Genomic DNA, 56,558 nt, shown 5'->3' with positions numbered 1-56,558 from the left:
TCCCGGAGTTTTTTGTTTATCTCTAAATACTTGATGATATTTACCACTTAAAAAAGCGGGTTGTAATTATTGACACAATTCCTCTTTGCGGTATAATACCGCCCGCACGGTTTGGCTCCGTAGCTCAACGGCAGAGCAGTTGCCTCTTAAGCAATTGGTTACAAGTTCGAATCTTGTCGGAGTCACACATTGAAAAGGTCTGATACTATCTTTATGTATTGGACCTTTTCATTTAATGATTGAGGGAAAATGGAAAATAAAAAACGATGTTCATCCTGCAGGCAGGTTAAGAAGATAGAAGAATTCAGTTGGCGCTTTAAAGCACTTGGCATTCGCCAGGGGACTTGTCGCGAGTGTCGCAAGGGGCAAGTTAAAAAATGGTATATCAAAAATAAGGAAGGACATCTTAAGAACGTTCAAGCCCGAAAGCGAAGGTTTAGACAGGAAGTGCGTCAATATGTTTGGGAATATCTTTTGAACCATCCCTGTATTGAGTGTGGTGAAAAAGACCCGGTTGTGCTGGAATTTCACCATCGTTACGGAAAAGATAAAGCTGTGAGTGTGATGGTTGCAGGTGGATACCCTATTGAAAAAATACAGGCAGAAATTGATAAATGTGATGTTTTATGCGCTAATTGCCATAGAAGAAAAACGATGAAACAAAGAGGCTGGTTTAGGGGATTGAAGTAATTTTATATCTTCCCCAATACCCAAACGATCAACGGCGCAATCGCCAGTGCAGGCAGGAAGTTCCCCACGCGGATCTTCTTAATTTCCAGCAGGTTACTGACCCCCAATCCCACCAAAATTACCCCGCCAGTAGCGGTCATTTCATTCATCATTGGGTCACTGATGATGGCGCTCAGCGCTCCCGCCAGCAGACTAATGCCGCCCTGATAAAAAAGGATAATGATCGAAGAGAACATCACGCCGATCCCCAAGGTGGAGGCGAAGGCGATCGAGGCAAACCCATCTAATGTGGATTTGACTGCCAGCAGGTTGTAATCGCCGGTCAGCCCATCCTGGATCGAGCCAAGGATCGCCATGGGACCGATACAAAAGAGCAGAGACGCCACCATGAATCCGCGTACAAAGCGCGAGCCAGTGCCACTTTCTTCATCGCTTGAAAAACGCTTTTCGAGATTCAACCCAAACGACTGAAGGCGATCTTCAATGCCCAGCCATTCCCCGAGGATGGTTCCAAGAATCAGAGCGCCCAGTACGATCAATTGATTCTCACTTTTAAAGAACATCTGCATCCCCATCGCTACCGTGAAAAGCCCCATACCTGCAATGATAGTGGACTTGAACCTTTCAGGGATGCGTGAACCAAATAACAAACCGACCGTTCCCCCGATCAAGATGGCAACTACATTGATTATCGTTCCAGTCATGATTTCCTTTTCTGTCATGTCAGTAGCGACAGCAAGCATCTCTAGATTATCTTGGGAGACTCGCTGTCGCTCAGAGTGACACGCCTAAGTATGAATGGGTTTCGAAAGCCTGAAACCCGTTATTTTTTATTCCGACTTCGCCAGCGAAGTCTTCCTGCCTGCATGCTGATTTTCCAGCAGTTCCAATACAAAACATAACGAAGAGAGTCGGTTGAGATAGCGCTGCAAGTGCGGGTTGAACACCACTTCGCCGTCAAAAAGTTCCACCACGCGCCGCTCTGCCCGGCGGATGACTGCCCTTGCCAGAGAAAGTGCAGCGCCGCCCAGCGTGTCACCCGGCAGAATGAACTCGTGCGGCATGGGCACCACCTTGCTTAGTTCATCGGTCTCGTGCTCAAGCCATTTCACCCGCGCTTCATCAATATGACGGAAGGTTTGCGCATTTTCCGGCGTGGCGGCCACTTCTGCCATCAGCTTGTAGAGGTCTCGTTGGGCATCTAGCAGAATGCGGGGAGTTTGAGGCGCGGAACATTGGGCGCGGGCAAGCCCCAAGGCGGCAGAGGCCTCGTCGAGCGTACCAACCGCCTCCATCTGAACATGATATTTAGGGACACGCCCCTCCCCGAGAAGCCCGGTCGTGCCGTCGTCGCCTTTTGCTGTATAAAATGTCATGCGGGCATTATACCCACAATATCCGCTATAATGTCGCGCATGATCGCCAAATATCATATCGAAATGACCATCGCGGCGCTTGCCCCGCACTTCAGCGAACGCGCGCTGGAGATCATTATCGCATCCAATCTCAAACAAGATTCCTTTTGGAATCAGTTCGGGCACGACGAGATCCATTACGATAACAACGCCATTGACAAGGGCAACCGTTACATCAATGAACAACGCGGATACGTACTTGCGACCCTGCTTTCACCGGGCATCCTTGGCGCATGGATCGCCTTCGGACGCCTGCTGCATACCGCCCAGGATTTCTACGCTCATACTAATTATGTGACCCTCTGGCTGGATCAATACAACGGCGCGCCTCCGCCTCCCCCTGAAATTGACCCGCTAAAGAAGGAATTGGTACAAAGCCCCAGCCTGCACTCCGGCAAGATCTACCTTCCAATGGACGCCTTGTATTTCATCAAGCCCCTGCGCCCGTGGGCGTTGAAACTGTTGCCCAAAGACTCACACGGCTGGATGAATCTCGACACTCCCGATCAGGGACCCAAGTTTTCTTACGCCATTGCCGCCGCCACACAACGCTCTACGTATGAACTTGATCTGTTACGAAAATTGCTCTCTCCGGAAATGTTCTCAAGGTTCACGGATAAATGAGTTTATATGTTGCAATTTAGTCGCATTGACAAAGCGACCTGCACTTTAGTCATCTCAAGAAAGGTATAATAAAACATATGGATACAAAAGCAAAACTAAACGAAGCAATGAAAGAGGCAATGAAGAGCGGAGATGACCTCCGCAAACGTACGGTGCGTATGGTGCTGGCTGCCGTCAAACAAGTGGAAGTGGACAAACGCATCGAACTGGATGATATGGCGATCAATGCCCTGATCCAAAAAGAGGTCAAGAACCGGCGTGAAGCGTTGGAGGAAGCAAAGAAAGCCAATCGCAGCGATCTTGCCGCGGATAATGAAGCCGAGATCAAAGTGTTGGAAGAATTCCTGCCCAAAGCCATGGACCCTGCAGAATTACGCGCTCTGGTGCAAGCCGCCATTACCGAGACCGGCGCCGCTGCTCCGAGTGATATGGGCAAGGTCATGAAGGTGGTCATGCCCAAGGTAGCAGGACGCGCACCCAACGACATGATCAGCGCTGCTGTCAAGGAATTGCTTAACCCGTAAGACTCCGCCGCAAGGAGGTGAATATCTCCTTGCGGTCTATTTTATGAATACCCGAGCCCCCGTTCCACGCCGCATCCGAATATTACAATACAGCCTGATCGCCATCGTCGGTCTGGCATCTTTTGGTATTCTAATTTCACCGACGGGGTTGAGCCCCACACTGCAAGCTGTCAGCGAAGGAGATGTGGCGCAGTCCACCATTAAATCGCCGCGTGATATCGAATATGTCAGCGAGATCCGTACCGAAGAAGCCCGCACGGCGGCGGAGAGTGCTGTTCAGCCGGTGTATAGTTTGCCAGACCCTGCCATCGCCCGTGAACAGATCGAGCGTTTACGTACTTCCCTGCAAAATATCACCTCCATTCGCGATAATGCCGATTTGACCACCGACGAGACCCGTGAAAGCCTGCTTGCCCTGAGCGACCTGCGCCTGAAAGCCGAAACGGTCGATTATTTATTAGGCATATCAGATGTGCGCTGGGATGCGGTTCAGGCGGAAGCTGTACGTGTGCTCGAACAGGTAATGCGCCGTGCGATCTATGACGACAAAGTTGAGGTTACTCAAGCGGGCATCTCTGCCCTGGTGAGCCTGACCTTCAACGAACCACAGACCGAGCTGGTAACCGAACTTGTTTCGCCTTTCGTTGTTTCGAATAGTTTCTTCAGCCAGGAATTGACCGATGCTGCCAAGTTGGCTGCACGTGAAGCGATCCAACCTATCGTTCAGACGTATAAGGCAGGAGAGACCATCGTTCCTGCGGGGGAGATCATCACCCCTGCAGATGTAGAAGCCTTTCAACAATTGGGCATGATCCGTCCTGGTCAGCGTTGGGAGGATATCGCTGCAGCGGCTGCGATGGTCTTGCTTTGCGCTGCATTTGTCCCAGCTTATTTTTATCGTAAGCCGCGTACAGTTTTTTTGAACGATCCAAAGAACCTGCTAATCATCTCTCTGATTTTTATCTTCTTTCTGGCTGGCGCGCGCCTATTTGCTGAAAGAACACTTGCCCCATACGGATATCCAATACAAGCTGCCGCACTTTTGTTTACAGGGTTGTTTAGCCTGGAAGTTGGGCTGGTCTTCGCCATACCGCTTGCTATTCTGGCCGCATTTGGTTTGCCTAACTCATATGATTTGATCCCTTATTACATGTTCTCGTCTTTGATGGGGCTGCTGGCTCTCGGCCCTGCACGCCGTTTTTGGGGGTTTGTACGTGCTGGGATTGCCATATCATTTTCCGGCGCGGCGGCACTTTTGGCGTTTCGCATTCCGCTCATTACATTGGATTGGCTGGGTATCCTTCAATACGTTGGGGTGATCGCATTTGCCGGGTTCTCTTCCGCAAGCATTGCGTTGCTCCTCCAATATATCTTTGCCCAGATCCTTGGTCTGACCACTGCGCTGCAATTGCTTGATATTTCCCGCCCTGATTTCCCGCTCTTGCAATTCTTTCTGCGAAATGCGCCAGGTACGTATCAACACAGCTTGCAGGTTGCGAACCTCGCCGAGCAAGCCGCTGAAAAGATCGGCGCTGACCCTTTGCTCACCCGGGTAGGTGCGCTCTTCCACGATATTGGTAAAGCGCTCAACCCGAATTTCTTTATCGAAAATCAGGCACAGGGCAACCTTAATGCCCATAATAATGCCAACCCTGAAGAAGTCTCGGCCACCATTGTGCGGCATGTGACCGATGGTGTGCAGCTTGCAAAGAAGCACCGCCTTCCGCGCCGCCTGCAAGACTTTATCCTTGAACATCATGGTACGCTCATTACGCACTACCAATATAACCAAGCCATGGAAGCCGCAGGCGGCGACGTTACCAAAGTGGATATCGAAAAGTTCCGTTATCCTGGTCCACGCCCGGCTTCACGGGAGACGGCGTTGCTCATGCTCGCCGATGCCTCCGAAGCCCGTGCTCGTGCCGAACGCCCCGGCAGCGATGATGAGATCCGTGCACTCGTCACCAGCGTTATTCAGACCGTGCAAAAATACAACCAGCTTGACGATACTCTGCTGACTTTGCGCGACCTCAAACTCATCACTGAGTCTTTTGTCACCACCTTGCGCGGCACCTATCATCCACGCATTCAATACCCTAAAGCCGCCGTACCCGATCAAGATACGACCCTGCTCGTCTCGAGAAAAGAAAAATGATCAATATAGATAACCAAATGGACTTTCGTGACACTACCCTGCTTGAACGTGCCGCGCTCATCACACTTGAATCTGTCTCGCCTCTTAACCCCGACCTCGGTCCTGAGTCTGCCCATGCAGATATGACCATCGTCCTGACCGATGACCGCCAACTCCACGAACTCAACCTCGACTACCTAGGCGTGGACGCGCCTACGGATGTGCTTTCCTTCCCAGCCGGTGAAGTGGACCCGGAAACCGAAGAACTTTATCTGGGGGATATTGCCATCTCCATTCCACGCGCCGCACAACAGGCGCAGACCGGCGGGCACCCGGTGGAAGCCGAAGCCCAATTGCTTGTCGTTCATGGGACATTGCACCTGCTTGGGTACGATCACAGCACCGAGGAAGAGAAAGCTGTCATGTGGGCAGAACAAGCGCGGGTGTTGGAAAAACTCGGTTTATCTCGAATTCAAATTCAGGAATAGTTGTGAACGAATTTATTCGCTCGCGTATCGCATCCTTTCGATATGCCTTTCAAGGATGGGGCTATGTTTTGCGTACCCAACGCAATGCCTGGATCCATAGCGTCATTGCGACCGCGGTATTTGGTGTATGCCTGTGGCTTGAACTTCCCTTGCGAGACTGGGCGGTCGTCATTCTCACGGCTGCTTTTGTATTTTCTGCCGAGTTCATCAACACTGCCATTGAAGCTGTTGTAGATCTTGCGACCGAAGAACATCATCCACTTGCCAAGATCGGCAAAGATGTGGGGGCGGCGGCTGTGCTGGTGGCTGCTCTGGCAGCTGTGCTGGTTGGCTTGCTTATCCTCGGACCGCCGCTGTGGCAAAAAATATCTTCGATGTATATTTCTTAATGTGTACGATCATCCCTCACTCTTGGAGTCTCGAATGACCCTTTCTTTCAAATTTGGTACTGTTGGCTCGCCCAGCGGCACCCCTAAAAAACCAGGCGGTACGATCGGTGCCATCGCTTTTAGCAAGTCCATTGGTTTGGATACGCTGGAACTTGGCTGGGTACAATCGGTGCGAGTGAGCGAAGAGACTTGTGCCTTGATCAAAGCCGCACGAGATGAACATAAAGTAGCCTTGAGCGTCCATGCGCCATATTTCATCAACTTGAATGCACTGAGCGATGAGTGGCCCAAATCACGTAAACGCCTGATGGATGCAGCACATTATGGCTATCTCGCTGGTGTGACCGACATCATCTTTCATCCCGGCTCGTACTTTGGCAACGACCCTGCTGATGTGTTGAAGATCGCCATCCCGCGGCTCGAAGGCTGTGTGAAAGAATTACAAAAGAATGGTGATACGGTAACATTGCGCCCGGAAACGATGGGGAAATCTGCGATGCTCGGCTCGTTCGAAGATGCGCTCGCCATGAGCAAAGCAATGGATATGGTTCAGCCGTGTATCGATTTTGCTCATCTCCACGCCCGTCCCGGCGACGGTTCGATGAATACCTACGACGAATGGTCACGAGTGCTGGAGAAATACGGCAAGACCTTGGGCAGCAAAGCCTTGAAGAACCTGCACATTCATCTCTCCGGTATCGAGTATGGACCGAAAGGGGAAAAGAATCATCTCCCACTTTCTGAAGCGGACCTCGACCTGAAAGCTCTCTTCAAAGCCTTACATGAATTTAACTGCGGCGGACGCATTCTCTGTGAAAGCCCCATTATGGAAGAAGATGCCCTTGTAATGAAAAAGACCTGGATGAAAGTTAGTGGTGAAAAAGAAAAGTAGGTTGAACTGTATTCCCTGGTATTAACCAAAAACAAAAAATCGCCTCTGAATTTTTCAGAGGCGATTTTTTGTTTCTACTTTACGAATGGTTGAAAGAGATACCTTACTGACTTAGCCCTACATTGATCTCGTAGCTGTCTGGGTCATTTGACCCTGCATATTGATTATCGGCGTACGAGTCGTAGTAGCCTTGCGCTGCGAAGACCAGAGTGAACTCAGTGTTGCGTGGAATATCTGAGATGGTGTATTTACCGCTTGCGTCGGTTTCAAGGAATGTGTTCACATAACTATCTGCAAAGTCAGCGGCTTCCCATTCGTCATAGGTTGTGCCGGGAGTCAGGATGAAGACATAGGCACCTGGAATGGCGCTATTGGTGGCAGAGTCGTAAATTAAACCGTAAACTGTGATGGTATCTGAATTTGAGGCAGGTTGTTTCGGAAGCCCGCCGTTGTCGCTGTTCCCGCTGCTGCTTCCGCTGACGGTGACGTTCGTCGAACTGCCCAAGGGTGTCATGGCGTCCCCGGCGAAAATTTCCACTTTGTAAGTTCCGGCAGGCATGGGGTTGCCGTCGTTGGGTAGGTAGGTTGCAAACAGCCCGCTTTCGCCCCATTCCCAAGCGTAGCTATATTCTGCTACTTGTTCATTGTTCAGGAACCAGTGTTCCACCAATAGTTCGCCATCCGCCATGCCGGAATATTCGAATCCAGCAGCGAGACACAAGGTCGAGTCTCCATATGAGTTAACGGTGCTGTCTGCCCAATCGCATTTGTCTGCGGTGCTGCCAGTTGTATCCAGCCAGACGAAGCCGGATACCGATTCGTTTCCGCTGCCGGGGTTGCTCACCACACCAGACTGTGCATAGGTACTGGTGTATTGACGTCCAGATTGAGCGGCCTGAATAAGAGGCAGGGCAAGATTCACCGGGCGGATGCCGTTCAAAAAACCACCGATCGGCACACAACTATCATTTTGGTCAACGGTGCCGTCACCGTTCGTGTCTTGCACTTGGCGGCAATCGGAGGTTTCTGTATCGCGACTGGCGCTGGCGATGGTGGGTACACCGATGATATGACCGTTGCCATCCGCTGCCAGACCGCCAGAGTTCCCGCCAGAGATGGTGGCGTCGGTCTTGATCCATGCGCGGTCGCCAAGCTGGTCTTCCGCAGAGAAACCAGAGACGGTTCCCTTTGTAAAGGTGATGGTATTCCCGCCAATGGCAGGGAAGCCGAAAATGTTAATGTTATCGCCCACATGCACAGAATCTGAATTGCCCAATTGCACATACGGCAGGTTCAGGCTGTTGGGGTCTATGGCAGTGCCGTTGATGTTTGCGGTGATCTGAATGACCGCAAGGTCAAGGAAGCCGTCCACGGCGAGGACCTTGGCTGTGTAGGAAGGCACGGCAGGCTTGTCTTCAGATACGATCATGGCAACACCAAGTGCGTCCGGTTCGCTTTCGGGTTCGCCTTGTGAAGCAGGGCTGGCAACATGTGCATTGGTGAGGATCAAGCCGGTGGGGGTCAGGATCGTCCCAGAGCCAACGTAACCGGGCACCAGTTCGCCGTTTTCATCAAAGAGACCGAAGATCTGCACCGTGGCAGCGATCAGGTTGGCACGGGTTGCCGAAGACAACTGCGCATCAGACACCGGCTCATCGACAGGGGTAAGCGGTTCCACTGCTGGAGAAGCAGCTTTACACGCCAGAGTGACGATGGCAAGGATGGAGATAAACGCCCATAAGTGTTTGTTGAAAGTAGGTTTCATGCTCGCCTCGTATTATTAAAACTTGATCGATTCAAGGAAGAGATGAAATCTTCCGAGATCAAGATCGTAATTCTTTTCATCCGCCTGAAAAGAAACCACAATGGCACGGTCACCGTTCAAGTAGACCAGATCAGTGCCATGCACCACACTCGGGAAGGCGGCATGGGTCACATCCGGGTTGGATTCGACGAAGACGTAATCGATCATATAGGCGTTGCGCCCATTCCTGTCGATCACTTCCTGCTGGTCAAGCATACGAAACGCGACCAGGCTCTGTGCGTGCTCTAGCACCACAAGGCTTGCCACTTCAGAGGTCGTCGCTTCGGATGAGATTGCAACCTGACGAATGACGTACGTCGCGCCAAAGCCGCTTGAGTTGATATCGACCGAACGAAATAATTCTTCGCCGGATGCGCCGACTTGTAACCAACCTTTGGGTGCATTGGCTGTAATACCTTCCGCCTCAAAGGGAACCGAAGCGTTTTCGATGCTCGATTTATAGAACCATCCTAATGTAAGCGCGATAACGGTTATAAGAATGACGGCAAGTTCTGCGAAGCGGTCACCGAGGGAAACTTGTTTGTGTTCCATATCTGTTCTCCTACTTCCCAGCCTGCATGGTGACATTACGATGCACCAGCCTGAGGATGACACCCGTAGTCACCAGCGCGACAACCGCGGCAAGGATCAATCCCATCCATGTATTGGTAGTGGAGCCGTTCAGAGTAATGGTGGGGCGGTTAAGGATGCCCAAGAGCCAGTTGAATAACCCATTGAAAACGGCAGCCAGAGAAATGCCGAGCGGCATCCACCAGATCGGCTCGGATTCAAATTTGGCGCGCCCGAGGAAGTATCCCGTAATGCCGGAGAACGCTGCCTGTGCCAGTGCGACGACCGCCATGCGCAGAATGCCTGTGCCGAGATCCACGCCTCCGTTCGAGATGACAAAGTTGATGTTCAGCATGGTGGCATAGCCCAACCCGGCGGCGGTGGCGTAGATTACACCATCGGTGGGCTCATCAAATTCTTCTGAATGATAAATGCCATAACGGACGGCGGCATATTTTAGAAATTCTTGTGTGAAGCCCACGACTAGAATGCCGCCCAGGATGGTGGTCAACGTGTCGTTGCGGATCCAGTGGGAGACACGAAATACCTTCTCTACCATCGGTATGCCGACCGCTGCTGCCAGTAAGCCGCCAAGCAAGAATACTCCCATTACAAACCCCTTGGGTTCGGGTTCTGCACTGTCTTGCAGGTAGAAAAAGATCAGCCAGATAAAAGCGGGAACAAGTGCAAGGAAAACGCCGGTCAACACCAGGGTGGTTGGGGTGAAGGTGGGGTGGAGGGCGTTATCTAGAACATAGACAAGCCCTACGAAGGCGCACAAGCCGATAACGAGCAGGAACTCGTCACGCCAGACATGCTTCCGTTCATGAATTGATTTTGATTCACTCATGGAATTCTCTCTCCTTTTGGTTTATGGCATCATCATAGTGAAAAGGCGGTAATCAGTCAATAGGACTACTGGTTTTTGTAAACAGGGCAGGTTTCAGCGAAGCGGAAACTCAAAGATGGGCAACCAACCCAAAAGTAGTGGGGAGAAGCGAGAACATGTACGCGTCAAGGATCTGTTCGCGGACGGTGATCCGGTTTCGCAGGATGCCCTCGTAATGGGCTCCGGCTTTTTCAGCAACGCGCTTGCTGGCTTCATTTCCTTCCGCAATGACGATCTCAGCGCGGATGGTGCCCGCCCTTTCGAAGGCAAACCGTGCAGCCAGTTTTGCCGCACGGACGGCAATGCCCCTGCCGCGTTTGGGTGTGCGTACCCAGTACCCGAGGTTGCAGAATTTATAGATCGGATGGAAGTGACTCAGCCCGCACCCGCCTAAAAATTCCCCCGTGATTGCATCGGTGATGGCAAAGGAATATAGTGCGCCGCGTGACCACTCGGAACGGGTGATGATGATGAAATCACGCGCCACGTTGAGCGTGTATTTTTCGGTTGCCCAACTCATCCAGGGGGTTAGTTCTGGCAGCGACTCTTTTACCGCAGTATAGAGTTCCTTTTCTTCGCCAAATTCATACGGACGTATCACAATAACTCCATCAGTCATTTTTGCAAATGGGAACATGGTTTTGTTGACCTCCTATGAGCCGCTTTATCCTTTTATTCGGCAGAAAAGAGTTTTATTCCTGTACGGAATTTAGTTTGTTTCGTATGCTTGTATGTCTACAGTTGGTTAAATAAAAAAAAGAGACACATCTTCACATTGCGTGTGGGTGTGTCTCTTCATAATTTCCGGCTGTGACGAAAAAATCAGGATATGTAATCTCTCAAATTGTGTTCCACTGCATAGGCAGCTGCCTCGGCGCGGTTATTCACATTTAACTTGGAGAGAATGCTGGAAACGTAATTACGCACAGTGCCTTCCCCGAGGAAGAGGTTTTTGGCGATCTCGCGGTTTGTTTTGCCTTCGGAAACAAGCAGAAGTACGTGCTTTTCCTGCTGGCTCAGGTGAGCAAATGCAGAGGCTTCTTCCTCTTTTACAGCGCGGCGTACTTCCTGGAAAACACGCTGGGTCACGGCAGGGTCAAGCAGGGCTTCACCACGTCCAACCGATTCAAGCGCTTTGATCAAGTCTTCGCTGCCAATCTGCTTGAGGATGTATCCTGAAGCTCCCGCCCGAATGGCAGAGAAAAGCATCTCATCCTCGGCATAAGAGGTTAGCATAATGACTTTGGTGCTGGGAAATTGATTGATAATTTGTTCGCAGGCTTCAATACCAGATGTGCCCGGCAGACGGATGTCCATTACAACTACATCCGGTTTGAGCAAAGCAGTTTGTTCCAACGCTTCCCGCGCCGAACCCGCTTCGCCTACCACATCAAAATGGGGGTGTCGTTCCAACAGGGATTTCAACCCTAGCCGCACAACTTCGTGATCGTCAACCAGAATAATTCTTTGTTTCTTCATGGGAGCTATTTTACCGCAGGAAATGGGAAAAACGGGCAAAAACTACAGATTTTGGGCGCTTTTTAACAATTTCAGGTGTTCTTCCAAATGAGCTAGTCCGCGCTCTGCCCAAAGCTGCAAAGTAAGCTCTTTGCCCAAGGCTTCGTGACTGCTAAGGCGCGACCAAACGCTTTGTGATGCGTTTTTCAATACATCATGTATCTCGTGAATGCTGGCAGAAAATTCACTCAAAATCATATCCAACGGCTCTCGGGGATCGTAGTGTTCTGCCATCCAAACCTCAGGGTCGAAGTTCAGGAACTCCGGCTCATCCTCATTCAATGTGCGGCGGATGCGCATTCCATATACTTCGTGATCAATTCCGCGAACATGAAATGCAAATTGATGCGCCGACCAGCCGCCATTTATGCTCGCAAGCGGATCTGCATACGATTTGCATGCTTCGCAAAATTCACTTGTCGCTTCGTGCAAACGTGCCAGTAATTTTTCGCGATACTCGATCAGTTCTTTCATGCATCCTCCAGTGCTTTTAGTGCCTCATCCAGGTTTGAAACCGAAAATACCTGCACACCAAACGGATTCAATTCCCGACTCAATTGTTGGGATAGCTCTCCCAACCCTGCCTTGCTTGTAAGGAATGCCCCCGCCTCCTTCTCCTTTTCGCCTGCACCTGCAACCAGGTTTAAGATCACACCTGAGCCTTTCGCGCGCATCACCCGCCCCACCGTCTGAGACATTAAGAAGGCGCCCGTTAGGTTTACATCGAGAGTGCGGTGCCAATCCCATTCATCCATATCCAAAAGCCGGTTATGCGGTTCGACTGCCGCATGATTGACCAGAACATTGATCGCGCCGAAATCATCTTCCACGCTTTTTGCCAGCATTTGCGCCCCAACCTTTTTTGCCACATCTTCAACGTAAGCTTTGGCTTGCCCGCCTTTCGCGCGGATGCCCGCCACAACCTCCTCTACATTGATGGGGGAGATGTCGTTCGCAGCGACGATGGCGCCGCGTGCCGCCAGTTCCTCTGCCAGTTTACGTCCAATACCTTTGCCTGCCCCAGTGATCAATACTACTTTGCCCTTCAATTCGTCCATCCTTTCAATTCAAACTGTACCAGATACCGGGTGTTGCTATTCACACACCGGGATCGAATCTTTATTCTCGTTGGCATTCAATGGCATCCCAAAATAAGGCGAAGGATCGTAGGTGTTCTTGATCTCAAGCTCATTCAGGAAATTTCCAAACCCATCATCTTTAACCACCGAAATGTGCAAGTGGACCCCCACAGGGTTCGCAGGGTCACCTGAGTAATTGCCTTGATATCCAAGAAATGTGCCTGCTTCAACAAATACTTCCTTTGTGCCTTGTGGGAATTCAGGCGATACAAAGGAATTTCCATTGGGATCTGCCATGTGGGTATAGTACACCCATATTTGCCGGGACGGTTCCAGCGGGTCTTCAGGCACGCGGATAATGACCGTGGAGATCCAATCTGCCTGACGTGTGAGGTACCCGGAATACGCTGCTACCACGGGCGTTACACCTACATCTGTCCCGCCGAAAATATCCAGCCCGGAATGGCGATGACCCGGTCGAAAGGAATCGTCCCAAATGTAACCGACCATGCCATTGGTCGGGAAAATGAACGGAGCTCCGGCGCATTTCGATCCGCTGGTCATCATCAGGCTGGAGAACGAGGCGGGGTTACGGATCCAATCGATGACCTGTACAGTACGAGCAGCCGATTTTCCACTTCCTTGGGTGAAGTACAAATAAATTCCTGCAACCGCAATGGCAACAGGGATCATAAGAATGGGGAAAGTCTTTTTTGACATCTCAAGAATTATAACTGCCGGGCAGAAGTAGGTAAATTTTCTTACAAAAAACCTACCGATCGTTATTCAATTTCTTACACTGCCGATTTAATATTGGCGCATTGATACAAACAAAAGGAGATATTCAATATGACCCTCTATATTCAACCTTACCCGTTCCGCCGTATGGTTCGCCACACTGCCCAGCCTCAGCCCCGTTCCCTTAGTGTTAACGTCCGTGAGGAAGATGACGCCTACGTTCTCTCTGCCCTCGTTCCCGGCTTAAGCGCCGACGACCTGAACATTCAGGTGTTGGAAAATATCGTCAGCATTGAAGGCGAATACAAGGACGATGAAGCGTCCTTCCTGTTGAGCGAACTGCCGCGTGGAGCTTTCCGTCGCAGCCTGCGAATGCCCGCTGAAATCGATTCAGAAAAGGTCGAGGCAAAGATCGCAGATGGCGTCCTGACGCTTCACCTCCCCAAGGCAGAATCTGCCCGTCCGAAGAAGATCCAAGTGAGAGTTCACTAAAAAAGTAGGTCACGCCAAAAGCGTGACCTACTTTTTTACCGTTATAATTCCCGAACTCTATGTTCTGGAGAAATTCTGTGCGTGTAAAACAAACTCTTTTCGTACTTCTTTTCGTCGCGATTCTGACGGCTTGTGGTGGAAATGACGTTCCGGAAGTTGCCGCCCCTACAGTCGTTCCGTCTCACACTCCGCCGCCATCTGCCACACCCATTCCAACTTTATCCACACCGCTGGCTTTGCTGATTCTGCCATCTGATCTGGATAAAGAGACTTCTGACCTTTATCAGAAAACCGTCTATGACCTGGCGCTTGCCTCCGGTTTTCGTTTTCAAGTTCGCAACGGCATCACACCAGAAGATCTGGCAGACCCTACGTTGAAGGTTGTCATTGCCCTGCCCCCAGACCCGGGTGTGGCAAATTACGCTCCCACAGCACCAAATGTACAATTCCTTGCGGTTAACATTCCCAACCTGACCGCCGGTGCGAATATCAGTGTCCTGGCACCGAACACGCAGGTGGAATTGCCAGCCTTTTTGGCTGGTTATACCCTGGCGATGATGGTCGAAGAATTTAAGATCGGCATGCTATACCCTGAAGGTGAACCCAACGCCCAAGCCGCATTGAACGCCTTTAGTAATGGTATGCGCTATTACTGTGGTTTATGCGAAGGCATCTACTTTGACCCGGTCACATACCCGGCTATATTGGGCATCCCTGCCAGCGAAGACCCCGCCAAGTTCGGTGGTTACGCCAATGTACTTATCAACGATCAGGATGTCTCTGGTCTGTATATTTTCCCATCCATTGCCAGCGATGATTTTCTTTCATATGTTGGTACGCAGGGTGTCTACCTTGTGGGCGTTTCCAGACCGGAGCCGCGCCCCGGCGGTTGGTTGATGACCATTTCGCCAGATACCATCAAGGCTATTCAAACAGCCTGGCCCCAGTTGATCGCTGGTCAGGGCGGGCAGAACGTTCAATCTCCGCTAGGCATAGCAGACGTGGATACAGGCGTCCTTACTGAAGCAAAGCTGCGGCTTGTGCGGGAAACATTAGACGCTCTGATTGCCGGGCGTATCCTCCCATCAAACCCATAAAAAAATGACGGGCATTCGCCCGTCATTTTTTTATACCCATATTTGTTGTGCCGATAGCCTGCGCGGAACGATCCAATCATGCCGTGCCAGCCACGCCAACGATTTGATCAGCAGAGCCATCGGGCTGATGGCGTCGGTGACGGTTTCGTCCACTCCGGCGCGGTGATATTCCAGAACATCAATATTTGTGTGCCCCGAATTTAGCAGCAGAAGCGTACCATTGGTGGTGGCGCGTAATTCTTTGCAAAGCGAAAGGCGTTCTCCATCAGGCAGGTCGATATCCAGAATGATCAGGGTGGGGGAGACTAACCGCGAAGCAGTCAACCCTTCCTGGGCAGTGGGTTCACTGATAACACGGCAGTTTCTCTGTTCGAAAAGGGTTTTCCAAACCCGTGCCATATCCACATCCTGTGAAATGATGAGGACGTTATGCTGTTCAATTTGGTTAGAATTGGGTTTTGTGGTGTTCATGATTACCTCGTTTGATACTATGTTGCTGAAACCGGACAAAAAGGTTCTCTGGTTTAGTCCCCCAAACATCCTGCTTGACGCCCCCTCAATTCACATGATAAACTCTAACTACCTTAACCAAGGAATTTACAAGAAAGGAGCGCACTACCATGTTTAATTTCAAATTCTTCATCGTTTCTGCAGCAACCAGCCCTGCTGGTGTTGATCGTAGTGCGCCTGTTCGTCGTTAGGTAAATCTCAACCTTTACGACCACGGCGCGCCAAGCCCGTGGTCGTTTTTGTTTAACCGCTCAAAACGGCCACGGGAGCATCTCTTGTGACCGTTTTTTTTATTTGAAAAGAAGGAAATCATGTTTACCATTGAGAGCCAATTACTTGAAGCTCAGGATGTCCGTTTAGGTCCCATTGACCATGAAACGCATCCCCTTATCGAATCCAAATGGACTCATGACGCCGAATTCATGTGCCAGATGGAGTTGCGTCCTACACACCCGTTGACGCCTGCAATGGTGCGAGAGCAGTATGAAACTGTCGAGAAGGATGTGACTGAGTTGCAGAACCTGTTCTACTTCACCATCCGCGTTCGGGATGATGACCGCTTTATTGGCAAAGCGCTGATCGAGTGGGTGGACCGTTCCGCCGGCAACGGCTATCTTCGATTGGGAATCGGAGAGCCGGGGTTTCGCCGCAAAGGATACGGCTCACAGGCATTGAGCCTGTTGCTCAGTTACGCCTTTGACGAGTTGGACCTATACCGTGTTACAGCGGTAGTGCCTGCATACAACCTGGGCGCTTTACGCTTGTTCCAGAAATTTGGTTTTATGGAAGAAGTTCGCCGTCGCAGAGTGTTGTACTGCGGTGGCGAATTATGGGACGTTATCGCTTTCGGCTTGTTAAATGCCGAATGGAGAGAATCCAAGCTGGCGCAGGAGTGATGCGTTTCTGTGCCGGATTGAAATGAAATGGAGGTATTGAATTATGAATGAAAATCCGCTTCTTGCCTCAGGGCTGAAGCTGCGTGCCGCTTCCCGATCAGATCTGCACGCTGTAGCAGACCTGATCTATGCCGTGAGTGAAGCCGATGGCGATGTGACCGTCGCCACCACGCCTGAAGAGTTGGAGCATGCCTGGAATGAAGAAGGCTTCATGCTGGAGACCGATGCCTTTGTGGTCGAAACCAGTGATGGGCGTATTGTTGGCTACGAAGAACTTTTTAATGAAAAAGGCTACGCCGACTTAAACGTGGATGGTTATGTTCACCCTGATTTTGAGGGGCAGGGTATTGGCACGGCGTTACTGAAACGTATTGAAGAGCGTGCCACTGAATTGATGAAATTTGCTGACCCTGATCTACGGGTTTTTATGCGTGTAACCACTGATAGCAGGAACAAAGCAGGGCATATTTTGTTCACAGAATTAGGCTATCACCTTGTCCGTTATCACTGGCGAATGGAGATCAAATTGGACACACCTCCGCCTGCATTCAGCCTGCCGAAGGGAATCGAGCTGCGTCCATTCGATATGGAAGCGCATGCCCGCTTGTTGTGGCAGGCGGATAATGAGGCGTTCGGCGAGCACTGGGGCAGCCATGAAACTACATTTGAAGAGTGGACTTTCCGAAAATTCGGTCGCCCTGACTTCGACCCGAACTTATGGTTGGTGGCTTGGGAGGGTGACCAGATCGCAGGCTACTCCCAGAATCGCTTCCGAATGGGCATTGGCTGGGTGGGGACGTTGGGCGTCCTCAAACCGTGGCGGAAAAAGGGACTGGGGCTGGCGTTACTCCTTACCTCGTTCGCAGATTTTTACCAGCGCGGCATGCCAACTATTGGGTTGGGGGTGGATGCCTCGAATAAAACCGGTGCCACCCGCCTGTACCAGCGTGCCGGGATGAGCATTGCCACCGAATTCACTACCTTTGAGAAGGAACTTCGCCCAGGGCGGGCGCTGGAGGATGCCGGGGTACGAGAGTAGAAGCCATTTTGGGAATTCCCTAAATTTGATTCGCAAGGGGGAAAAAATCGGGGTAGAATCAGATTTGCGATCAAATCCACGAAAGGGCGTTCCCATGTTAAACCTTCGTTGTCTTTATTGTCAGACCCCATTTACAGTCGGAAGAGCGGAAATGCTTACCGCGCTTGTTACCATGGATGAAAAGAACCAAAATCATCACGATGCACATTGCCCGCGCTGCCGACGCGCCAACTCCATTTCCCGTCAGCGGATGGAACTGTTCTTCCCGAACTGGCGTGAGGCTGCCAAACAAGCAGCGTCCATGCCTGCCGGTGAGGTTTCGGCTTCTGCCGCGTTGAAAACGGAACCCCTGCCAAAAGCAGTGAAGAGTGCGGCGGTTAAACCCGCAGCCACCAAGAAAGCGGGTGCCAAACCCGCCGCTTCGCGGCAACGCGCTTCAAAGCCTGCGTCTGCTAAAAAGACGACCACATCTTCGAAGGCAACCAAACCGGCTAAGCCGGCTTCGAAACCCAAGAAGAAGTAGTTTTACTGGCTTCAACTTTTGACCCGCAGGTGACCCTCTCATGCCTGCGGGATTTTTTATACCTATTTAGGTCATAAAAGAATGGATCATTGTATGAAACTTCAAGCGGTTTTTTTTGATTTTGGCGGTGTTATTCAGCGCACTGAATATCAGGCTCCGCGCCAACAGTTGGCGCAGCGCTTTAATATGGAATATGAAGACATTGATAATATCGTTTTCAACAGCCCAACAGCGAAACAAGCGACAGTGGGGGAGCTTTCTGTACAAAAACACTGGCAGGCAGTTGCCAAACGCTTGAAGGTGGGCAAAGACCAGATCGCTGCCGTCGAAAATGATTTTTTCGCAGGCGATGTGATCGACCATACTATTGTTGCATATTTGCGCTCGTTGCGTCCGCGTTTGAAGACGGGGTTGATCAGCAATGCCTGGTCAGATATGCGTGAGTACCTCATCCGTAAAAAATTGGACGACGTGTTCGACACATTGACCATTTCGGCAGAAGTAGGTGTGGCAAAGCCTGAGGCAAAGATCTACCGCCTCGCGTTGGAGCAGGCACAGGTCGAGGCAGAGGCGGCGGTCTTCGTCGATGATGTGCCTGCAAATATCGAAGCTTGTGAGAGTCTTGGCATGAAAGGCATTCTCTTTAAAGACCCGCAAGCAGCGATGCAGCAGTTAAGAGATATTTTGAAAGCATGAGTCATGGAAGAAAACTCTAAATTATTTATTCGAGACCTTGGGAATGGATTGCTCTTGAGGCGCGGCTCTGTTGCAGATGCGGCGGCGCTGGTGGACATTAATAGCCGCATGCACAGCGACGACGGACCCGATAAGCCAGACCCAGGCATTGGGGCGTGGATCCATGATCTGGTTACGAAACCACACCCTACCCTGAAGCCGGGCGATTTCACCATTGTCGAAGAGTCTGCCTCTGGAAAGATCGTTTCTACGCTATGTCTCCTTCCGCAGATGTGGACGTTTGATGGTATTGAGTTTGGCGTGGGGCGACCGGAACTGGTGTGTACCTTGCCTGAATTTCGCAGGCGCGGATTGGTGCGAGCCCAGATGGAAGAAGTTCACAAATGGAGCGAATCGCGTGGGCATTTGGCGCAGGTCATAACGGGCATTCCCAACTACTACCGTCAATTTGGGTACGATATGGCGTTGAATCTTTCCGGCGGGCGGAGAGGTTTCGAGGCAAATGTACCTGTTTTGAAAGAAGGTGAGTTGGAACCGTTTAGCATTCGCTCGGCAGGGATGGATGATGTCGATTTTATTTTTCAGTTGTATGAAAAATACGAAGAGCGATTTGGTATCTCGTGCAAACGTACACCAGAGATCATTCACTATGAAATGAGCGACAAGAACGTTTTGAACATTAGTCGTTATGAGCATATGGTGATCGAAGATTTGAAGGGTACACGAGTCGGCTTTTTCGAACACTCTGTTAACTTATGGAATGGTGGAGTGACGTGTCAGTATTTTGCGCTCATCGATGGAGCATCCTGGATGGAGGTGTCGCCAAGTGTGACGCGTTATTTGTGGAAGAAGGGCGCTGAGTATGCCGAGCGCGATTCTCTGCCAAATACATCTTTCGGCTTCAATTTGGGGGAGAGCCATCCTGTATATGAAGTGATGGAAGATAGATTACCTGTCCTTCGTAAACCCTATGCGTATTTCATGCGTGTGCCCGATCTGGCTGCTTTCCTTAACCATGTCAAGCCTGCCTTGGAAAAGCGTTTAGCTGACTCGGTTGCGGCAGGGTATTCCGGTGAGTTAAAGATCGGGTTTTACAAGGATGGTCTGCGTATGGTCTTTGAACGAGGGAGAATTCCCCTCATTGAATCAACCCGACCAGATTCGTATGCCGATGTTTCTGCTGCCTTCCCAGACCTAACCTTTTTGCATTTACTATTCGGTCATCGCAGTCTGGACGAATTGCGACACGCTTTTATAGATTGTTTTGTGCAGGATAATGCAGCGCGCGTCTTGTTGAATGGACTTTTCCCCAAGCGTTTGTCTGCTGTGCTTCCGGTCTCATAATTTGAGTCTTAGTCATCCTGAGGAGCGTTTTTCGCGACCGAAGGGTCTCTACCTTGTGTAAGAGACCCTTCGGTCGCGTTCCGGTTCGCGGAACGATCCCCCAACTACGGGGGAATGAGGCGGCAGGTGTGGAAGAAACGACTACATCGTGGAACTTGGTCCGTTTTTTTACCCATACAAGAGTGCAAAGACTGTTAATTGACGCATTGTGACTTTACCAAGTATAATTTTGCACACTCCCTCGCTGAAGGGATTTAGAGGAATTATGGCGCTGCGCGGTAATTTACGAGACTTTACGATCACACAACTCTTGAACCTCATTAATCTCGCCAACAAAACGGGAACGCTGGTGATCGATGGGGCATCGGAACAGGCGTATGTCTCGTTTCGGGAAGGGAAGTTGGCGTATGCGCGGATCGGCAAGGAAGATGGCAGCCTTGCTTCGGTTCTTTATAAATCGAGCAAGATCAATGCCAATCAGTACAAAGCCATTATTGACCGTTCCGGTCAAATGTCTGATAAGGAATTAGGTTTGTTATTGATCAACGCGGGTTACGTTTCGCGTGATGACATCCTTTTGAATTTACAGGTTTATTTTACAGACCAGATCCGACGCCTCTTCACCTGGGTGGAAGGCGTCTTCCGTTTCGAGAATGAAATGCTCCCGCCAGACGACCGTATCAATGTACGGCTTGACCTGGAAAATATCATCATCGAAGGCTCACGGCAGCTGCGTGAACTGGAACAGCTGCAAGATGAAATTCCCAGCCTGGATATGGCACTCAAGTTCACCGAGCGTCCTTTGACCAATGTCAACTTGAGCGTGGACGAATGGAAAGTGGTTAAGTTCGTAGACCCGAAGAACACCATGCGTCAGATCGCAAAGACGAACAAATTGACAGAGGTGGAGGTTCGCCGCATCGTATACGGATTGTTGCAGGCAGGGCTAGTGGAATTGGTCCGTCCGGCTAATGCACCGACCCCGCAGGCTGCAAAGCCGCTTGCTCCGCAGGAAATGGAAGATAAGAAGAATTTGGTCAATAAACTGATCGGCCGTATTCGCTCATTATAATTTTTTGAGGCCGAAAGGATAGGAATTATGCAAACGGTCAAAATGGTAGTCACAGGTCCCTTCAGCGCTGGTAAGACTCAGTTCATTCAGTCTGTCAGCGAGATCGATGTGGTTGCCACAGAACGAAAGATTTCCTCGGATGAGGAACGCTCCGTCAAATCTGCCACCACCGTGGCGATGGATTTCGGGCGCATTACAGTAGACCAGGATCTGGTTCTATATCTCTTTGGCACTCCCGGGCAGAAGCGTTTCGATTTCATGTGGGAGATCCTCTCTGAGGGCATGTTGGGATTCATCGTTATGGTGGATAGCACCCGCCCCGAGACCTTCCGTGAAGCGCGCTCCATTCTTGAAACTTTCCGCGCCTATGCGCCCACACCCTTTGTGGTCGCTGCGAACAAACAGGATAAGGAAGATGCCTGGGACCTCGAGGATATGGGTCATGCCCTGCGCCTCGATAAAAGTACAAAGTTGCTGCCGTGTGTGGCAACAGACCGCAACTCCGTCAAGACCATTTTGCTTGAATTGCTGTACAGCATCATGAGCGAGATGGAGGGGAAATAGCGGGCGGGTGATTTCTTGCCGTGTCTTCAATTACAACTGATCAAGGTATCGTTCATTACGAGGTTTTTGGCAGGGGGAAGCCTGTCATCCTTTTGCATGGTTATCAAGGTTCCTGGGGGCTTTGGCAGGAGACCATGGCATATTTGGGAGCGTTTTATCGCACCTACGCTCTTGATTTTTGGGGATTTGGGGAATCGGGTACCAAACGTTCTACATATGCAGTAAAAGATTTTGTTGGTCTTGTCTATCAGTTCATGGATCAACTGGGTATTGTACGCGCTCCGTTGGTGGGGCATAGCATGGGCGGTACGGTTAGTTTGATGACCGCCATTCAACATCCCGATCGGGTGCAAAAAGTGGTCGTGATCGGTTCGCCCATTTCCGGGTCTTCGCTTTATTTCTTTCCGCGGGTGTTTGGGTATCGCGCTTTCGGTTGGTTGACTTATCATAACCTGTGGATCTACAAAGGTTTTTACCGCATCCTTTCCCCTTTTTATTCGAAGGACAAGAATTGGGCGCAGATGATGGACCGCGATGTTTCACGAACCTCCCTTGAGGCGTTCTTTTCCAGCATTGGTTCTCTGCGCCGCACAGACCTACGCCCAAGCCTGCACACGATCCAGTGTCCGGTGATGGGCATGTACGGTGATACGGATATTGTGGTTAACCCCAACCAGTGGAAGCCCCTGCTGGATGGCGTTGCCAATGTCCGCGTGGAACGTTTCAATAAGGCGGGTCACTTTATCATGTTGGATGAGCCGATCAGTTTTAACCAGAAACTAAAGAATTTCCTCGACGAAGATATTCCTGCCTCATGAGTGAAACAATTTATCATTACCCCAATAAAATGGGAAGGATCATCCTTCTCGGTATGGAGGAAGTGATTGGTAAGGGCGGCTTGGATGCCGTCCTGAACATCGCTTCAATGGATGATCTGGTAGTCTCTCATTCGTCCGCAGTCAACGAGCGGACGTTTTCTTTTGAAACGGTGAGTCAGCTTCATCTGGCGTTGGAGCGGGTCTACGGTCCGCGCGGGGGGCGAGGGCTGGCGTTGCGAACTGGACGTTCCAGCTTCAAATATGGGATCAAGGAGTACGGTTCCATCCTTGGGTTGACTGAGATGGCATTCCGTCTGTTGCCGCTCCCGACCAAGTTGCATACGGGTGCGCGTTCATTTGCCGACCTGTTCAACAAGCAAACCGACCAGCAGGTGCGTGTAGAAGAAACAAACACCCAGATCTTTTGGCATATCGACCGTTGCCCGCTTTGCTGGGAAAGGACGGCGGAAGAGCCGGTCTGTCACTTGGCGGTTGGGCTTTTGCAAGAGGCGCTGTACTGGTTAAGTGGGGGGAAGGTATTCAGCGTGGAAGAAACCGCCTGTCATGCACGCGGCGATGCCTGCTGTACGATCACGATCCAGAAAACCCCTTTAACCTAGTAAAATCGCAATCATAATGCCCTTTTTATGGCATGCCTTAAGGCACGCTTTGATTTATAATTCCAACTATGTTAAAGATCATCCTTCATGCGCCGAATCAGATCATGCCGTTTTGCGAACCTGCGCGTGAACTTCGGATCCAAAATTCTCCGCTTTGGCTTCATCAGCGCAACCTGCTTGCCCCATATGTGACTCGTGAAATGGAACTAAAGCAGGGGGAGCGTCTTCAGCCGGTACGCGAACAAGCCATTGTCTACCGTGATAACCTATTTTTTGATGAACCATTTATCACAGAGTTCATGAAACAGGCTTTGAAGTTAAACCGACCCGTGCGGGCGGCGTTCCGGGCAGATGACCCGGCTTTCCGCGAGCACGCCTTGCCGCTTTCAATATCTTATACGCCTGCAGGGAGTTTATATCTCGCCGACCTGTGGTATTACCCCAACGGACCGGTGGCGGGCGCTGAGCCGCTTGTGATCGATATGCAAGCGCGCGAGATCGGTTATTATCACGTTCCCACCTATATGGGTGACCAGAGTGGCGACCTTGTCTTCCAAGTGCCGTTGCGCTCCTTGATCGCGATTGACTCCTGGGTACATATCTTTATTGCCGATATGGTTTTCGGGCAATTTGCACGCGGGGCACGGTTTGAAAAGCGCCTCAATGAAGACCTTAATTTTAAGTTGAAGATCCTTGGCAAAGCTATTTTTGAGGGACGTCAGGTGTTGGAATGTTCTGAGTTGGTGAAAGTGGGTAAAGGTTGTGTTATCGACCCAAGCGCCGTGATCCATGGACCAACGATCATTGGCGATAATGTGACCATCAATGCGGGGGCAGTCATTGAGAACTGTGTTATTGGTAATAATGTCAACGTTTCTCAGGATGTGCAGTTGATGCTTTCAGTAGTGGGGGATGGTGCCTTTTTGCCCTTTCGCACCGCTCTGTTCATGACGACCATTATGGAAAATACCATGGTGGCGCAAAATACCTGTCTGCAAATGTGTGTGGTGGGGCGGAACACCTTTATTGGTGCTGGTTCTACTTTTACCGATTACAACTTGATCCCTGCTCCGATCCGCGCACGGGATGGGAACGGCGATTTGAGTGTTTCCAATCGCCCGGTATTGGGCGGGGCGGTGGGACATAATTGCCGCATCGGTTCTGGTATGGTTATTTACCCGGCACGCACAATTGAGTCAGATGTGGTGTTGGCGGCTTCGGTAGAACGCCGTGTGATCGACCGCGATATTACCTTTGACCAGAGCGACCACCACAAACAAAAGCTTGCACACCTGCACCAAACCCCATATCACAAGAAATCGAAGGCAGAGTCCTGGTAATGGATAGTTTCGCGTTCATCATTCACCCCATCGATCCCAAGCGCGATGTCAGCCGAAAATACCCGTTCTTAGGGAAAGTGCTCAGTGAGCGCCAAATCGACTTTTTTTCCACTTTTTTCCCTCCAGTCTACATTTCAGAGATTGAGGGGATCACCTCTCAGGCTACGGGCAAGCAGATAAAGGGCTGGTTCCTTGCATGTCCGTATACTCCCAGGCGCATGATGCAGTTGCCGGAGCGCACGGTCTATCGTAAAATTATCCAGACAGGTCACGCGGCGGAGAAGCTTGGCGCCAATATTCTCGGGTTGGGTGCGTTTACCTCGGTGGTGGGGGATGCCGGTGTGACCATTGCTAAAAACCTCGAAATTCCCGTCACTACCGGTGATTCGTACACAGTGATGATGGCGGTGCAGGCTGTCCGTGAGGCGGCGAAGGTCATGGATATCAAGATGACAGAGGCGACGGTTGCCGTTGTCGGAGCCACCGGTTCCATTGGGCGCGTCTGTGCTGAAATTTTGGCTGGAGAGGCCGCCCGGACCTTGCTCATTGCCCGGGACGAGAAAAAACTTGAAGCTCTGCGCGACAGGCTCAAGCCCCAGGCGCGAAGCGAGCTTGTCATCAGCACGAAGATGGATGTATTGAATGAGGCGCAGCTGATCCTGACGGTGACGAGCGCGATCCATGATGTCATCCATCCGGAGCATTTAAAGCCCGGTAGTGTGGTTTGTGACGTGGCTCGTCCTCGCGATGTTTCTGCAATGGTCGCGGCGGTGAGAGATGATATATTAGTGATTGACGGCGGCATGGTGGATGTGCCCGGTCCCGTCAATTTCCACTTCAATTTTGGTTTTCCGGAAGGTAAAGCCTACGCCTGTATGGCAGAGACGATCGCCTTGGCGTTGGAAGGAAAATTTGAAGATTACACGGTAGGTAAGGAATTTACGCTCAGCCGTGTGCAGGAAATCACTTCGATCGCTGAGAAACATGGGTTTCGAATGAGCGGCTTCCGCTCTTTTGAACGAGAAGTGACCGAGGAACAGATCGAAGCCGTCCGCCGTAATGCCCGTCGTGGACGTGCTTATAAAGTACCGAAATAAACAACGCAAAGAACAGTGTTGCTTGAGCGAATTTTCAACCTACGAATTGAAAAATTTTTGACAAGCGGCAGGAGGCTTAAATGGGAACTGCTCGCCTTTTGGTAGTGGAAGACGATGTCGACATTGCCAACATGCTAAAGATCTATTTCACGGGATTGCAATATGATGTTGATGTTGCCAACCGTGGACGTGACGCGCTGGAGAAAACCCGGCAGGTCTTGCCGCACCTGATCGTGCTGGATATCATGCTGCCGGATATCGACGGGTACGAAGTCTGCCGTACCTTGCGCACCAATACACGCACCAGTCATATTCCAGTCATCTTTCTGACGCAGAAGGACGAGCGCAGTGATAAATTGCAGGGTTTGGAACTTGGCGCGGACGATTACATTACCAAACCATTTGATATCGAAGAGTTAAAACTACGTGTGCAGGGTGCCATTCGGCGCGCAGAACGTGAAAGCCTGACAGACCCGCGTTCAGGACTCCCAGCAGGGCGCTTGATCGAAGAACAATTGCGTCGCATCATCCGTGAGAAATCGTGGGCGCTCCTAGATCTGCGGGTTAATAATTTCGAAGCCTTTAAGGATGTGTATGGTTTTGTGGCAGGTGACGATGTTATGCGTTTTGCTGCCATGCTGATCGGTGAAGTGGTTGATGAATTAGGGACCCCAAATGATTTTATTGGTCATGCTGGTGGCGATAACTTTATCATCATCACGACCAATGAGGCAGCGCCGTTGATACGCCAGAAAATTAAGGATCGTTTTGCAGAGGAAGTGCAGAGCCATTACAACTTTATCGATCGCCAACAGGGATTCATTCAAGCTCCCAAGGCTGAAGGCGGAGTTGAAAAGATCGGGTTCATGACATTTTCAGCGGGGCTTGTCTCACCGGAATTGCATTCTTTTGCGGATATCCGGGAAATCACAGAGTTGGCGGCTGAAGCCCGAAGGCAAGATGCGGCGACTGCTACCAGTGCCTAGTTAAGCGAGCTTTTTTCCAATGTCAATTGGGTTAGGTGTCGGTGTGTTCATCGCCGGGCTGGTGATCGTTACACTGGCTCTGTTGATGTTACGCATCCTGTCGCGAAGTCAATCTGCCCGTCACATTGACCCAGGTTTTTCAGCTGCCCCATTAAATATAAATTCAAAATCGAATACAAAAGAAGCGGTTATTGTTCTACAGCCAGGCGGGCGTGTGGAATATATCAGTTCGGCGGCACGTGTATATTTCAACCTGCGGGATGACGAATCGTTCGACCTTGAACGCCTTGCCCGGCATGTGCGTCCCTCGGATGATTTCATTGACCTGTGCGTGACGCCCGGCGCAAAGCGTGTTTCCATTGGCGGACGCCCTGCAGAACTCGCCTCGTATGAAGTGCCCGGTGTGTATCCGCGCATGCTTATTTCTGTGCGTGGAAAGGAAGCTTCATCGACAACAGGAAACAGCGATGAAGGCTCGAACGAGATCCTACGGGTTGCAACCGAGTTCAGCCAGGGTATTGCCGAGAGCCTCGACCTGGCAACTACCGTTGGTTCCATTCTCGACCATGTCGGGCGCCTCGTTCCTTCGGATGTGCTGGAGTTGAAATTGTGGAGCGAGGAACGTAACACACTCATCCCCTTCCGTCACCAACCCCCGGGCGCCACTCGCGTGGTTACTGCCGCCCTCTCAAGGTTCGGTGGTCTCACCGAACAGCTGGCGATGAAGCGCGAACCGGTTATTTTTAATGATGTCGACTCGATCCAGCGCTATGCCGTCAGTGGTGAGTTGAATCCGATCCATTCTTATATGGGCATTCCTTTGATGTCAGGCGGTGAACTGGTCGGCACGCTGGAGATCGGACAGTTAAGCAGTGGGGCATTCGGGCAGCATGATCTAAATATCCTGCACCTGCTCTCCGGGCAGGCGGCGGTAGCTATTCGTAACGCGCGGCTGTTCGAAGAAGAACAAAAGCGTCGCGCCGAATTGACGGGGCTTGCGAACTTAAATCAGGTTCTTGGCTCTGTGCGCGATCAACAGGATGTGATCACACGTCTGGTCGAAAGTATCGCTCCAGTGTTCGAAGCCGAGATCATCGGCTTTCTCCTTTATGATGAAATTAAGCGGACCCTTGAAGGCAAGGTTCCGTTCCGCGGTTTACCTGCTCATTTTGTTGAGATTTATCGTGCCAATATTCCAGCAGATAGCGCTGCCGATGCGTTGATCGTTGCTCAAAAACCGATCATTACCACCAATGCAATGGAAGATGAATCCTGGCGGGCTCTCGGACTGGCAGATGTAGCAACCGCAGCCAGTTTGCGTGATGTGGTTTTGATGCCGCTTCTTTCTTCGGGACGCATGCTCGGCTTTCTGCAAGTGGGTCATCATTCTCGAGGTGTGGTGGCATTCAGTGCTGAAGAAGTTCGTTTGATCAGCATTGTTGCGAATCAGGCAGCTTCCATCATTGCCAATATTCTCCTTGTCCAGCAGACACGTTCCCGCGCACAGCGCGCAGATGCTCTTAGACGCATTGCCAGCCTTGCAGCTTCTTCTGCCACGTTGGATGAGATCCTAAAGTATTCGGTGCAGGAGCTGGCACGTCTCTTTGGCGCGGATACCGGTGCGGTCTTCCTGCTGGATGAAACGCGCGGTTTGCTGTTCCTTAACCACCTTCGATGTATGGAGTTCCACAAGAGATCGGAGCTTCCTTCATTCAAATATTCCTGGATGATCCGGAATACCGTTATACAGTTTCAGGGAGCAAACGCCCCTTCCTGACAGGTCGCATGAGTACGGACCGACGTATTTTACAGGCTTATCGTCCTTTGGCAACTGCTCTCGCGATGGAGTCAGCCATTGTGGTTCCGTTGGTTGTGCGTGACCACAGTGTGGGTGAGTTGATGCTCGGAAGTAAAAAAGCTGATTACTTCAATTCGTCTGACTTGCAGGCGGTTTCCACTGCTGCGGGTCAGCTTGCGGCTGCGGTTGAATCAGCTGGGCTGCTTGCCCAAACTGATGATACCCTGCGCCAGCGCGTGGAACAGCTTACTGCCATTACCCGTGTCAACCGGGAATTGGTTTCTTCACTAGACCCGAAACACTTATTACATATCCTGCGTGATGAGGCAATTCGTATTGCGCAGGCAGATTGTTCTTCGATCATCCTGTTGGAGCAAAATGGAGCGCCCTTCGAGCCGAACATTCAGCTGTTTACTGGATGTGAGCGGCCAGATATGCTTACATCCACAGAGCGATCGGTGATAAAGAGCGGCGAGTTGTTGGTTATATCAAATTATTCGCATGATGCCATCCTTTCTCCACATGAAAGCGCTGTCTCCGGGGTTATTTTGCCGATCATGTTCCAAACCCGCATACTGGGGTTAATGACCGTTCATTCGAACCGCCCCGGCTTTTTTACAGCGGAGCGGGTGGAACTTTTACAAATGCTTGCGGCGCAGGCTGGCATTGCCATAAATAATGCCTATCGTTACCAGATCGAAAAGCAACATAGCGAATTGATGCGCCGTCGTGCGGAAACACTCGTGCGCCTGACGGATGTCAATTACAACCTGGGTCACGACCAGCCCCTTGATCAGGCATTGCAAATGATCGCCCGCGGCATTCGCGATACAACTCCATTCCGGGTGGTGTTGGTCAGCATCGTTGAAGCAGAAACGAATCAATTACGACGCGTTACTGCTGTGGGACTTTCGCCGGAAACATGGAATGAACTTTCTGCACGCAAACAACCTCTTAGCAGCTTGCAGCAGCTCATGCGCCCTGAGTTCAAGACCAGCAACTCATATTTCATTCCCGCTGACCAGACTCCCGTCATTCCGCCCGATGTGCATCATGTTACATTGGATGTTTCGGCTTCCGCTGCTAAAAATGTTAATGCCTGGCACCCTGATGATTTCCTCCTGATCCCCCTCGAAAATTCAGAGGGACAGGTGATCGGGCTTATCAGCCTGGATGATCCCTCTGATGGATTCCGCCCGGATAAAGCGGCGATCGAAACGGTGGAAGTATTCTCAGCTCAGGCTGCGTTGTTGTTGAGTAATACCATGCGGCAATCCGACCTGCGCTCCCGCATTGATCAATTATCTTCAGCGTTTGAACGCCAGCAGAAACTCATCAATATGGCAAAGGATGATCTGCCGATCCTGCTTCGAAAAGATCTCGAGCAGACCATTTCGCTTCACAATCTAGACCGGCGTGCTCAGCGTGTACGTGCCGGTTTGGCGATTACTGAATCTGTCAGCCGCCAATTGGATGCCGGTTCGGCTCTTTCTGCACTTGGGCGTGAAACGCTCACTCAACTTGGGATGTCCGTTGCACTCGTTGCAGAGAATACACCAGATGGTTCGCGTCTTTTACATGTAATGGGGAGTCTGCCGCGTGCTACGAATGTTGAAGCGTTATTTGGTCAACGTAATCCGCTGCGTGCCTGTTTGCAAAGCGGGGTTCCCATCCTCATTCCGAATCTTGATGAAGATGATGAATGGCGTGATGCCTCCCTGCTAACCTCCCTGCGCGCGAAAGGGGTTATCTGTCTACCCATTGTGGTGGAAAATAAGCCTGTGGCTGCCATGCTGGCGACCAGCCCTGAGCCAATACCGTCCTTCACAGATGAAGACCGGCATGTCTATACACAGATCTCGCAGCAAACCTCCGTTATTTTGCAGAACATCTCGCTCTTGAATCAGACGCGCCGCAGGTTGGACGAAGTGAACCTGCTGCTCGAATTCAGCCGTGGTTTGTCTGGCATGGATTCTGACTCTGTGGTTGGTTCTCTGCTCGAAAGTGCTCGCCGTGTTATTCCGCATGCCCATGCGGGTGTAGTGTTGGTTTGGAACGCAAAATCTGAGTATCTTGTTCCCCGTGCTGTATCAGGGTATGCCGATAATGACAGCATGTTGAAGATCAATTATCGTATCGGTGAAGCGCTGCCAGGTACGGCGTTTATGAATCGCAAGGCGCGCCGGGTGGATGAAATCAACTTCCCGCGTGATTACAACCTTACCACTGAAAACCTTGCCCTTTATCGCCAGGCAACCGGCGGGCGTTTGCCGGTATCCTGCTTGATCGTACCCATCGTGGCTGCTGACCAGAACCTTGGTCTACTTGTGCTTGATAACTTCAATACTGTCGCTGCCTTCCGCCCTGACGATGAGACCTTGTTGATCTCCCTTTCTCAGCAGGTGGCACTCTCGCTTGATAATATGCGTCTTGTGCAAACGTCGCAGGAACGCGCAGGACAATTACAAGCGCTCAATGATGCTTCTGCTTCGTTGACCACCAGCTTGAGCACAGACCAGTTGATTAATTCCCTGCTCAATCAGTTGGGACCTATCCTGCCTTTCGATACAGCCACTTTATGGCTGCGCGATAAAGACCGCCTGACAGTGGTATCCACCCGCGGTTTTTCCGATGTGGAGGAGCGGCAGGGCTTGTCCATCTCCGTAACGGATAGTGCACTCTTCAAAGAATTGGCTCAAACTGGTCAGCCCATCTTTGTCAAGGATGTGCGCGAAGACCCGCGCTTCCCGCCGGTGGATGCGCCGCGCCTTTCCTGGCTCGGTATTCCGCTTATTTATAAGAATGAATTGGTTGGCGTACTGGCTGTGGAAAAATGGCAGTCGAATTTTTATACCCGTGAACAAATGCAAGCCGGGTTGACGTTCGCCAGTCAGGCGGCCGTATCGCTGGATAACTCGCGTCTGTTTGAAGATAGTGTAAAGCGTGCCACCGAGTTGGATCAGCGTTCCCAGCGTTTGACCGCCTTAAACCGTTTCACATCTGTCCTGACCCGTTCGTTGGATACGGATCAGATCTTGGCTGCAACCGCCGAAGAATTGCTGCAAGGTTTGAGTGCCAGCCGCGTTTCCATTGTGACCTTTGAACGTGGACAAAATTATTGGAAGTACACATCGCCCCGCATTCGCGCTAAGCTGCCGCGCATCCTGCCGGATGCGCCCATCTTCAGCCGCTTGCGTGAATCACGCGGTATCTTCAACACGGATGATGTCCGCAACGAGCCGGATCTCGTATCCGTTTTGGAAATGTTGGGCGAGAATGCCAGGGCATTGCTGATTCTGCCTCTCACCAGCGGGCAAAGCCTGACCGCGTTGGTATTCGTTCAATTGATCGGCGATGCACGTTTTGGGATTAATGAGTTGGAAGTGTCACGTACGATCACCAATCAGGCAAGCATCGCATTGGAAAATGCACGCTTGTATCAATCTTCAGTGCGTATGGCAGACCGCTTCGCAGTCCTTAATGAGACCAGCTCATTGGTGAGCGCCAGCCTGAATCCTGAAGAAGTATATGTATCTGTACATCACGCAGCGGAACGGTTATTGCCGCTCGATTCGTTCGTTATTACTCTTTTGAACGCAGCCACAAACGAAGTTGACCCTGTTTATCTTTTTGATCGTGGAAAACGCCTGCTTGGGGAACGCGTTCCCTTTGGGAAGGGTTTAAGTAGCCAGGTGATCAGCTCGGGTAAACCTTCGTTAATTGCCAATGCAGCTTCCATGTCCAGGTCTGATTTTGTGGAAGCAGGCGAAAATGACGAAGAAACTAAATCGATCCTTGCTGTTCCCATGATCTTGGGTGGACGGGCGCTCGGCATGCTATCTGCGCAAAGTTATCAGGCGGATGTTTATACGGATGAAGACACCCAACTTTTAGGCACACTTGCAAATCAGGCGATCGTTGCCATTCAGAACGGACGTTTATTCAACGAAACCCAAACCCTGGCAGCTGAACTTGAAATGCGCGTTTTGGAACGCACTGGGCAGTTGCAGCGTGAGAAGCAGAATACAGATACTCTCTTGCGCATTCTCACCGAAGTTTCTTCCAGCCTCGACCTGGATCGAGCGTTGAACCGCACGTTGTCTCTCCTTAACGATGCCAGTGGTGCAGAACAGGGCACGATTCTTCTCGTCCATGCTGAAGACAATCTGTTGCATTACCGTGCCGGGTATGGCTATTTGTCAGACCGATCCACGTCTTCGAACAAAGGCTTTACCTTGAAGATCGGCGAAGGTTTGGCAGGCTGGGTTGTGAAGCATCGTGAATCGGTACTGATCGGCGATCTGTTCGAAGATCCGCGCTGGGTACGAAGTACAGCCACGGGTCAAGATCATCGAAGTGCGATTGCGGTTCCCATGTCTGTAGGGGAGGATGCCATTGGTGTTCTTATGGTTTTCCACCGCGACATGAATTTCTTCAGCCCGGAACTGCTAAACCTTGTGACTGCGATTGCTGGTCAGGTGGCGGTAGCGATCAATAATGCCCGCCTCTATGAATTGATCCGTGATCAGGCTGAGCGTCTCGGCTTGATGCTGCGCAAAGAGCAGGTAGAAGCCAGTCGCTCACAAGCCATCCTTGAAGCGGTGGCCGATGGCGTATTGGTCACTGGCGCAGACAATCATATCTCCTTTGTGAACTCCTCCATCACCCGCGTTCTAAATGTGGATGATGCTCAACTGTTGGGAAAAACCTTGGAGAATTTCGCCGGGCTATTCGGCAGTTCCTCTGCCGCATGGACAAAGACCATCCGGCGTTGGTCGGAAGACCCTTCCACATACAAGATCGGTGAAATGTATGCCGAACAACTGGAACTTGAGAATGGACGCATTGTCCTTATCCATCTTGCACCAGTGATCCTTATCAATGATTTCCTCGGCACTGTGTCTATCTTCCGCGATATTACGCGCGAGGTGGAAGTGGATCGCCTGAAATCTGAATTTGTGGCGACAGTCAGTCACGAATTGCGAACGCCCATGACGGCCATTAAAGGCTATGTCGATATCTTGACAATGGGTGCCGCCGGATCCCTGAACGAGAACCAGATGCACTTCCTCGAAGTGGTCAGAAATAACATTGACCGGTTGAACATCCTCGTGAGTGACCTGCTTGATATTTCCCGCATTGAATCAGGCCGCGTAAAACTGGAACAGGGGTCGGTTAACCTGTATGAGATCGCCGAAGAAGTGGTGTCAGAGGTGTTACGCCGTTCGCACAACGAAAGCAAACCCATTGCCCTTTCGTTGGATGCGCCAAAAGACCTTCCGCCTATTCAAGGTGATGGTGCGCGAGTGCGCCAGATCATTAGCAATCTGGTCAATAACGCTTTCAATTACACCCCCGAGAATGGTGCGATCCTTGTCAACATCCGCCCTGAAAAGAGCGAAGTACAGGTGGATGTGCAGGATAGCGGCATTGGCATCAAACCTGAAGACCAGGCACGCGTTTTTGAACGCTTCTATCGTGGCGAGCACCCGCTGGTTCTTTCTACGCCAGGGACCGGGCTTGGCTTGCCCATTGTTCGTCAGTTGGTCGAGATGCACAATGGACGTATTTGGATGAAAAGTACAGGCGTGCCGGGTGAGGGCAGCACATTCTCCTTTACCCTGCCCGTCTATAAAAACGGAGACTAAATGGCAAGAATCTTGATCGCAGAAGACGAACCTGATATTCGCGAATTGGTGGCATTCACCCTGCGTTTCGCCGGGCATGAAGTGACCACTACCTCGAATGGTGAAGAAGCATACCTTAAAGCACAGGAGATTATCCCCGACCTTGTCATGATGGATGTACGTATGCCGCGCATGACTGGCTATGATGCCTGCCGCGCAATGAAGCAGATCCCATCTCTAAAGGATATTCCTGTGGTATTCCTTTCTGCCAAAGGGCAGGATGCTGAAATACAAACCGGGCTTGATGCAGGTGCAGAAGAATATCTACTCAAACCGTTCGCCCCCGACCAGCTTGTGGAACGGGTAAAAGCGATCCTTGCGAAATTTGGAAAATAAATGAGCGCGATCATTCTTGACGGTTCGATGGTGCATTATGAGGCGTTGGGACGCGGGCGTCCCATCATCTTTCTGCACGGCTGGGTCGGCTCGTGGCGTTATTGGATCAACGCCATGCAAGCCGCCTCGACATCGTTCCGCGCCTATGCCATCGACTTGTTTGGTTTTGGCGATACGATGCGTTCTCCTGATAATTACACGATTGCCAAACAGGCACTGCTATTGGAGCGCTTCTTGAATGAAATGGGTATCGGCAAGGTTGCGCTCGTTGGGCATGACCTTGGGGCACTGGTTGCTTTCGAATACCTCAAGAAACACTATGAAAGCGTTGATCGCATGATGGTGATCGGTGCACCGCTTCAGTATGAATTGATCGCCCCTCGTATGCGGACTGCCCCTGTTACCGAGCTTGCCGAATGGTTGACCGGAAAACAGCCTGAAGCCATGACCGCCCTTTCTGACGCTTCCAAAGTGGATCCAGCAGCTATCAGCGCTTCGATGAGCAGTTTGCAAACCGAAAGCATTTTTCCGCATGTCCGCAATTTCGGTGTTCCCTGTCTATTCGTATATGGCGCAAATGATCTTGCATTTACCACCGTGCCAACACAGGAAATCAATAACTTACCGATTCACATGCACCAGATCAACCTGGAAGGCTCCGGGCATTTTCCCATGCTTGATAATGTCCCTCAATTTAACCGGTTATTGGTGGACTTCCTAGCGCTGGACTCAGGGGTCAGCCCAAGTGAGCTGCAAATGAAGGAAGAGTGGAAACGCCGAGTACGATAAAAATGCCGTGAGCCCAAACTCGCGGTATTTTTTTACTTGACACGCACTCTTGGCGGTCATATACTGAAAGTTACAACTGAACGGGGAGCCTTTTCGAAAGGCTGAGAGGAGTGTGAACGCGCTCGACCCGCAGACCTGATCTGGTTAATACCAGCGGAGGGACCTCTTGTTTTGCCTGCCAACATCCTCCGCTGCCGAGGATGTTTTTGTTTAACGGACAATGGACGACGGACCACAGACCATGGTTCTTCCCATCGTCCATTGTCTATGGTCTATCGTCACCTTATGAGAATCATCATCTTTGCCAACGGCAACCTGCCCAATCTCGAAAAAGCCCGCCAACTCATCCGCCCCGATGACTTCATCCTCTGCGCGGACGGTGGCACGCGCCACGCCCTCGCATTGGGACTCACTCCCAATGTGGTCATCGGAGATTTGGATTCGGTAACCAAAGAAGAAAGAAAAAAGATGAAAGAATTGGATGTTGAGATTATTCAGCATCCCACAGATAAAAACGAGACCGACTTGGAACTCGCTATCGATTATGCGCTAACCCTTAACCCAAATCAAATTCTTATCCTCGCCGCCCTCGGCGGTCGTATGGACCAAACTCTCGCTAATATTGCCCTCATCAGTAACTCGTCACTCGTTACTCATAACTTGAGAATTACTGACGGCGTCGAAGAAATTTTCTTTTGTAGAGACCATGCCCAAGTCATAGGAAGAAGCGGAGACATCGTCTCACTCATCCCTTGGCAGGGAGAAGTCACCGGCGTATTCACCGAAAACCTGCGCTGGCATCTTCATCATGAAACGCTCTATCCCGATAAAACCCGCGGCATCAGCAACGAAATGACATCTGATACAGCCACGGTTTCAATCACGAGCGGATTACTGCTCATCACACATATCACTGGTAACTGATTACTAGTTACTAAAAAGGAATTCCCATGAAAAAGCTTTTACTTCTTACTGTTTACTGTTTACTGCTCTCCGCCTGCGCCCCCGCCGGACCCACCACCCTCACCATCATGACCCACGACTCCTTCGCCATCACCGAAGATGTTGTCACTGCTTTTGAAACTACCAACAATGTTGATGTGGTTTTCCTGCAAAGCGGTGACGCAGGCACCATGCTCAACAAAGCCATCCTCGCTAAAGACGCCCCGCTCGCAGACGTGATGTTTGGCGTGGACAATACCTTCCTCTCCCGCGCCCTCGAAGCGGACATCTTCGATGCCTATCAATCACCCGCATTGAGCGACGTGCCTGCCGAGTTCGTGCTTGATTCTTCCTTCCGCGCCCTGCCCGTGGACTATGGCGATGTCTGCATCAACTACGATAAAAAATATTTTTCAGAAAATAATTTAGCTGTGCCGCAAACGCTAGGCGATCTGATTATGCCTGAATATAAGGGATTGCTTGTGGTTGAAAACCCTGCTACTTCCTCGCCGGGGCTCGCGTTTTTGCTCGCAACCCGTGCATATTATGGCGACGGCTATCTTGATTACTGGAAGAGATTGAAGGAGAACGGTGTGGTCATTGTAGGTAGTTGGGAGACTGCCTATTACACCAACTTCAGCGGTTCCTCGGGGCGTGGACCTCAACCCATTGTTATTTCATATGGGACATCTCCTGCGGCAGAAATGATCTTTGCTTCTCCGCCCCTTGATGATGCACCTACAGCATCCAGCCTAGGTCCTGGCACCTGCTTCCGTCAGGTTGAATTTGTTGGCATTCTCAAGAATGGACAGAACCGCGACCTCGCCGAAAAATTCGTGGACTTCATGCTGGGCAAAGAATTTCAAGAAGATATGCCTCTCAACATGTTTGTCTATCCCGTGAACCAGACTGCGAAATTACCCGAAGTTTTCGTAAAGTATGCCCAGGTCACTGACCAACCTGCTTCCATCACTTACGACGAAATCGCCTCGAACCGTGATGCTTGGATCGAGGCGTGGACAGAAGTGATGAAATAAGAACTTTACTCACCACAGATGAGCACAGATAAACGCGGATAACAAAAAATCCAATTTATCTGTGTTTATCTGTGGTTGATATTTTGAATGAAGCTTTCATCAGCACTTTCCACTAAAACACGTTTATACCTATCTGCCAACTCGCGGATTTTTCTTTGGATTCCAACTCTCCTTTTTCTTTTTTCTTCTTTCTTCTTCCCCCTCTTCAAAATCCTCGACCTCACCTTCAACCTCGAAACCTTTACCAACCTAAACAATCTCTTCATCGCTCGTGACTCGTTACTCTTTACTTTTTATCAAGCCGCCCTCTCCACCCTCCTCACCTTCACCCTCGGACTCCCCGCTGCTATCCTCTTCTCCAAATTTGACTTTCGCGGTAAATCACTTCTTCGCGCCCTCACCGCCGTCCCTTTCATGCTGCCCACCGTCGTCGTCGCTGCCGCCTTCAACTCGTTATTCAGTCAACGCGGCTTTTTCTTTCTTCTGTCTTCTTTCCTCTGTCCCACTGATAACTGTTCACTGATCACTGCCTCACTGCCTCCCCCTTCCCCCTTCATCCTTATTCTCATCGCTCACACCTTTTACAATACCTCAATCGTTATTCGTATTGTTGGTAATGCCATCTCACGGCTTGATCCCAAACTCGAAGCCTCTGCCCGTTCCCTCGGCGCGGACACTTTCCATGTGTGGAAAGATGTCATCCTACCAATCCTTCGCCCCTCGCTCCTCGCCGCTGCTTTGCTCGTCTTCATGTTCGACTTCACCAGCTTTGGCGTCATCCTCCTGCTGGGCGGATCTCAATTCGCCACCCTCGAAGTGGATATCTACATCCGTGCCCTGCAACTGCCCAACCTAAATCTTGCCGCGCTCTTATCTGTCATTCAACTCATCTTCACCCTCATCTTTTCTATTCTGTACTCGCGGGCAATAAACCAAGTGAGCACCCAAACTGCCCCGCGCTTTTCTATCGCACGTCCGCCTAAAACCATCAAAGAACGCCTCTTTGTTCTTACTGTCTACTGTTCACTGTTCACTTTCTTTCTACTGCCCTTACTCTCTCTCCCCATCCGCTCCCTCACCCGCCTCGAAGCCGACCGTGGACAACGCGACGAAGTCCAATATGGATTCACCACTGACTACTACGAAGAACTCTTCATCAACCGACGCGGCTCGTTGTTCTACGTCCCGCCAGTGCAAGCCGCTGTTAACTCATTGGGATTTGCTGGCATCACCGTCATCCTTTCGCTGGCGCTTGGCTATCCCGCCGCTTACGCTCTCGCCAAACCGACTCGACTCGAAAAAATTCTCGACCCCTTCCTCATGCTTCCGCTCGGCGCCTCAGCTGTGATGATGGGACTCGGCTTCATCCTCTCCTTTGGGCGGCTCATTGCTTCGCCTTTCTTTATTCCCATTGCGCACACACTCATCGCTTTACCCTTCGTGATTCGCACATTACAACCTGCGCTTGCATCCATCCCCGAAAGACTTCGCCAAGCCGCATCGACTCTCGGTGCATCACCATTCCGCGTTTGGCAAACTGTAGATTTTCCCATCCTCGCGCGCGCCACACTCAGCGCCGCCACCTTCGCCTTCACCGTCTCGCTCGGCGAATTCGGCGCGACCCTGCTCATCACCCGCCCCGAATATCCCACCATCCCCATCGCCATCTCGCGCTTCCTCTCGCAGCCCGGCGGTCTCAACTACGGTCAAGCCATGGCGATGGCAACCGTCCTCATGCTGCTGACCACGCTTAGCATTTTGCTCATCGAAAAACTGCGTTTCAACAACGCCGGAGAATTCTAATGCTCGAACTTCGCAACATCGTCAAATCCTACGAAGGCAAGCCGCTACTCACCGACATCTCTTTCACGGTTTCACAAGGCGAAACCGTTTGTCTGCTTGGGGCATCGGGCAGCGGCAAATCCACCATCTTGAGGATGATCGCTGGATTGGATTTTCCTGAACGTGGAGCGATTCTGCTAAACGGCCTTGACCTCGCCCAGACACCGCCTCACCTCCGCGACTTTGGCTTGGTCTTCCAAGACTATGGGCTTTTCCCTCACCTGAACGTTTTTGACAACATCGCCTTCGGTTTGAAGATGCGTAATGCCTCTGCTGAAGAAATCAAACAACGTGTTACTTTGCTTTTGGAACAAATTAACTTAGCTGGTTTTGAAACACGAAGTATTACTGACTTATCTGGCGGTGAACAACAGCGCGTGGCTCTTGCGCGCGCACTTGCGCCAAGTCCGCGCCTGTTGATGTTCGATGAGCCGCTCGGTGCATTGGACAGGTCACTAAAAGAAGACCTGCTCAACGAAATCCGTGGTATTTTGCGAAAGACGAATATTCCCGCTATCTATGTTACCCACGATCAGGAAGAAGCCTTCACCATTGCAGACCGCATCCTTGTTTTGCACGAAGGCACCATTATCCGCGATGGTGTGCCGAGCGAAATTTGGAAAGACCCACAGTCCGCTTTTGTGGCGAAGTTACTGGGGATCGGGAATGTCATTGATGGGGAGGTGGTGGCAGAGAATAAAGTTAAAACCGCATTTGGTGTTTTTTCTCTAGATTGTAAAAAACAAGTTAGAGAGAAACTTCAATTGCTCATTACTACTGGGGAGGGAAAGGGAGAGGAGATACAACTTACAGTGGAAGACATTCTCTTTAAGCAGGACCAGTTCCAAGTCAAAGCGAGAGGCGGTCCTGATCGAAGGGCGGGCTCATCCACATGAAAGAAGCGCCAAAGGTCGGGGATGTCATCACCGTGCAGGTTCAGGTAAAATGCCTGTCATGAAAATCCTGAAAAAGAATCTAGCCGATGAAGTCACCTGGCAGTACGACAGTGAAGTGCTGCGCCGAGATGATAATTCTATTACAGTCGAAGCCTTCTTCAACCGCGAGGACATGCCTTTTCAAGAAATCGTCTTGAAACGAAATGACCGTTTTGTCGAAACTTTTTATTTTGATAAATGGTACAACATCTTCGAGATCTATGACCGTGACGATGGCAAGTTGAAAGGCTGGTATTGCAATATCACCAAGCCTGCCATCATTGAAGTGGACTCGGTTTCGTATGTGGATTTGGCGCTTGATCTTTGGGTTTCTGCCAATGGCAAGCAGACCATTTTAGATGAAGATGAAATGGAAGAATTGAAGTTGGGGGAAGTCTTGAAGGAGAAGGTCTATGCCGGTTTATACGAGTTGCAAACGTTCTTTAATCAAAAAAATCCCCTGCCATAAACAGGGGATTTTTTTGATTTGAAACTTAGAAGTTGTTCCAGACGTAGTAGCCGATGCCGGAAGCGAGAACACAGCAACAGCACAGTACAACAGCGGCGACAACACCGATGATGATGTTGCGATTGTTGTTGGAAGGTGCCGGAGTTTCGGACGGGGTGACGGGCATTTCAGACATGATTTCTCTCCTTAATTAGATTAGCGTGAAAGTAATTTTGTGCATTATAAACGATGTCAGGCTGACTGGGACTTTTGTACCCTGCCCAGCCACCACCAGATCAAGAGTACGATCAGGATGATAGCAAGCGTTCCAGCAATCAAGGGCAGGAGGATCGCCAGGACAGAGGCGACTGTTGCGAAGATATCTTCCGCAATGGAAACGGGAACATTTCCCACACCGCCTGTGGTGGCTGTGATGGCAGGGCGGACCGCCGCAGCTTTTACAGTATGGACACTGCCAGCCACAAGTAGACCGCAGGCAAGCGCCAGCACGGGGTTTACGTCGGTGATGACGTTGGCGCTGGCGGCAAAGGCAATGGCTCCGGCTACAGGGCGGATTATGGTTTGGATAAGATCGTTAATGTGATTGACGGCTGGGACTTTATCCGCAATCATTTCGATGATGACGAGTACACCCAGCAGGATAAGGATCCATGGGTTGGCGAGCAGGTCGAAAGGTGTTGCCAGGTTGAGCGTCTGGGGAAAGTAGTGTGCGATCACTCCAACGACCAGAAGTGGAATGTAAGCGTTCAGCCCGGCGCTGGCAGAAAGCCCAAAGGCGGTGAAGATTCCAAGTAAGAGTTCCATTTTTTATTCTCCTTCGTTACAAACGAACTTCGGAAGCCTTTGTATTTTCTCGATTTTGTCACAAGACTTCCGAAGTATTTAATTTACTTATTATACGATCTTGTTATCTCTTCGTTGCTACCCTGTAAGACCGGGAAAACCGTTCCATGTGCCGGTGAGTTGCAGCCTGAACAAGTCAATGCTTAGGATGAGCAGTAATGCCAGAGTTAAACCCGAGGCGAAAGCCAACCATAACTGGCGTGGGCTCTCGAAGGTATTATCCTGTTTCATGATGATGATCCACAGCAGCCCGAACACAATGACCAATAGCCCAAGTGTGCCAAGAGCACTGAGATAGGCAATGGGGTAGAGCACGATGGGGCTGTCGGTGAGGACAAGCAGGTTGATCACGATAATAGCGACGGTCAAAATCCCAAGCTGCTTCCAGCCGAGAGCCGGGCGGTCGTCAAGTTCGCGCCAGAGAGTCTGGTTGATGACGGGATAAAGCATGGCGGCGAGTGCAATGCCCATGCCGCTGCCAGTGAAGAGGCGTAAGGTCTGGTTGGGAATATATAAGTTGGGGATATTTTCCAGCCCGCCTGAGGTTTGTTTAAGAAGATACAGGTAAGAGTTGGAGCCATCCACACCGAAGGCGACGAAGAATGCGAATAAGACCGCCATGACACCGCGCGAGGGCAGCTTGCTGTTTTTTCCGCTGACGATGAGCTGGAATAGAAGCGCCAATCCTGCGGCGTAGAACTCACCCGTACAGCGTGCGCAGAGCGGGAGTTGGCGGTCACCGATCTGGAAGGAACGTGCGTCAATACGGTGACAGACGGCATAGCCGATGGCGTCCAATTTACCGAGCGCGCCTTCAGGGGCGATAATGAACCAGGCAATCACAGCCGCAATGGCGGCAATGGGGACGACCCAACTGGCAATGTTCTCGAATTTTGATGGTTGTGAATTTGTTTGCATCCGTCACATTATACCCAGCGCTTTTGGATTATCATAGTAATTGACACAGGAGCAACACAATGAAACGAATTGGAATATTAACAGGCGGCGGTGATGCACCCGGTTTGAATGCGGTCATCCGTGCAGCAGTCAAGACGGCGATCAATGAATATAAATGTGAAGTGATCGGGATTCGCGATGGCTATGATGGCTTCCTAGACCCACAAAGCGGCATTGTTCCATTGGGGATGGAAGAGGTACGGGGAATCCTGCCGCGCGGTGGGACGATCCTCGGTGCGGCGAATCGCGGTAATCCATATGCCCGCAAGGTCATTCGGGATGGCAGGGAGGTGACGATCGATGTTTCGGATGAGATCGTAAAAGGCATCGAGGAACAAAGATTGGATGCGCTGCTCGTCCTTGGTGGAGATGGGACACTTCACATTGCTCATGAACTGGCAATGAAAGGGGTGCCGATCATTGGTGTACCGAAGACAATCGATAATGACATTGGCGGTACGGAGATCACCTTCGGGTTCGATACTGCTCTGAACATAGCCACTGAAGCATTAGATCGTTTGCATACGACCGCAGAGTCTCATCACCGTGTCATGGTTATTGAACTGATGGGACGTGACGCAGGGTTTATCGCCTTGAATGCGGGTGTTTCCGGCGGTGCTGATGTGATTCTGATCCCTGAACTTCCGTTTAAATTTGAGAATATCTTGAAAAAGATTCGATCTCGCAGCGAGCAGGGACGAAAATTCAGTTTGCTTGCCGTTTCAGAAGGCGCCAAACCGGTTGATGGGGCGCAGGTCTATTCCCGCAAGGGGAATGAGGTCTATGTGCCGCGCCTGGGCGGGATCGGGCAGATCGTTGCTGAATATATTGAACAACAGGGCTTCGAATCACGCGTGACTGTGTTGGGTCATGTTCAACGCGGCGGGACTCCAACCGCCTTTGACCGCTGGTTGGCGACGCGTTATGGTGCAGCGGCTGTCCGTTTGGCGAATCGTAAAGGCTTCGACCGTATGGTCGCGCTGCAATGTGGCGAGATCACAGATATTCCACTTGAAGAAGCAGTTGCAGTTCCCAAACGGGTAAATCCGCTTGGAGATGCTGTGATTACCGCTCGCAACATCGGCATTTCTTTTGGTGATGAATAATAAAACAGGTCACGCATAAAGCGTGACCTGTAACTTTAACGATCAACCTGCACTCTTCAATTATTTATCAAAAACGAATTCCCCGTTCTTATAGAACAACTCACCATCTACAAGGATCTCTGCATCGGTGCGCATATCACAGATCATGTCCCAGTGAATGGCACTCTTATTCTTGGAGCCCGTTTCCGGGTAGCCTGCGCCAAGCGCCATATGGAAGGAACCGCCGATCTTCTCATCGAAGAGGATATTTCCGGTGAATTGCTGAATGTCGAAATTGGTGCCGATGGCAAACTCGCCGAGATAACGCGAGCGCTCGTCGCTATCCAGAGTTTTAAGCAGGAAGTCCAGGTTCTTTTCGGCATTTGCAGAAGTCACTTTGCCGTTCGAGAAGGTCAATTCTGCACCAAGGACGCTGGTGCCTTGATAATTGGCAGGGTATGTAAACTTCACCCAGCCATTTACCGATTCTTCCACCGGACCGGTGTAGATCTCGCCATCGGGCATATTATGCGTGCCATACGAATTGATGAAAGTGCGCCCCTTGATCGAGAGGGTTAAGTCTACGTTCGGTCCGCGCAGGACAACCTGATTCTTGCCCTTCATAAAGTCAGCTGCAGCTTTCTGGTTTTCCTTCACCTGATTCCAAAAAGCGATGGGATCTTCTTCATTGGCATGTACTGCACCAAAAACGAAATCTTCATATTCCATCAAGCTCATACCGGCATCCTGGGCATACGCTTCGGTGGGGTAGAGGGTGGTACACCACTTAAAAGTATCATCTGCGCCGCGGCGGAATTGTGCTTCGGTAATGACCGAAGTCGCCTTGTTGCGGCGTTGGATCTTCACCGGGTCGATGTTGGTCGTCCCTTTTGTGTTGGTTGCCGAGTGAATACGGATGCGCCCTTCGAATTGATCGTAGGCTAATTTATAAAAGAGGGCACGAAATCCAATTGTGCGTCAGAGGCGTAGGTCAGGTACAGCTCATCCTGACTGAAAGGCATGGTGCCGGGCAATGCCATCATCAGATGCGGATGCCCGCCTTTCTCCAATATTTGCACATACAACTCTCGCAAAAGCGGCTCGGCAGCTGTGGTACCTTCAAGCAGAATGCGGTCACCGGGTTTTACACGGGCGGAATGCTCCACCAAGATTTTTGCGTACCTTGAAACGCGGATATCAGCCAACGGAATACTCCTAAACAAGGGAATGACGAAATTATAACACTCCCAAATTGCAAGCACAAAAAGTAACTTTTGTCACATGAAATTTCGGCAAAAAAGGATATGATTTGTAGTAATTCGCTTTCTTGCAAGGAGTTTTATATGACCATTTTGTCGGTAAAATCTACCACCGCCTGGGCTGAAGTGGACGAAAACGGACGCCTCATTCTTCCGCCCGAAGTTGCCCGCCAATACGGGCTGAATCCTGGCTCAAAGGTTCGTCTCGACGAAGGCACAAACTTCGTCCGCATGCACCGTCCGGTCACTCACCTCACCAAGATTTACATCGAACCCACCGTCGATTGCAACCTCGACTGCATTACCTGCTTCCGTAACGCTTGGGATCAGCCCATCGGCAAAATGACCGAAGCGACCTTTGAAAGCATCCTCAATGGCTTGAAACAAATGGACCCGATCCCCAGTGTTTATTTTGGTGGAATCGGCGAACCGCTCTTTCACCCCAAAACCATCGAATGGATCCGGCGTATCAAGCAGGAGTTGGGCGTAAAAGTTGAGTTAATCACCAATGGCACCACCCTCACTGAGAAGAAATCCCGCGAACTGATCGATGCCGGGCTGGATGTGCTTTGGGTTTCCATTGATGGCGCTACTCCCGAAAGTTATACCGATGTGCGCATGGGGGCTGAACTTCCCAACATCGTGGCAAATATGAAACGCCTTGTCAAAATGCGCGCGGCAGGACATTACCCCAAGCCTGAGATCGGTGTGGCATTTGTTGCCATGAAACGTAACATCAAGGATTTGCCAGAGGTGATCAACATCGGTAAATCCATCCGTGCCAAGTATTTCTCGGTGAGCAACCTTCAGCCGCCAACCGAAGACATGCAAGGCGACCGGCTGTACAATCAAGCCACCCGCAATATTGCCTACCTTAATGCCGGAGCATCTTCCGCGCATCAGCCTGCCCAAAATGGATTTTACTGAAGAAACACGCGATGCTCTTTTGCGGTTTTCAACAGCGGATTGAACGTCAGTTATGCGGGCAACAACTGGGGCGGTGCGAATGATGTTTGCAACTTCGTCGAGAATGGCACCATGTCCATTGCGTGGACGGGGGAAGTCAGTCCGTGCTGGCCGCTCATGCATACTCACATAAGTTATCTGCATAACAAACCGCGCGTTGCCAAAAAACATATTATCGGGAATGTGCGTGAGAAAACGCTTGAGCAGATCTGGCTCGACCCGGAATACCTTGCCTATCGCGAGCGCCTGCATAATTTTGCTTTTGCGCCCTGCACCTTCTGCGGCGGCTGCGACCTTTCTGAAACAAATCAGGAAGACTGCCTTGGTAACACGGTTGCCCCGGTCTGCGGCGGATGTTTGTGGGCGCAGGGTATTATTCAGTGTCCGTAACTGAAAAGTAAAGAGCAAAGACCCGGAGAAAACCCGGGTCTTTTTGTTTTGATGGCGGTAAAATAGGAATGCCAAAGGGTATCAAAAAAATAATAGAGGTGTCATTCATGGAAGAGATGCTTATGAAAGTGAATTTCTATGCCACATTGCGACCGATCGTCGGTCAAAAAACGGTGGAGTTGACTCTGTCTCACGGCACGACTGCCATTCAATTGGTGCATATGTTTGTGGAGGGGTATCCCGCCATGCGCAAGGAACTGCTGGATGAGCAGGGGAATTTTTTGCCGCACATGAAGTTCTTCATCAATGGGCGCGAAGCGGTATATCTGCCGGAGAAGTTCGAGACCATTATTCAACCTGCGGATAAGGTGGATATTTTCCCGCCGGTGGGTGGCGGATAATGCGCACCATCGTGCATGAGATGCGCGGGATTCCTTATTATTTGCTCAAGGAATACTTACAGGAACTTGGGGGTACGCTGCATGATGAGGATTTCATCCAAGGGGATGGCTGGAGTGTCAAGATCGAAAGGATGGAACCATTTCGTCTCTTTTCGTTGTCTGTCGGTCAATCGCGTTTGACGATGGAGTTGGAAGAGCGCGTTGCAGATGATTTTCTGGAGCGGTTCACGAAGAAGACGTTGAGGGCGGGGGGATAAGGGAAATGCAGAATGATGAATGCGGAATGATGAATTTGTCAGCGGGGATAAATGCTTGAGGAAACAGAATCAGGTTCGAGATTAAGAAAGAAGCGGAATTAAATCAAAAGCGACGTGTCCATTGGACACGTCGCTTTTATTTACTAATTACCAATCACCAAACTTAAGCGATTTCCAATTCCTTCAACTTGGCTTCGCTGACGACACCGTTATCCCAACCGCGGGCGGTGTAGTATTCGGCGAGCATGTCGTCCAATTCGCAAACATGTCCGACGGAGCCGGGCTGTGTGGATGCTTCCTTGGTGAAGCGATCAGGAAGAACATCGGTGCCAGCGCCGAAACCAGCGAGGTTGTTGTAATGGCGTTCGAGGTTGTAGATGCGCTCGCCGGTCTTGAGGACATCGTCGGTGGTAAAGGGGACGCCGGTCATGGCGGCGTATTGCTGGGCGTATTCATCGGTGCCCATGGCGAATGCGCTGAATTTGCAGAGGTCCATGCTGTCGGAGAAGGCGTGAATGTCCTGGAAGACTTTCACGAGGCCGCCCTTGTCTTTCCAAGCCAGGGATCGACCTTGAGGGAGCCGAAAGGCATAACGCCCAATTCAGCGGCGGCAACGTAGGCGCGCAGATGGCAGGCGCCGCGGTTGGATGTGGCATAGCCGAGGCCCATGCCCTTCATGCCGCGCGGATCGTAAGCGGGGATGCCCTGACCCTTGACGGTCATGGCGAGTTCGGGATGACCGAAATGCTTGGCGGTGGCTTCTGCGCCATCAGCCATGACGTTGCCGAGGCCTTCGCGCTTGGCGATCATTGCGGCGGCATTGGTCATGCCGTCAGCATCGCCCCAGGCGATTTTGCCGTCGCCGTTGGTATAACCCTTTTCGCTGGCTTCCATCCAGATCGAGATCGGGTGACCGATTTCAATGGCGTCAAAGCCGAAGTCGTTGGAGAGGTCGATCATCTTGGCGACGAGGCGGGCGTCGTTGTTGCCGCAGTTCGCGCCGACAGACCAAGCCGGTTCGTATTCCACAGATTCCATGCGCAGACCCTTGTACGGGCCGTCTTTGACTTCCACTTCCTTTTTGCAAGCGACGGGGCAGGCATGACAGGTGGGGTTGTCAACGAGCAGATTTGCGTTGATGTATTCACCGCTGATCTTTTCGGCGTTTTCGCCGTAGGATGTGACCATGCTGTTCTTGGTGGGCAGGGCGCCGATGCTGTTGGTGATGTTCATGAGCACGTTGGTACCGTACACAGAGAGACCACCCTTGCGCGGGCTGGTGATATTCTCTTCAGCCATGATGTTCTTGAGGGCGCGGTCGTGAGCAGGTTTCCAGGCATCGCGGTCACTGGCTTTGACGATGGCTTTTTCAGCCTTGATGACGATGGCTTTGAGGTTCTTCGAGCCGCCGACTGCGCCGGTGCCGCCGCGTCCGGAGGCGCGGTCATTTTCGTTGACCCAGCATGCGAACTTGACCTGGTTTTCACCAGCCTGACCAATGGTGATGACGGTGAGGTCTTTTTCGCCGTATTTGTTCTTGAAGTGCTTGACAGTGTCGTGAACACCCTTGCCCCAAACTTCAGAGGCATCGAGCAGCTCAAACTGACCATCATGGATGTAAACATAGGTGGGTTTGGCGGCTTTGCCTTTGAAGACCAAGCCATCGTAGCCAGACCAGCGTAAGCGGGCAGCAGACCAGCCGCCATGGTGAGAATCAGTCACGGTTCCGGTAAGAGGTGACTTCGTCACGATCGCCATGCGTCCGCTCATGTTGGCTTCGGAGCCGGTGAGGGGTCCGTTCATGAAGCACAGGATGTTATCGGGGGAGAGGGGATCAACTTTCGGTCCGTTATCGAAAACGTACTTTACGCCCAAGCCGCGTCCGCCGATATATTTGCGGGCGTCATCTTCAGCGATGGGTTTGAATTCCACTTTACCAGCGGAAAGGTCTACCCACGCTACCTTGTTTGCATAACCACCAAGTTCCATGATGTTTCTCCTTTTTAACAAATGAATATAGAACGGCGCATGCCGTCCTGTTTAATAAAGGATACATGGCATAAAAAGAAGAATCAATATTTAAGTTTTTCCTTAACCGAAGATGTGACAGATGTCACGTTGCGCATCTTTTCACAATAAATATTTTCATCACAAAATCTTCATGGTTAAAAAAACGTTTCGTTAGAGCCTCAATTTCGCACTGTAACGGGTATACTTTTGCCCATGAAGCAACTTTTGCAAAACATCAAAGATGGCAAGACCATTGTTGAGGAAGTTCCCATTCCCACCCCGCGCGAAGGACAGGCACTTGTCAAAGTTTCGTCCAGCCTTGTTTCGGCAGGTACCGAGCGCATGGTGGTGGAATTCGCAGAAAAAAGCTATCTTGGCAAGGCGCGTTCCCGCCCTGACCTCGTCAAACAAACGCTCGATAAAGCCAAACGTGAAGGCATCATGCCGACCGTGCAAGCGGTCTTCAACCGCCTCGACCAGCCGATGGGCTTGGGCTATTCCACTGCTGGAACCATTGTGGCGCTTGGCAAAAATATGCAAGGCTTCAAGGTCGGTCAACGGGTGGCATGTGCGGGCGGGGGCTATGCCACGCACGCCGAATATAATGTCGTGCCGCGCAATCTCTTAACCCCGCTGCCCAAAAATGTTGATTTTGAGTCTGCGTCTTTCACCACCCTCGGCGCAATTTCTCTGCACGGATTCCGCCTGGCAGAAACTCAGCTTGGTGAAAATGTCGCTGTGATCGGTTTGGGTCTTTTAGGATTATTGACGATTCAGTTGGCATCTGCGGCAGGATGCAACGTCCTCGGCGTTGACATTGACCCGAAGCGGGTCAAGCTCGCCTCCTCTCTTGGAATTCAAGCTGTTACACGTCCCCAAGCCGAAGCGACCGCCTCAGCCTTTACCGCCAATCGCGGCTTCGATAGCATCATCATTTGTGCTGATACATCTTCAAACGACCCGGTTGAACTGGCAGGTGTGATTGCCAGAGACCGCGCTAAAGTGGTGGCGACAGGTGCCGTGGGGCTTAACTTTCCGCGCAAGGTTTACTACGAAAAAGAGATTGCTTTCATCAACTCGCGCTCCTATGGACCCGGTCGCTATGACCTGAACTACGAAGAGAATGGACAAGACTATCCCATCGGTTATGTGCGCTGGACAGAGGGACGTAATTTTCAAGCGGTCGTTGACCTGATGGCAAGTGGAAAGTTGAACGTCGCGCCGTTGATCTCGCATCGCTTTGATATTGAAGAAGGTGTGAAAGCCTACGAAGTGATTACGGGGAAGAAGAAAGAACCGTTCCTTGGGGTTCTCCTTACGTACCCGGAAAGAAAGATGAAAGAGGAAAGAAAGGTTGAGTTTCCTTCCATCGTTCATCGTCCGACGTCTGTCGTCAAGCTTGGCGTTTTAGGCGCCGGTCTCTTTGCCAATTCCACGCTATTACCCGTTCTCAAAAATAACAAAGACTTTGAATTGGTGGGCATTGCCTCTTCTGGCGGACTTCACGCCCAGCACTCTGGCAAGAAGTTTGGCTTTCACTATGCCACGTCTTCAGAAGATGAAATTATCAATGACCCGAAGATCAACACGGTAGCTATTCTTACCCGTCACGATACCCATGCGGATCTGGTGCTGAAGGCATTGAAAGCGGGTAAGAATGTATTTGTAGAGAAACCGTTGGCGGTTGATAGTAGACAGTTGCAGCAGTAACAAAAGTGCTATCAACTACCAACCATCAACTGTTAACCGTCGGCTTCAACCGTAGATTTTCACCTCTTGCTCAACAACTTCACGAATCACTCGTCACTCGTCAAGAACCCCTGCACGCCCATTACCGCGTCAACGCCGGTTTTATCCCCGCCAATCATTGGACTCAAGACGAAGCCATCGGTGGCGGACGCATCATCGGCGAAGCCTGTCACTTCATTGATCTGATCACATATTTCGTGGGTGCCTTGCCAGTGAAAGTCTCGGCGCATGCCTTGCCGAACAATGGCAAATACCGCGAGGACAATGTCTCAATGACTTTTACCTTTGCAGACGGTTCCATTGGTGTGGTGGATTATCTCGCCAATGGCGATAAGTCTATGCCGAAGGAACGATTGGAGGTGTTCTGTGGGGGAATGGTGGCGGTGTTGGATGATTACGTCTCATTGACCACGGTGAAAGATGGACGAAAGAAAGAAGAGCGCATTGCGCAAGACAAAGGCTGGAGGGCGGAGATGGCTGCATTCGCTGAATCAGTTAAGAGCGGGAAAGAGCCGCCGATTCCGTATGAGCAGATCATCGCTGTGACCAAGTCCGCATTTGCGGCGGTGGAGTCGATTCGGAGTGGGAATCCGGTTGAGATCAAATAGAGGCTGTCATGCAAATTGTGACGTTCGATGGAAAAGACGAAGGGCTCAAACATCAAATGGCGCAGTTGTTGGTGGATGCCTTCCGCGAGCATTGGGATGATGCGTGGGAGACGTTTGAGGATGGCTTGAAAGAAGTTGAAGAGATGTGCGAGACGGAGCGCATTTTCCTTATTGCTGTGGATGACGCTGGAAAATTGCTCGGCATGATCGGCGGCATTCCTCAATATGATGGCAACGTGTGGGAGTTGCATCCGCTGGCAGTGCAGCCGAGTTTACAAGGTAAGGGAATCGGGCGCGCGTTGGTGATAGAGTTTGAAGAGCAAGTAAGACAGCGCGGCGGATTAACGATCACACTCGGTTCGGATGATCAGGATGAAATGACGTCACTTGCGAATGTGGACTTGTATGAAAACTTGTGGGATAAGGTGAAAAGTATTCAGAACTTTAAGCGGCACCCGTATGAGTTCTATCAAAAGATGGGTTATGTCATTTCGGGCGTGGTGCCCGATGCAAATGGACGGGGCAGGCCGGATATTATCATGTCGAAGCGGGTGGCTTGATAGAAAATAAATCAGGTGGTCTCGACTGCTTGCGCTCGACCACCGACTAACGAGGTTACATGGAAACGATCTATCTGGACGGGCAGAGTTTGACCTTTGAGCAGGTGCAGGCGGTGGCGTATGGACAGGCAAACGCGCCTCGAGTGGAGATCAGTGACGCGGCGAAGAAGCTGGTGACGCGTGCCGCCGATGCGGTGCAGACTTTGCTCGCACGCGGCACGATTGCGTACGGAATCACTACGGGATTTGGTGCGTTCAAAGACCGCATTATTCCTGCGGATCAAGTGGAGTTGTTACAGCGCAATATTTTGGTGAGCCATGCAGTGGGAGTGGGGAATCCGTTTGATATCGCAACCACGCGCGCGATCATGCTTATTCGTGCGAATACGTTATCGCGCGGACATTCCGGCATTCGCCTGACGACCTTGCAACTGTTGGTGGATATGCTCAACGCGGGCGTGCATCCGGTGATTCCAGAGAAGGGGTCACTCGGCGCGAGCGGTGACCTGGCTCCGCTGGCGCACATGGCGCTGCCGATCATTGGTGAAGGTAAGGCGGAATATCAAGGCGAGGTGATGTCTGGCGCGGAGGCGTTCAAGCGCGCGGGGTTGAAGTCCATTACGTTGGCGGCGAAGGAAGGCTTGGCGCTGACGAACGGCACGACCATCATGACGGCGATGGGCGTCTTGCAAACTTTGCGGGCGGAACGATACAGCCAGACAGCGGATATTGCCGGATGTTTAAGCCTCGAAGCCTTGAATGGAACGGACCTTGCTTTCGATGAGCGGATTCATAACCTGCGACCGTTTCCGCGTCAGATTGAGTGTGCCAGTTATTTGCGAAGTTTGTTGAAAGGCAGTGAGTTCAAACGCGAACATTCGTCGTTGAATGTGCAGGATGCGTACACGCTGCGTTGTATTCCGCAGGTGCATGGAGCCGTCCGCGATGCGATTGCGTATGCGCGTTGGGTCTTTGAAATTGAGTTGAATGCCGTGACGGATAATCCGCTGATCTTCATTGATGAGAAAGATGAAATCACGGTTCTCTCTGGCGGGAACTTCCACGGCGAGCCGTTGGCGATTGCGATGGATTACCTCGCGTTTTCGGTGGCGGAGTTGGGCAATATCTCGGAACGGCGCGTGATGCGTTTGACCGATGAAAGCTCGAACATCCATACCTTGCCTGCCTTCCTCACCAAAGAAGGCGGACTGAATTCCGGCTTTATGATCTTGCAATACACGGCGGCGGCATTGGCAACCGAGAACAAAGTCTTTGCCCACCCCGCCAGCGTGGACACGATTCCCACTTCTGCCAACGTGGAGGACCATGTCAGTATGGGCGCGACCGCTGCAATTAAGTTGCGAAGCGTGCTCGATAACGTGGAGCGAATCCTCTCGATTGAGTTGATGTCTGCCGCACAAGGCGTGGACTTCCGCAAGCAAGTGATTGGCGAAGAAAAACGATTGGGCGAAGGAACAAGAAGCGTCTACGCGTTGATCCGTGAACACATCCCATTTATTGAAGCGGATACGGTGATGTATGAGTATATGGAGTCGATGCGTCAACTTGTGGCGGAGGGGAAGGTCGTCGCTGTGTAGCGTGTTATCTTGAATATGCCTGCCTCTTTTGTCTTTATTCTTGGGTGTACAATGCTTGTATAGATACGCGAGGCGTTTATGACCCAAGATTTGAAAACTCAAAATGTTCTGTTGACCGGCGCACGCCAAACGATGACGGCGTGGTCGAAGGTGATCGAATCTCGCGAGGAGATTCCTGCTGTCTATCAAAGTCATTTTGAAAAGCACTTTGGAGATGGACAGCCATTTCCGTTGGTGATCTGGATGCCTGCACTGGAAAGAAATTTAGGGCGGACGACTGAAAAGCTGATCTGCGATACGCCAGAGGCTGTGTATATCTTCGAGAAAAACGGGCAGCAGGTCAATTCACTTTCTTATTTGTATGAAAATGTATATAGCGTGGAAGATGGGAACATCTTGCTGGATGCGTGGTTGACGATTCGCGGGCAGACGCAAGCGGGCGAGACCCGGGCAACGACGCTGTATTTCAACATGACCAGCAAACGTCACTTCGAAGGGATCTTGCACAAGCTGCGCGGTTTCACTCAAGAAGCGGATGCGAGTTCAGTTGCGGCTCAAAAGGATAAATTCAATTCGCTCTCCGATCGCAGTTTCAAATTCATGAACTACGGACGCGAAAGCCTGCTGCCCGGTGAGACCGTGCAGGGATTTATTCATCAGCCGGGGATCAAGAATCCGTTCTTCACGATCTTTGGCATGACCTTTTATAAACCCGCCTCTCTCGCTCATATGGCGGTGCGCACAGACCGCGAGTTGATCCTCATCCAGGAGACGGGCGACGATAAGGAAATGAGCTCGGCGCGTTATGGAGGCATTTGGCAATACATCCCCCTGCATTGCATTGACTCAATTTCTGTGGAAGACACAGCAGAAGATCGCGTAAAGCTTTTGATCCGCTGCCAGCCAGATGCCTTGATCGAGAAGATCTTTGACCGTTCTAATTTGGAAGAGCTGGAAACTTTTTGTAAGGATATGCAAAAGGCTGTTTCTGTATAACTGACTCACCTTGGACGCCTGTCGAAAGGGCAATCCTCTCATTGCATAACAAGGTTCTTAGTGATTTGGATGAGTTGCAGGGATGGTTTAGTCAACTGGTGGTGGATGGGAAGATGCTGACAACAGGTTAAGGTTCGAGCGCGAAGTAGATTTTGCCGAAGCCGAGGTAGGTTCCGTCGAATTCGTACATGAAGCCTTGAGCTGTTTCTGGCACTTCAAACTTGGCGGTGGTGACGAGTTGATCGCCAGGGAAGAGCGTGTTGTATTGCATGGCGAAGTCGGTGGAATAGCCAAAGCCCTGGGTGTCTTTGAGATAGGCGGCATAGGCGGGGTCAATTTCAATATCCTGCGAGCCAAGGTTTTGAAAGATCAAATCTATGTGGATTTTTTTGTAGCGGGTTGGGGTTTGCCCGTCTGCCGGGGGATATGTGACGTTTGTGACTTGAATGCTTAAATTTCCGAGGGTGGCGGTTTCGCCGATACCATAGACGGTTGGGGCGCGTTCGCCTTCCAGGGTGGTGGGAACTTCCGCGGAGCAGGGAACAGGTCCGAGGTCCCATGTGAGGCGTTGGGCGGGCAGGTTGTAATTTGGGTCGGCTTCCAATATCAATAAGTTGGGTTGTTCCTGAACCAGCATAAAGGTCAACCAGACGCGGACTCGCTCTCCGGGGGCAACGGTGGTGTAAAGCACATCGTAGGTGTCTTGCCCGTGACTGTCTTTGGATGTGTATTTGTCGCCGGTGTAGATCGTGGCGTTGCCGCGATTGACGATGAGCATATCCACATAGAGGGTGGGGGCGGTCATGAACGGCTCGTTCACAAGCACCCAGCCGAGCACCATCCAGGTCAGGTCGCCAGAGCGGACTTCATCGCCGACTTTGAAAGTGTTTTCGGCGGGAGTGTAGTTCGGCGCAGACAGTGTGGAGCGGTCTATGAATTCGGGTCCGTAGGGTTTCTGTGCTTCTTCGTTCACGGCAATCACCGTGGACATGGGGTTGGGGATTTGCGGCACAGAAACTGTGGAGCAGGCGAGGCTGCTTAGTAAGAGAAGGAGGATGGCTGAGGTGATCGAGTAGCGGTTCATGATATATTCCTTTTATATGACCCTTGTATTGTAGGGTTTGAAACGCAGACGATGAAGCCGCAAAGGTGGGGAATTTTTTACCCTCTTTGGTTGGGTGTGCTTGCGTGTTTGATTTCAAAGATATAATCACGGGGAAACAGCCCAAATTCCATTCTTCATTATTCATCCCACTCCCTTATGACTAACCGCCCTCTTCGCGTTTTCCTCTGCCACTCCAGCAATGACAAACCCGTCGCCCCACAAGGGGATGATACGCGAAGCGGGGAGTTGTATCAAAAACTTCGCGCCGAAGTATAATTGTCTTAAGAGGTGACCTATGGTTGTTATAAATATTCCCGTAGATAACGAAACCGCCAAAATCTATGAACAGGCACCACAGGCGGACAAAAAGAAAATGCAAATACTCCTAAGCCTTTGGCTGCGCGAGTTTGAAAAACCGTCCGTTTCTCTTGATGAGTTGATGGACGAAATCAGCCGCAAAGCAGAAGCGTGTGGATTAACCCCGAAAATTTTTGAAACCGATTTATTGGTATAAGGTATTTGGAGGTAAAAATGACTTTACAAGAAATGGAAGTTGCCATTCGCAACTTAAACCCCAAGGAATTAGACGAACTCATGGTATGGTTCGAAGAATATTACGCGCAAGTATGGGACAAACAAATTGACGATGACGCGAATTCTGGGCGTTTGGATAATCTGCTTGCCGATGTAGACAGGGAATATAAATCAGGTTCGAGCAAACCTTTATGAACCATCGCACCTTGCCGCGCTTCTGGGAGGACTATAAACGGCTGCCGAAAGATATACAGGCATTGGCAGATAAGAACTTTGAACTCCTCAAATCCGACTCTCATCACCCTTCGCTTCACTTCAAAAAAGTAAATATCCGCAAACAGTTATGGTCTGTGCGTATTGGGGCACAATACCGCGCTCTCGGTGTGGAAAAGCCCGATGGGATCATCTGGTTTTGGATCGGTTCCCATGCTGATTACGATAAACTCTTGAGCTAATTCATCATTCCTCATTCTGACTTCATCATTTATGAACCGCCCTCTCCGCGTCTTCCTCTGCCACTCCAGCAATGACAAACCCGCCGTCCGCGAGTTGTATCA

58 protein-coding genes, 1 tRNA gene, 2 pseudogenes and 1 riboswitch are annotated in these 56,558 nt (G+C 51.0%); of the genes and pseudogenes, 44 read left to right on the top strand and 17 right to left on the bottom strand.

The genetic code is table 11. The features are described from left to right. Window positions 1-113: 113 nt before the first annotated feature. Window positions 114-185, top strand: a tRNA-Lys gene (locus tag IPG80_RS20650). Window positions 186-249: 64 nt separating this feature from the next. Beyond that, window positions 250-690, top strand: coding sequence for a hypothetical protein (locus IPG80_RS20645; protein WP_345111265.1), 441 nt, complete (start codon window positions 250-252; stop codon window positions 688-690). Between the two features lie 2 nt (window positions 691-692). Here the strand turns inward: IPG80_RS20645 and IPG80_RS20640 are convergent, their stop codons facing one another. Beyond that, complete coding sequence (locus IPG80_RS20640) at window positions 693-1,394, bottom strand: DUF554 domain-containing protein (protein ID WP_345111262.1); 702 nt, start codon at window positions 1,392-1,394, stop codon at window positions 693-695. 126 nt (window positions 1,395-1,520) lie between these two features. Next, on the bottom strand, window positions 1,521-2,066 hold the full coding sequence (locus IPG80_RS20635) for a cob(I)yrinic acid a,c-diamide adenosyltransferase (protein WP_345111260.1): 546 nt from the start codon (window positions 2,064-2,066) through the stop codon (window positions 1,521-1,523). A gap of 39 nt (window positions 2,067-2,105) precedes the next feature. Between IPG80_RS20635 and IPG80_RS20630 the strand changes: the two genes are divergently transcribed. The 6 genes from IPG80_RS20630 (at window position 2,106) to IPG80_RS20605 (ending at window position 7,156) form a co-directional block, all read left to right on the top strand. Beyond that, window positions 2,106-2,729 (top strand): hypothetical protein, encoded by a 624-nt coding sequence (locus tag IPG80_RS20630; protein ID WP_345111257.1) that lies wholly within the window; start codon window positions 2,106-2,108, stop codon window positions 2,727-2,729. Between the two features lie 77 nt (window positions 2,730-2,806). Then, complete coding sequence (locus IPG80_RS20625) at window positions 2,807-3,253, top strand: GatB/YqeY domain-containing protein (RefSeq protein ID WP_345111254.1); 447 nt, start codon at window positions 2,807-2,809, stop codon at window positions 3,251-3,253. A gap of 43 nt (window positions 3,254-3,296) precedes the next feature. After that, a complete protein-coding gene (locus IPG80_RS20620) occupies window positions 3,297-5,408 on the top strand; it encodes an HDIG domain-containing metalloprotein (RefSeq protein ID WP_345111251.1) in 2,112 nt (703 codons plus the stop codon). Beyond that, window positions 5,405-5,875: an rRNA maturation RNase YbeY gene (gene ybeY / locus IPG80_RS20615; RefSeq protein WP_345111247.1), complete on the top strand. Its 471-nt coding sequence runs from the start codon at window positions 5,405-5,407 to the stop codon at window positions 5,873-5,875. The genes IPG80_RS20620 and ybeY overlap by 4 nt, the downstream gene beginning before the upstream one ends. Window positions 5,876-5,877: 2 nt before the next feature. Next, window positions 5,878-6,264 (top strand): diacylglycerol kinase family protein, encoded by a 387-nt coding sequence (locus IPG80_RS20610; RefSeq protein ID WP_345111241.1) that lies wholly within the window; start codon window positions 5,878-5,880, stop codon window positions 6,262-6,264. Between the two features lie 34 nt (window positions 6,265-6,298). Beyond that, complete coding sequence (locus IPG80_RS20605; protein WP_345111238.1) at window positions 6,299-7,156, top strand: TIM barrel protein; 858 nt, start codon at window positions 6,299-6,301, stop codon at window positions 7,154-7,156. Between the two features lie 103 nt (window positions 7,157-7,259). Here IPG80_RS20605 and IPG80_RS20600 read toward each other — a convergent pair whose 3' ends face one another. The 8 genes from IPG80_RS20600 to IPG80_RS20565 all read right to left on the bottom strand — a co-directional run bounded on the left by IPG80_RS20600 (window position 7,260) and on the right by IPG80_RS20565 (window position 13,736). Beyond that, a complete protein-coding gene (locus IPG80_RS20600) occupies window positions 7,260-8,921 on the bottom strand; it encodes a trypsin-like peptidase domain-containing protein (protein ID WP_345111235.1) in 1,662 nt (553 codons plus the stop codon). Window positions 8,922-8,936: 15 nt separating this feature from the next. Further along, complete coding sequence (locus IPG80_RS20595; RefSeq protein WP_345111232.1) at window positions 8,937-9,512, bottom strand: hypothetical protein; 576 nt, start codon at window positions 9,510-9,512, stop codon at window positions 8,937-8,939. A gap of 10 nt (window positions 9,513-9,522) precedes the next feature. Next, the gene (locus IPG80_RS20590; protein WP_345111229.1) at window positions 9,523-10,380 is read right to left on the bottom strand and encodes a PrsW family glutamic-type intramembrane protease; all 858 of its coding nucleotides are present in this window, start codon (window positions 10,378-10,380) and stop codon (window positions 9,523-9,525) included. 109 nt (window positions 10,381-10,489) lie between these two features. Then, on the bottom strand, window positions 10,490-11,056 hold the full coding sequence (locus IPG80_RS20585; protein ID WP_345111227.1) for a GNAT family protein: 567 nt from the start codon (window positions 11,054-11,056) through the stop codon (window positions 10,490-10,492). A 185-nt stretch (window positions 11,057-11,241) separates the two neighbouring features. Beyond that, window positions 11,242-11,898: a response regulator transcription factor gene (locus tag IPG80_RS20580; RefSeq protein ID WP_345111224.1), complete on the bottom strand. Its 657-nt coding sequence runs from the start codon at window positions 11,896-11,898 to the stop codon at window positions 11,242-11,244. Between the two features lie 42 nt (window positions 11,899-11,940). After that, window positions 11,941-12,411 (bottom strand): hypothetical protein, encoded by a 471-nt coding sequence (locus IPG80_RS20575; protein ID WP_345111221.1) that lies wholly within the window; start codon window positions 12,409-12,411, stop codon window positions 11,941-11,943. Then, on the bottom strand, window positions 12,408-12,995 hold the full coding sequence (locus IPG80_RS20570; RefSeq protein ID WP_345111219.1) for an SDR family NAD(P)-dependent oxidoreductase: 588 nt from the start codon (window positions 12,993-12,995) through the stop codon (window positions 12,408-12,410). Before IPG80_RS20570 ends, IPG80_RS20575 begins: the two co-directional genes overlap by 4 nt. A gap of 36 nt (window positions 12,996-13,031) precedes the next feature. Further along, complete coding sequence (locus IPG80_RS20565; protein WP_345111216.1) at window positions 13,032-13,736, bottom strand: hypothetical protein; 705 nt, start codon at window positions 13,734-13,736, stop codon at window positions 13,032-13,034. 129 nt (window positions 13,737-13,865) lie between these two features. Here IPG80_RS20565 and IPG80_RS20560 point away from each other — a divergent pair, with 129 nt between their 5' ends. Both IPG80_RS20560 and IPG80_RS20555 read left to right on the top strand, forming a co-directional pair. After that, window positions 13,866-14,246, top strand: a complete 381-nt coding sequence (locus tag IPG80_RS20560; protein WP_345111214.1) for an Hsp20/alpha crystallin family protein — start codon at window positions 13,866-13,868, stop codon at window positions 14,244-14,246. Window positions 14,247-14,305: 59 nt separating this feature from the next. Next, window positions 14,306-15,343, top strand: a complete 1,038-nt coding sequence (locus IPG80_RS20555; RefSeq protein ID WP_345111211.1) for a hypothetical protein — start codon at window positions 14,306-14,308, stop codon at window positions 15,341-15,343. Between the two features lie 30 nt (window positions 15,344-15,373). On the opposite strand, the gene IPG80_RS20550 is transcribed toward IPG80_RS20555, so the two are convergent. Beyond that, window positions 15,374-15,814, bottom strand: a complete 441-nt coding sequence (locus tag IPG80_RS20550; protein ID WP_345111208.1) for a response regulator — start codon at window positions 15,812-15,814, stop codon at window positions 15,374-15,376. Window positions 15,815-16,164: 350 nt separating this feature from the next. On the opposite strand from IPG80_RS20550, the gene IPG80_RS20545 reads away from it, so the two are divergent. The 21 genes from IPG80_RS20545 (at window position 16,165) to IPG80_RS20445 (ending at window position 40,683) form a co-directional block, all read left to right on the top strand. Continuing rightward, window positions 16,165-16,749 (top strand): GNAT family protein, encoded by a 585-nt coding sequence (locus tag IPG80_RS20545; protein WP_345111206.1) that lies wholly within the window; start codon window positions 16,165-16,167, stop codon window positions 16,747-16,749. A gap of 43 nt (window positions 16,750-16,792) precedes the next feature. Further along, window positions 16,793-17,788 carry a GNAT family N-acetyltransferase gene (locus IPG80_RS20540; protein ID WP_345111204.1) on the top strand — a complete coding sequence of 332 codons (996 nt, stop codon included), beginning with the start codon at window positions 16,793-16,795 and terminating at the stop codon, window positions 17,786-17,788. A gap of 151 nt (window positions 17,789-17,939) precedes the next feature. Beyond that, the gene (locus IPG80_RS20535) at window positions 17,940-18,311 is read left to right on the top strand and encodes a hypothetical protein (protein WP_345111201.1); all 372 of its coding nucleotides are present in this window, start codon (window positions 17,940-17,942) and stop codon (window positions 18,309-18,311) included. Between the two features lie 93 nt (window positions 18,312-18,404). Then, entirely contained in the window at window positions 18,405-19,007 is a 603-nt protein-coding gene (locus IPG80_RS20530) for an HAD family phosphatase (protein WP_345111198.1), read from the top strand. 3 nt (window positions 19,008-19,010) lie between these two features. Beyond that, window positions 19,011-20,351 (top strand): GNAT family N-acetyltransferase, encoded by a 1,341-nt coding sequence (locus tag IPG80_RS20525; protein WP_345111195.1) that lies wholly within the window; start codon window positions 19,011-19,013, stop codon window positions 20,349-20,351. Between the two features lie 265 nt (window positions 20,352-20,616). Next, window positions 20,617-21,423: a DUF4388 domain-containing protein gene (locus IPG80_RS20520; RefSeq protein ID WP_345111192.1), complete on the top strand. Its 807-nt coding sequence runs from the start codon at window positions 20,617-20,619 to the stop codon at window positions 21,421-21,423. A 27-nt stretch (window positions 21,424-21,450) separates the two neighbouring features. Continuing rightward, on the top strand, window positions 21,451-21,987 hold the full coding sequence (locus tag IPG80_RS20515) for an ATP/GTP-binding protein (RefSeq protein WP_345111189.1): 537 nt from the start codon (window positions 21,451-21,453) through the stop codon (window positions 21,985-21,987). Window positions 21,988-22,007: 20 nt separating this feature from the next. Then, on the top strand, window positions 22,008-22,805 hold the full coding sequence (locus IPG80_RS20510) for an alpha/beta hydrolase (protein ID WP_345111186.1): 798 nt from the start codon (window positions 22,008-22,010) through the stop codon (window positions 22,803-22,805). After that, on the top strand, window positions 22,802-23,425 hold the full coding sequence (locus tag IPG80_RS20505; protein ID WP_345111184.1) for a 4-vinyl reductase: 624 nt from the start codon (window positions 22,802-22,804) through the stop codon (window positions 23,423-23,425). Before IPG80_RS20510 ends, IPG80_RS20505 begins: the two co-directional genes overlap by 4 nt. Window positions 23,426-23,493: 68 nt before the next feature. Beyond that, on the top strand, window positions 23,494-24,765 hold the full coding sequence (locus IPG80_RS20500; protein WP_345111181.1) for a multidrug transporter: 1,272 nt from the start codon (window positions 23,494-23,496) through the stop codon (window positions 24,763-24,765). Then, window positions 24,765-25,862, top strand: a complete 1,098-nt coding sequence (locus IPG80_RS20495) for an SDR family NAD(P)-dependent oxidoreductase (protein ID WP_345111178.1) — start codon at window positions 24,765-24,767, stop codon at window positions 25,860-25,862. Before IPG80_RS20500 ends, IPG80_RS20495 begins: the two co-directional genes overlap by 1 nt. A gap of 80 nt (window positions 25,863-25,942) precedes the next feature. Next, complete coding sequence (locus IPG80_RS20490) at window positions 25,943-26,848, top strand: response regulator (protein ID WP_345111175.1); 906 nt, start codon at window positions 25,943-25,945, stop codon at window positions 26,846-26,848. Between the two features lie 19 nt (window positions 26,849-26,867). Then, window positions 26,868-28,625 (top strand): GAF domain-containing protein, encoded by a 1,758-nt coding sequence (locus IPG80_RS20485; protein WP_345111172.1) that lies wholly within the window; start codon window positions 26,868-26,870, stop codon window positions 28,623-28,625. Continuing rightward, a complete protein-coding gene (locus IPG80_RS20480) occupies window positions 28,523-34,294 on the top strand; it encodes a GAF domain-containing protein (protein WP_345111169.1) in 5,772 nt (1,923 codons plus the stop codon). Before IPG80_RS20485 ends, IPG80_RS20480 begins: the two co-directional genes overlap by 103 nt. Further along, the gene (locus IPG80_RS20475; RefSeq protein WP_345111166.1) at window positions 34,295-34,669 is read left to right on the top strand and encodes a response regulator transcription factor; all 375 of its coding nucleotides are present in this window, start codon (window positions 34,295-34,297) and stop codon (window positions 34,667-34,669) included. Beyond that, entirely contained in the window at window positions 34,670-35,458 is a 789-nt protein-coding gene (locus IPG80_RS20470) for an alpha/beta hydrolase (RefSeq protein WP_345111163.1), read from the top strand. Between the two features lie 71 nt (window positions 35,459-35,529). Further along, a riboswitch (TPP riboswitch) is annotated at window positions 35,530-35,639 on the top strand. Window positions 35,640-35,743: 104 nt separating this feature from the next. Next, a complete protein-coding gene (locus tag IPG80_RS20465; RefSeq protein ID WP_345111160.1) occupies window positions 35,744-36,382 on the top strand; it encodes a thiamine diphosphokinase in 639 nt (212 codons plus the stop codon). Between the two features lie 26 nt (window positions 36,383-36,408). Next, entirely contained in the window at window positions 36,409-37,437 is a 1,029-nt protein-coding gene (locus IPG80_RS20460) for a thiamine ABC transporter substrate-binding protein (RefSeq protein ID WP_345111157.1), read from the top strand. 87 nt (window positions 37,438-37,524) lie between these two features. After that, window positions 37,525-39,240 carry an iron ABC transporter permease gene (locus IPG80_RS20455; protein ID WP_345111155.1) on the top strand — a complete coding sequence of 572 codons (1,716 nt, stop codon included), beginning with the start codon at window positions 37,525-37,527 and terminating at the stop codon, window positions 39,238-39,240. Then, on the top strand, window positions 39,240-40,175 hold the full coding sequence (locus tag IPG80_RS20450) for an ABC transporter ATP-binding protein (RefSeq protein ID WP_345111152.1): 936 nt from the start codon (window positions 39,240-39,242) through the stop codon (window positions 40,173-40,175). The genes IPG80_RS20455 and IPG80_RS20450 overlap by 1 nt, the downstream gene beginning before the upstream one ends. Window positions 40,176-40,233: 58 nt before the next feature. After that, the gene (locus IPG80_RS20445) at window positions 40,234-40,683 is read left to right on the top strand and encodes a DUF402 domain-containing protein (protein WP_345111150.1); all 450 of its coding nucleotides are present in this window, start codon (window positions 40,234-40,236) and stop codon (window positions 40,681-40,683) included. Window positions 40,684-40,708: 25 nt separating this feature from the next. Here IPG80_RS20445 and IPG80_RS20440 read toward each other — a convergent pair whose 3' ends face one another. The 3 genes from IPG80_RS20440 to IPG80_RS20430 form a co-directional block, all read right to left on the bottom strand. Next, on the bottom strand, window positions 40,709-40,858 hold the full coding sequence (locus tag IPG80_RS20440) for a hypothetical protein (protein WP_345111147.1): 150 nt from the start codon (window positions 40,856-40,858) through the stop codon (window positions 40,709-40,711). A gap of 56 nt (window positions 40,859-40,914) precedes the next feature. Beyond that, window positions 40,915-41,487 (bottom strand): DUF4126 domain-containing protein, encoded by a 573-nt coding sequence (locus IPG80_RS20435; RefSeq protein ID WP_345111144.1) that lies wholly within the window; start codon window positions 41,485-41,487, stop codon window positions 40,915-40,917. 117 nt (window positions 41,488-41,604) lie between these two features. Then, window positions 41,605-42,444 carry a DUF2085 domain-containing protein gene (locus IPG80_RS20430; RefSeq protein WP_345111141.1) on the bottom strand — a complete coding sequence of 280 codons (840 nt, stop codon included), beginning with the start codon at window positions 42,442-42,444 and terminating at the stop codon, window positions 41,605-41,607. A gap of 59 nt (window positions 42,445-42,503) precedes the next feature. On the opposite strand from IPG80_RS20430, the gene IPG80_RS20425 reads away from it, so the two are divergent. Then, the gene (locus tag IPG80_RS20425; protein ID WP_345111139.1) at window positions 42,504-43,589 is read left to right on the top strand and encodes an ATP-dependent 6-phosphofructokinase; all 1,086 of its coding nucleotides are present in this window, start codon (window positions 42,504-42,506) and stop codon (window positions 43,587-43,589) included. Between the two features lie 60 nt (window positions 43,590-43,649). Here IPG80_RS20425 and IPG80_RS20420 read toward each other — a convergent pair. Beyond that, window positions 43,650-44,734, bottom strand: a pseudogene (locus IPG80_RS20420) (aminopeptidase). 177 nt (window positions 44,735-44,911) lie between these two features. Here IPG80_RS20420 and IPG80_RS20415 point away from each other — a divergent pair. From IPG80_RS20415 to IPG80_RS20400, 4 genes are all read left to right on the top strand, one after another. Beyond that, a complete protein-coding gene (locus tag IPG80_RS20415; RefSeq protein ID WP_345111136.1) occupies window positions 44,912-45,754 on the top strand; it encodes a radical SAM protein in 843 nt (280 codons plus the stop codon). A gap of 39 nt (window positions 45,755-45,793) precedes the next feature. Continuing rightward, entirely contained in the window at window positions 45,794-46,183 is a 390-nt protein-coding gene (locus tag IPG80_RS20410; protein ID WP_345111133.1) for an SPASM domain-containing protein, read from the top strand. A gap of 107 nt (window positions 46,184-46,290) precedes the next feature. After that, complete coding sequence (locus IPG80_RS20405; RefSeq protein ID WP_345111131.1) at window positions 46,291-46,584, top strand: ubiquitin-like small modifier protein 1; 294 nt, start codon at window positions 46,291-46,293, stop codon at window positions 46,582-46,584. Further along, window positions 46,584-46,841, top strand: coding sequence for a DUF1952 domain-containing protein (locus IPG80_RS20400; protein ID WP_345111128.1), 258 nt, complete (start codon window positions 46,584-46,586; stop codon window positions 46,839-46,841). The genes IPG80_RS20405 and IPG80_RS20400 overlap by 1 nt, the downstream gene beginning before the upstream one ends. Before the next feature lie 163 nt (window positions 46,842-47,004). Here the strand turns inward: IPG80_RS20400 and IPG80_RS20395 are convergent. Continuing rightward, window positions 47,005-48,830, bottom strand: a pseudogene (locus IPG80_RS20395) (aldehyde ferredoxin oxidoreductase family protein). Between the two features lie 234 nt (window positions 48,831-49,064). On the opposite strand from IPG80_RS20395, the gene IPG80_RS20390 reads away from it, so the two are divergent. The 5 genes from IPG80_RS20390 (at window position 49,065) to IPG80_RS20370 (ending at window position 54,362) form a co-directional block, all read left to right on the top strand. Then, window positions 49,065-50,561: a bi-domain-containing oxidoreductase gene (locus IPG80_RS20390; protein ID WP_345111125.1), complete on the top strand. Its 1,497-nt coding sequence runs from the start codon at window positions 49,065-49,067 to the stop codon at window positions 50,559-50,561. Between the two features lie 5 nt (window positions 50,562-50,566). Beyond that, window positions 50,567-51,208 carry a Gfo/Idh/MocA family oxidoreductase gene (locus tag IPG80_RS20385; protein ID WP_345111122.1) on the top strand — a complete coding sequence of 214 codons (642 nt, stop codon included), beginning with the start codon at window positions 50,567-50,569 and terminating at the stop codon, window positions 51,206-51,208. 8 nt (window positions 51,209-51,216) lie between these two features. After that, the gene (locus tag IPG80_RS20380; RefSeq protein ID WP_345111119.1) at window positions 51,217-51,768 is read left to right on the top strand and encodes a GNAT family N-acetyltransferase; all 552 of its coding nucleotides are present in this window, start codon (window positions 51,217-51,219) and stop codon (window positions 51,766-51,768) included. A gap of 59 nt (window positions 51,769-51,827) precedes the next feature. Beyond that, window positions 51,828-53,366: a histidine ammonia-lyase gene (gene hutH / locus IPG80_RS20375; protein WP_345111116.1), complete on the top strand. Its 1,539-nt coding sequence runs from the start codon at window positions 51,828-51,830 to the stop codon at window positions 53,364-53,366. Between the two features lie 78 nt (window positions 53,367-53,444). Next, on the top strand, window positions 53,445-54,362 hold the full coding sequence (locus IPG80_RS20370) for a hypothetical protein (protein ID WP_345111113.1): 918 nt from the start codon (window positions 53,445-53,447) through the stop codon (window positions 54,360-54,362). A 127-nt stretch (window positions 54,363-54,489) separates the two neighbouring features. Here the strand turns inward: IPG80_RS20370 and IPG80_RS20365 are convergent, their stop codons facing one another. After that, entirely contained in the window at window positions 54,490-55,446 is a 957-nt protein-coding gene (locus IPG80_RS20365; protein ID WP_345111111.1) for a DUF4352 domain-containing protein, read from the bottom strand. A 316-nt stretch (window positions 55,447-55,762) separates the two neighbouring features. Here IPG80_RS20365 and IPG80_RS20360 point away from each other — a divergent pair, with 316 nt between their 5' ends. Genes IPG80_RS20360 through IPG80_RS20350 form a run of 3 tightly spaced genes read left to right on the top strand, consistent with a single transcriptional unit; the run spans window position 55,763 to window position 56,456 of the window. Then, a complete protein-coding gene (locus tag IPG80_RS20360) occupies window positions 55,763-55,981 on the top strand; it encodes a hypothetical protein (protein WP_345111109.1) in 219 nt (72 codons plus the stop codon). A 17-nt stretch (window positions 55,982-55,998) separates the two neighbouring features. Then, window positions 55,999-56,196 (top strand): hypothetical protein, encoded by a 198-nt coding sequence (locus IPG80_RS20355; RefSeq protein ID WP_345111107.1) that lies wholly within the window; start codon window positions 55,999-56,001, stop codon window positions 56,194-56,196. Further along, the gene (locus tag IPG80_RS20350) at window positions 56,193-56,456 is read left to right on the top strand and encodes a hypothetical protein (RefSeq protein ID WP_345111105.1); all 264 of its coding nucleotides are present in this window, start codon (window positions 56,193-56,195) and stop codon (window positions 56,454-56,456) included. Before IPG80_RS20355 ends, IPG80_RS20350 begins: the two co-directional genes overlap by 4 nt. The last annotated feature ends 102 nt before the right edge of the window (window positions 56,457-56,558 follow it).

This window comes from Candidatus Villigracilis vicinus (assembly GCF_016702885.1).
Lineage (GTDB): Bacteria > Chloroflexota > Anaerolineae > Anaerolineales > Villigracilaceae > Villigracilis > Villigracilis vicinus.
This window is presented reverse-complemented; position numbering and strand designations above follow the sequence as displayed.

Bases quoted from the DNA above. Each gene is read 5' to 3' on its own strand.
- IPG80_RS20455 (WP_345111155.1), top strand. From the start codon at position 37,525: ATGAAGCTTTCATCAGCACTTTCCACTAAAACACGTTTATACCTATCT.
- IPG80_RS20415 (WP_345111136.1), top strand. From the start codon at position 44,912: ATGACCATTTTGTCGGTAAAATCTACCACCGCCTGGGCTGAAGTGGAC.
- IPG80_RS20565 (WP_345111216.1), bottom strand. From the start codon at position 13,736: ATGTCAAAAAAGACTTTCCCCATTCTTATGATCCCTGTTGCCATTGCG.
- IPG80_RS20585 (WP_345111227.1), bottom strand. From the start codon at position 11,056: ATGTTCCCATTTGCAAAAATGACTGATGGAGTTATTGTGATACGTCCG.
- IPG80_RS20435 (WP_345111144.1), bottom strand. From the start codon at position 41,487: ATGGAACTCTTACTTGGAATCTTCACCGCCTTTGGGCTTTCTGCCAGC.
- IPG80_RS20450 (WP_345111152.1), top strand. From the start codon at position 39,240: ATGCTCGAACTTCGCAACATCGTCAAATCCTACGAAGGCAAGCCGCTA.
- IPG80_RS20560 (WP_345111214.1), top strand. From the start codon at position 13,866: ATGACCCTCTATATTCAACCTTACCCGTTCCGCCGTATGGTTCGCCAC.
- IPG80_RS20605 (WP_345111238.1), top strand. From the start codon at position 6,299: ATGACCCTTTCTTTCAAATTTGGTACTGTTGGCTCGCCCAGCGGCACC.
- IPG80_RS20590 (WP_345111229.1), bottom strand. From the start codon at position 10,380: ATGAGTGAATCAAAATCAATTCATGAACGGAAGCATGTCTGGCGTGAC.
- IPG80_RS20470 (WP_345111163.1), top strand. From the start codon at position 34,670: ATGAGCGCGATCATTCTTGACGGTTCGATGGTGCATTATGAGGCGTTG.
- IPG80_RS20495 (WP_345111178.1), top strand. From the start codon at position 24,765: ATGGATAGTTTCGCGTTCATCATTCACCCCATCGATCCCAAGCGCGAT.
- IPG80_RS20635 (WP_345111260.1), bottom strand. From the start codon at position 2,066: ATGACATTTTATACAGCAAAAGGCGACGACGGCACGACCGGGCTTCTC.
- IPG80_RS20440 (WP_345111147.1), bottom strand. From the start codon at position 40,858: ATGTCTGAAATGCCCGTCACCCCGTCCGAAACTCCGGCACCTTCCAAC.
- IPG80_RS20480 (WP_345111169.1), top strand. From the start codon at position 28,523: ATGTATGGAGTTCCACAAGAGATCGGAGCTTCCTTCATTCAAATATTC.
- IPG80_RS20430 (WP_345111141.1), bottom strand. From the start codon at position 42,444: ATGCAAACAAATTCACAACCATCAAAATTCGAGAACATTGCCAGTTGG.
- IPG80_RS20525 (WP_345111195.1), top strand. From the start codon at position 19,011: ATGGAAGAAAACTCTAAATTATTTATTCGAGACCTTGGGAATGGATTG.
- IPG80_RS20460 (WP_345111157.1), top strand. From the start codon at position 36,409: ATGAAAAAGCTTTTACTTCTTACTGTTTACTGTTTACTGCTCTCCGCC.
- IPG80_RS20380 (WP_345111119.1), top strand. From the start codon at position 51,217: ATGCAAATTGTGACGTTCGATGGAAAAGACGAAGGGCTCAAACATCAA.
- IPG80_RS20490 (WP_345111175.1), top strand. From the start codon at position 25,943: ATGGGAACTGCTCGCCTTTTGGTAGTGGAAGACGATGTCGACATTGCC.
- IPG80_RS20640 (WP_345111262.1), bottom strand. From the start codon at position 1,394: ATGACTGGAACGATAATCAATGTAGTTGCCATCTTGATCGGGGGAACG.
- IPG80_RS20405 (WP_345111131.1), top strand. From the start codon at position 46,291: ATGGAAGAGATGCTTATGAAAGTGAATTTCTATGCCACATTGCGACCG.
- IPG80_RS20365 (WP_345111111.1), bottom strand. From the start codon at position 55,446: ATGAACCGCTACTCGATCACCTCAGCCATCCTCCTTCTCTTACTAAGC.
- IPG80_RS20580 (WP_345111224.1), bottom strand. From the start codon at position 11,898: ATGAAGAAACAAAGAATTATTCTGGTTGACGATCACGAAGTTGTGCGG.
- IPG80_RS20360 (WP_345111109.1), top strand. From the start codon at position 55,763: ATGGTTGTTATAAATATTCCCGTAGATAACGAAACCGCCAAAATCTAT.
- hutH (WP_345111116.1), top strand. From the start codon at position 51,828: ATGGAAACGATCTATCTGGACGGGCAGAGTTTGACCTTTGAGCAGGTG.
- IPG80_RS20505 (WP_345111184.1), top strand. From the start codon at position 22,802: ATGAGTGAAACAATTTATCATTACCCCAATAAAATGGGAAGGATCATC.
- IPG80_RS20520 (WP_345111192.1), top strand. From the start codon at position 20,617: ATGGCGCTGCGCGGTAATTTACGAGACTTTACGATCACACAACTCTTG.
- IPG80_RS20645 (WP_345111265.1), top strand. From the start codon at position 250: ATGGAAAATAAAAAACGATGTTCATCCTGCAGGCAGGTTAAGAAGATA.
- IPG80_RS20595 (WP_345111232.1), bottom strand. From the start codon at position 9,512: ATGGAACACAAACAAGTTTCCCTCGGTGACCGCTTCGCAGAACTTGCC.
- IPG80_RS20545 (WP_345111206.1), top strand. From the start codon at position 16,165: ATGTTTACCATTGAGAGCCAATTACTTGAAGCTCAGGATGTCCGTTTA.
- IPG80_RS20625 (WP_345111254.1), top strand. From the start codon at position 2,807: ATGGATACAAAAGCAAAACTAAACGAAGCAATGAAAGAGGCAATGAAG.
- IPG80_RS20620 (WP_345111251.1), top strand. From the start codon at position 3,297: ATGAATACCCGAGCCCCCGTTCCACGCCGCATCCGAATATTACAATAC.
- IPG80_RS20485 (WP_345111172.1), top strand. From the start codon at position 26,868: ATGTCAATTGGGTTAGGTGTCGGTGTGTTCATCGCCGGGCTGGTGATC.
- IPG80_RS20390 (WP_345111125.1), top strand. From the start codon at position 49,065: ATGAAGCAACTTTTGCAAAACATCAAAGATGGCAAGACCATTGTTGAG.
- IPG80_RS20445 (WP_345111150.1), top strand. From the start codon at position 40,234: ATGAAAATCCTGAAAAAGAATCTAGCCGATGAAGTCACCTGGCAGTAC.
- IPG80_RS20350 (WP_345111105.1), top strand. From the start codon at position 56,193: ATGAACCATCGCACCTTGCCGCGCTTCTGGGAGGACTATAAACGGCTG.
- IPG80_RS20575 (WP_345111221.1), bottom strand. From the start codon at position 12,411: ATGAAAGAACTGATCGAGTATCGCGAAAAATTACTGGCACGTTTGCAC.
- IPG80_RS20425 (WP_345111139.1), top strand. From the start codon at position 42,504: ATGAAACGAATTGGAATATTAACAGGCGGCGGTGATGCACCCGGTTTG.
- IPG80_RS20600 (WP_345111235.1), bottom strand. From the start codon at position 8,921: ATGAAACCTACTTTCAACAAACACTTATGGGCGTTTATCTCCATCCTT.
- IPG80_RS20555 (WP_345111211.1), top strand. From the start codon at position 14,306: ATGTTCTGGAGAAATTCTGTGCGTGTAAAACAAACTCTTTTCGTACTT.
- IPG80_RS20530 (WP_345111198.1), top strand. From the start codon at position 18,405: ATGAAACTTCAAGCGGTTTTTTTTGATTTTGGCGGTGTTATTCAGCGC.
- IPG80_RS20475 (WP_345111166.1), top strand. From the start codon at position 34,295: ATGGCAAGAATCTTGATCGCAGAAGACGAACCTGATATTCGCGAATTG.
- IPG80_RS20630 (WP_345111257.1), top strand. From the start codon at position 2,106: ATGATCGCCAAATATCATATCGAAATGACCATCGCGGCGCTTGCCCCG.
- IPG80_RS20355 (WP_345111107.1), top strand. From the start codon at position 55,999: ATGACTTTACAAGAAATGGAAGTTGCCATTCGCAACTTAAACCCCAAG.
- IPG80_RS20550 (WP_345111208.1), bottom strand. From the start codon at position 15,814: ATGAACACCACAAAACCCAATTCTAACCAAATTGAACAGCATAACGTC.
- IPG80_RS20500 (WP_345111181.1), top strand. From the start codon at position 23,494: ATGTTAAAGATCATCCTTCATGCGCCGAATCAGATCATGCCGTTTTGC.
- IPG80_RS20540 (WP_345111204.1), top strand. From the start codon at position 16,793: ATGAATGAAAATCCGCTTCTTGCCTCAGGGCTGAAGCTGCGTGCCGCT.
- IPG80_RS20570 (WP_345111219.1), bottom strand. From the start codon at position 12,995: ATGGACGAATTGAAGGGCAAAGTAGTATTGATCACTGGGGCAGGCAAA.
- IPG80_RS20535 (WP_345111201.1), top strand. From the start codon at position 17,940: ATGCTTACCGCGCTTGTTACCATGGATGAAAAGAACCAAAATCATCAC.
- IPG80_RS20400 (WP_345111128.1), top strand. From the start codon at position 46,584: ATGCGCACCATCGTGCATGAGATGCGCGGGATTCCTTATTATTTGCTC.
- IPG80_RS20370 (WP_345111113.1), top strand. From the start codon at position 53,445: ATGACCCAAGATTTGAAAACTCAAAATGTTCTGTTGACCGGCGCACGC.
- IPG80_RS20465 (WP_345111160.1), top strand. From the start codon at position 35,744: ATGAGAATCATCATCTTTGCCAACGGCAACCTGCCCAATCTCGAAAAA.
- ybeY (WP_345111247.1), top strand. From the start codon at position 5,405: ATGATCAATATAGATAACCAAATGGACTTTCGTGACACTACCCTGCTT.
- IPG80_RS20515 (WP_345111189.1), top strand. From the start codon at position 21,451: ATGCAAACGGTCAAAATGGTAGTCACAGGTCCCTTCAGCGCTGGTAAG.